We start from the raw sequence: 57,671 nt of genomic DNA on the forward strand, positions 1-57,671 counted from the left end.
AGGAATTGACCTTGATGACTGTACTAAAATGAGTCACAATATAGAGAAAAATTTGGATAATTTAGAAATATTAACAAGACCTTATTACCTTGAAATTTCTTCGCCTGGGCTTGATAGACCAATTAAAACTAAAGATGATTATAGAAGAAATTTAGAAAATGAGGTTGAGGTAAAGCTTTACGGACCTTACAATGGCAAAAAAGAGTACGTTGGAATTTTAAAAGATTATAATGAGCATAATGTTATTATTTGTGTTGAAAATGACAATATTGAAATTCCTATAAAAAATATTTCGTCAATGAAACAAGTTATAAAGTTTTAACGGAGGAGAAGATGAATCAAGAGTTTATAGAAGCATTAAATGAAATAGAAAAAGAAAAAGGAATATCCAAAGACATAATTTTTGATGCCTTAGAACAAGCTTTGGTTTCTTCCTATAAAAAAAATTACGGAACTTCACAAAATGTAATTGTAAAAATGGATAGAGAAACTGGGGAAATAAAACTTTTTGCCTACAAAAATATAGTGGAAGAAGTAGAAAACCCAGAAATTGAAATCAGCCTTGAAGATGCAAAAAAAATTGATATTAATTTTAAGCTTGGAGATAATTACACTAAGGAAATTCACCCAAAAAATTTTGGAAGAATCGCTGCACAAACAGCAAAACAAGTTGTTATTCAAAGAATTAAAGATGCAGAACGTGATGTGATATTTGAAGATTTTACAAAAAAGGAAAGAGAATTATTAACCGGTCTTGTTCAAAGGTCAAATCATGGTAATGTATATGTAGATTTAGACAAAACAGAAGGAATTTTACTTCCTAATGAACAAATTAAAGGTGAAAGTTATAAGCATGGTGATAGGTATAAGATGCTTCTTTTGGAAGTGAAAAAGTCTTCAAAGGGGCCTCAGGTTATCTTATCTAGATCCCATCCTGATTTAATCAAAAGATTGTTTGAACTTGAAGTTCCTGAAATAAATGAGGGTATTGTTGAAATTTATTCAATTTCTCGTGAAGCTGGTTCTAGAACTAAAATAGCTGTTTTTTCTCTAGATCCAGAAGTTGATCCATTAGGAGCCTGCGTTGGTTATAAGGGACAAAGAGTAAATGCAATAGTAGATGAATTAAGTAACGAAAAAATTGATATTGTTATTTATCAAAAAGATCCACAAGAATTCATCGCAAATTCTTTAAGTCCATCAAAAGTTGAAAAAGTTTTTATTAATGAAGATGACAAATCTGCTTTAGCGATTGTCCCAGATTATCAACTTTCTCTAGCAATAGGTAAAGAGGGACAAAATGTAAGACTTGCTGCTAAGCTAACAGGATGGAAAATAGATATTAAATCTATGAGTCAATATGAAGAGTATTTAGAAGAAGAAAACATAACCGAAGAAGAATTGGAAAAGAGATTTTCTGAAAAAAAAGAAAGTGACCTATCTGAATCAGATTCACTTGATTCTTATGATAACTCAAATGAAGAAAACAGTGAAGATTTAGAGGTTGAAAAAAATGAAGATACTTTAAAGTCTAATGAAAATATTGAAGAAGTTTCTGATAATAATATAAATAATGAAATAACTGAAGATTTTGAAAATGATATTGAATCAAATGATATAGACTAAGAAAGGAAAATAAATTATTAATTAATTTTTAAATGGAGAATTATGGTAAAAACAAGAAAAATACCTATGCGTACTTGTATAGGTTGTAGAGAACAAAAACCAAAAAAAGAATTAATTAGAGTTGTAAGAAATAAAGAAAACCAAATCTTTATAGATTTGACGGGAAAGGCAAATGGTAGAGGTGCATATTTATGTAGAAGCAAAGACTGTCTGGATAAAGCTATTAAATCTAAAGCTTTAAACAGAGCATTTTCTACAGAGATTGACAAAGAAACTTATGAAAAGCTAAAAGAGTCAATATAATAAATATCATCTTTTAAGGAGGTGTTCTATTTGTCAAATATAAGAGTACACGCGCTGGCAAAAGAAATTGGGATTACAAGTAAAGAACTTTTAATAAAATTAAAAGAACTTAATATCGAAGCAAAAAATCACATGTCTACTATTGACGAAAAAGATGAAGAAAAAGTTAGAAAACTCTATTCAAAGGGCACTAAAAAAGACGATAGCAAGGTAAAGGAAAGTAAAAATATAGACAAGAAATCTCACAAGAATCAAAATATGAAAAAGGATTCTCATAAAGAAAAAATTGATCACACATCAAAAAGTAATAATTTTAATAAAAAACATAAGATAAGTAACGACACTACTGATGATGAAGATATTTTAAAACACAAAAGAAATATAAATCAAAAAAATCTTCATAAAAATAAAAAAAATAATGCCAACGAGCAAGAAGAAAAAAAAGAATACAAACCTAAAGACTTAAGCAAAAAAAAGCCAAAGAAGAAGCAAAAAAATAAAGATAAATCTCATGATCATAGTGAAGAAGGACCTATTAAAATCAAAGTTCCTTTAACTGTAAAAGATTTTGCAGAAAAAACTAATCAAGGAATAAGTGCAGTAATGACAAAATTAATTGGCTTAGGGGTAATGGCTAATCAAAATCAATCAATAGATGAGGATACCTGTATTCTTCTTGCTGATGAATTAAATGTTCAAATAGAAATTGATAAAGACGATGAATCTGAAATCACGATAGAAGAAAAATTTGGTCTGTTAAAAGAAGATAAAGAAAGAGACTTAAAACTTAGAGCTCCGGTTGTTACTGTAATGGGTCACGTTGACCATGGTAAGACATCCTTACTTGATGTAATTAGAAAATCACATGTTACTGCTCAAGAAGCAGGCGGAATAACCCAACATATAGGTGCTTATACAGTAAATTTGAAAGGTAAAAAAATCACCTTCCTTGATACTCCAGGTCACGAAGCTTTCACTTCCATGAGACTAAGAGGAGCTCAAACTACTGATATTGCAGTTCTTGTTGTTGCTGCAGATGATGGTGTAATGCCTCAAACTGTAGAGGCTATATCTCACGCAAAGTCAGCAGATGTTCCTATAATTGTAGCCATCACAAAAGTGGATAAACCTGATGCAAATCCAGAAAGGGTAAAGCAAGAGCTCATGAACTATAACTTAGTTTCTGAAGAATGGGGCGGCTCAACAATTATGGTTGCTGTTTCATCAAAAACCAAAGAGGGAATTGATGAGCTTTTGGAAATGATTTTACTTGTTGCAGAAATGCAAGAATTAAAGGCTAATCCTAATAGGCTTGCAGTGGGTAATATCATTGAAGCTAATCTTGATAAATCAAAAGGTCCAATGGCAACTGTTTTAGTAAAAAATGGAACTTTAAGATCTGGCGATTATGTTGTTTCAGGTGTGTGCTATGGTAGAGTTAGAGCAATGGTTGATGACAAACATAGAAAAATAAAAAAAGCTGGTCCTTCTATGCCTGCTGTTATTTTAGGACTCAGTGATGTTCCAAACGCTGGCGATTTAATTTATGCAGTAAAGGATGATAAGACAGCAAAAACTATATCAGAAAAAAATGCTGAGCTTGCGAGAGACGAAAGATTAAGTAATACAAATAAAATCAGTCTTGAAAATTTATTTGCAAAAATAAAAGAAGATGAAATGAAAGAACTTAACCTTGTTGTAAAAGCAGATGTAAAAGGTTCTGTAGAAGCGTTGATACAATCTTTACTTAAGCTTTCAAATGATGAAGTTAAGATTTCAATAGTTCACTCAGGTGTTGGCGGAATAAATGAATCTGATGTTACTTTGGCATCTGCTTCTAATGCTATTGTGTTAGGATTTAATGTAAGACCTAATATAAATGCAATAGATTTAGCAAAGAATGAAGAAGTCGAAATCAGGACATATAGGGTAATATATGATATTCTTAACGATATCGAAAAAGCAGTTAAAGGTATGCTTGAACCAACTATTGTAGAAGAAATAATGGGTAGGTGTGAAATTAGACAAATATTCAAACTTCCAACAAATAATATTGTAGCTGGTGTTTATGTATTGAGTGGAAAAATACTAAGAAATTCAAAAGTTAAGGTTTTAAGAGATGATGTTGTAATTCACGAAGGAGATATTTCATCACTTAAGAGATTCAAGGATGATGTTAAGGAATTACCAACAAGCTATGAAGGTGGCTTAATGATTGATGGATTTAATGATGTTAAAGAAGGAGATTTATTAGAATCTTTCATTCTTAAAGAAGTTAAAAAGGATTAACATGGATAATAAAAGAATAAATAAAATATCCGAAGAAGTAAAAAGATGCCTTATGGATATTGTACAAAATAAAATAAAAGACCCAAGAATACCTACTTTAACAAGCATATCTCATGTAGAAGTTACAAGAGATTTATCTTTTGCAAAAGTATATGTTTCAATATTTGCTGATGATATTAAAAAGCAAAAGGCTTTACAAGGTTTAGAAAGTGCCAAAGGTTTTATAAAAAAAGAATTAGCCAGAGAAGTTAAATTGAGAGTCATGCCTGAACTAATTTTTATTAATGATGATTCCATTGAAAAAGGATTAAAAATGGATAAACTTATCAATGAGGTTAATCATGGTAAAAAATTTTAATGAATATATTAAAATTCTAGAAGAAAAGATAAATAAGGCTAATACAATTGCCATAGCTAGTCATATGAACCCAGATGGAGATAATTTGGGTTCAAAGCTATGCCTGTATAAACTTTTTAAAAACTTAAATAAGGAAGTTTACGTAATTGAAAATGACCAAGTACCAACCGCAGAAAAATTTTTACCTGGTGTTGAACATCTTGTTGATTCAGATACTTTAGAAGATAAAAAAATTGATTTAATGATAGTTACTGATTGTGGTGATATAGAAAGAATAGGTCGTGCTGAATCAATTTTTAAAAAAGCTGATTTTACTGTAAATATTGACCATCATGAAACTAATGTTGAATTCGCTGATCTAAATTTAGTTGATATGAAGGCTCCTGCTGTTTGTGAATTTTTATATTTAATTTTAAAACAAATGAATTTTAGTATTGATAAGGATATGGCAACTTGTTTATATACTGGGATTTCAACAGATACAGGTTCTTTTAAGTATGATTCTATAAGACCATTAACCTTTGAAGTAGCAATAGAACTTTTAAAAATTGGTATAGATATAAACAAAATTACTGTAAATTTATACCAACGTCGCTCAAAAGAAAAAACGGAACTTCTTATTAGAGCATTGAATAATATAAGATATTATGAGAATAACAAAATTGGACTTGTAAGTATTAATGAAAAAGATATTTTTGAAACTGGGGCAAGAAAGTCAGATTCTGATGGTATAGTAGAATTTGTAAGGGATATAGATGGTATTGAGCTTTCTATTTTTATAAACGAAAAAAAAGACTACTACAAATTATCTACAAGGTCAAAAACCTATGTAGATTGCACAAAAATAGCTAAAGTTTTTGGTGGTGGCGGTCATATTCGTGCAGCAGGAGCAACTTTATATAAAAAAGATTATCCAAATCTTTGTGATGCTATAAATAGAATAATTGATTTAAGCTCTAATGAAATTTGATATGGATGGAATTTTATTAATTAATAAAAAAAAGGGTATAACTTCCCATGATGTTATATCTATTGTTAGAAAAAAATTAAATATTAAAAAAGTTGGTCATTGTGGTACACTTGACCCTATGGCAACAGGCTTACTTATTATTTTAATAGGTAAGGCTACTAAACTTTCAGATTATATAATGAAAAATAGAAAAACTTATTTAGCCAAAGTAAAACTTGGTCTTCTAACCGATTCCTATGATATAACTGGAAATATATTAGAAAATCAAGGTTTTACAGTAGATAAAGATAAATTGATTGAAGTTTTGAAATCATTTGTTGGCGAAGTAAAACAGATACCACCTATGTATAGTGCAATAAAAGTAAATGGTAAAAAACTATATGAATATGCTAGAAAAGGCATTGAAGTTAAAAGGAAAGAAAGACTTGTGAAAATTTACTCAATGGAGCTTCTAGATTTTAATGGCAAGGACGAATTTGTTATTAATTGTGATGTTTCAAGCGGAACATATATTAGAACCTTGGCTTTTGATATAGGTAGAAAGTTAAATACCTACGGAACTTTACTAGAACTACAAAGAAATAGCATTTCTAATTTTAATTTAAATGAGTGTTTAAATATAGATGATATTGAATCAATAGACCTAGAAGAACTCCATAGTAGGATAATTCCAATGGAAAAAGCCCTTTTAAATTTTGAAAAATTTTCATATCCAAGTGATTTTTATGATAAACTATTAAATGGTATAAAATTTCAGACAGAAAAGGATTTTGAAGACAAAATTTTCAGACTTTATTGTAGAGATGAATTTATAGGATTAGGTAGGATGGAAGTTGATAATGGAAGAAATTATATGGCTTTATTTAAAAAGCTTATCAGGTGAGAAATGATAGTTATTGATATTGATTTAAATTATGTAGCTGAAAAAAATTCTATAATTGCATTGGGAAACTTTGATGGGGTGCACAAAGGTCATAGAAAATTATTGGAAAGCACTGTCAAAATAGCTAAAGAAAAGAAATTGAAATCTGCTGTGTTAGGTTTTAAATCACATAGTTCCAATATGTATTCTGAAAATAAAAAAAAGATCCTAACAACAAACACAAGTAAGTTTAAGATTTTTTCGGACTTAGGAATAGATATAGTCTATCTTATTGATTTTAGCAAAGAATTTATGTCTATGTCACCTATGGAATTTCTGAAAGACTTCTTACAGGAAAAATTAAAAGTTAAGGGTCTTGTCGTTGGGTATGACTACACATTTGCATATAAAAAAGCAGGTGATGTTAATTATTTAAAAGAACACTCATATCTTTTCAATTGGTTAGATATAATAGAAGAACAAACTTGGCAAGGACAAGCCATATCATCATCACTGATAAGAAAATTAATTTCTGAGGGAAAAATAAAAGAAGCAAACTTCCTATTAGATAGTAATTTTACTGTTATGGGAAAAGTTATCCATAATAAAGGTTTGGGTCAAAAAATGGGTTATCCAACAGCTAATTTAGAACTCTGCGACAATTATATAATTCCTAGATATGGAGTATATGATACAGATATTATTGTTGATGGTAAAAAGTATAAAGCTGCTACAAGTGTTGGAACTAATCCAACTGTTGAGGATGATGGAATAAAGATAGAAGCTCATATTTTAAATTTTAATGATAATATCTATGGAAAAACTGTTGAATTAATTTTTCTTGATTTCATCAGACCTGAATTAGTATTTAAAAATATTGATGAGTTATTTAAGCAAATTAACTTAGATGTTAAGAAAGTTCAAGAAAGATAAATCTTTACATTTACTAACACTTTTGATATTATATATAAATAAGTTATTTACCTTTTCGTGGTTAATCGTTCCTCGGCGATTTACTAGGCTAAGGTTAATTAATTATAGGAGGAAATATGTTAAACAAAGAAGAAAAAATCGAAATTATTAATGAGTACAAAGCTCATGAAGGAGATACTGGTTCTCCAGAAGTACAAATTGCTATTCTTACAAAAAGAATAAACGACCTTAATGAACATTTAAGATATCATAAGAAAGACCACCATTCAAGAAGAGGACTTTTGAAAATGGTTGGTAAAAGAAGAAATCTTTTAAGATATCTTAAAGAAAAAGATATTGAAAGATATCGTAAGTTAATAGAAAGACTAAATATTAGAGGATAAAAAGAGCGGGGTATCCGCTCTTTATTTTTAGAGGAGGAGTTATGGAGAAAATATATACCATGGAGCTGGCTGGCACTGAATTAAAAGTTACTGTTGGTAAAGTAGCTGAACAAGCTAACGGCGAATGTCTAGTACAATATGGTGATACTGTTGTCCTCGTTACTGCTACTTCTTCGAAAGAACCTAGAGAAGGGATAGATTTCTTTCCTCTAAGTGTTGATTATGAAGAAAAAATGTATGCAGTTGGTAAAATTCCAGGAGGATTTATTAAAAGAGAAGGAAGACCGAGTGAAAAAGCAACTTTAACAGCCAGACTTATTGATCGTCCATTAAGACCTCTTTTTCCAGAAGGATATAGAAATGATGTTCAAATTGTAGCCACTGTATTAAGTGTTGACCAAGACCATATACCGGATATTCCTGCAATGATTGGTTCATCAATAGCATTATGTTTATCTGATATTCCTTTTGACGGTCCTACAGGTTCAGTTCAAGTAGGACTTGTTGATGGAGAATATGTAATAAACCCCAATCAAGAACAAAGAGAAAAAACTGATATAAATCTGATGCTTTCTGGAACAAGTTCTGCAATAATGATGGTTGAAGCAGGAGCAAATATTGTTTCAGAAGAACAAATGCTAAATGCAATTTTAACTGGCCACGAAGCAATCAAAGAAATATGTCATTTTATCGACAGTATAGTAAGTGAAATAGGAAAAGAAAAATCCAAGTATATCCTATTTAAACCTGACCAAGAAATTGTTGATAAGGTAAAAGATTTTGGTACTGATATACTTGTAAATGCAATTCGTCAAAAAGACAAAGTTTTAAGAGAAAAATTGACTGACCAAGCAAAAAATGAAATCAGACAACATTTTGAAGATTTAATGGAAGAAAATTCCAAAGATGTGGAAGCAGCCATTGAAGAAATTGAAGTAACAGAAGTTAGAAGGGGAATAATAGAAGAAGATAGAAGACCTGATGGAAGAAAATTAGAAGAAATTAGACATTTATCTTCAGAAGTAGGATTACTTCCAAGAGCACATGGAAGCGGATTATTTACTAGAGGACAAACTCAAGTTTTATCAGTAACAGCTTTAGGTGCATTATCTGAAGAGCAAACTATAGATGGTCTAGGTGATGATAAACCAAAACATTATATTCACCATTACAATTTCCCAGGTTTTTCTGTAGGAGATACTAAGCCTTCAAGAAGCCCAGGAAGACGTGAAATTGGTCACGGAGCCTTAGCTGAAAGAGCTCTTATACCAGTTATTCCATCAATAGAAGAATTTCCCTATACAATAAGAGTTGTATCTGAAGTTTTATCTTCAAATGGTTCATCTTCACAAGCTTCAGTTTGTGGGTCAACATTATCACTCATGGATGCAGGCGTGCCTATTAAAGCTCCTGTTGCTGGTATTGCAATGGGTCTTATAGAAGAACATGGAGTAACAAAAATTTTAACAGATATTCAAGGACTTGAAGATCACTTCGGTGATATGGACTTTAAAGTTGCTGGTACAAGAGAAGGTATAACAGCAATTCAAATGGATATCAAAGTTGAAGGTATAAAAAAAGAAATTTTGGAGGTTGCTCTTGAAAGAGCTAAAGTAGCAAGACTCGAAATTTTAGACCATTTAAAAACTACTATTGATAAACCAAGAGATCACTTATCAAAATACGCTCCAATTATTCATATTATATTGATTGACCCAAATAAAATTGGTGATGTCATAGGAGCAGGTGGAAAAACAATTAATAAAATTATTGAACAAACAGGCGTTAAAATTGATATAGATGATGATGGTAAAGTTTCAGTATTATCCGAAGATGCCGAAAAAGCCAAAGAAGCAATTTCTATAATAGAAAGTATTATAAAGGAAGTTGAAGTTGGTGATGAGTATCTAGGCAAAGTTAAAAAAATCATGAAATTTGGTGCTTTTGTTGAGCTTAAAAAAGGAACAGAAGGTCTGCTTCATATTTCAGAAATTGCTCATGAAAGAACTAGAGAAGTCGGAGATGTATTACATGTAGGTGATCAGGTAAAAGTAAAAGTCATTGAAATAAATGATGAGAACGGAAAAATTTCTCTTTCCAGAAAAGTTCTCTTACCTAAACCTAAAAGAACTGAAAAAAATAACGACCATTTCACTGAACATCAAAAAGAAAAATCTCAATATAGTGAAGATGAAACAAAAGAAATTTAAATATTAAAATATTAATCGCATTTTATGATGCGATTTTTTTACAGGAGGATTATGAAAATAAAAATTATAAATAAAAGTAAACATCCACTACCTCAGTACCAAACACAAGGTTCAAGTGGAATGGATTTAAGAGCAAATTTAGATAAAAAAATTATATTAAAATCTCTTGAAAGAACCCTTGTACCTACTGGTATTTATATAGAATTGCCACAAGGATACGAAGCTCAAATTAGAGCTAGAAGCGGTTTAGCATTAAAAAAAGGTCTATCATTACCTAATGGTATTGGAACAATTGACTCAGACTACAGGGGAGAATTAAAAATTATTTTTGTTAATCTAGGAAAAGAAGATATACAAATAAATGATGGAGATAGAATTGCCCAAATGGTAATTATGAAAATAGAAAGACCAGAAATTGAAGAAGTGGAAATATTAGGTGACACCGAAAGAAGCAAAGGTGGTTTTGGTCATACAGGTCTTTAATGTTCTTAAATTATTAAGCTTGTGATATAATATTAAAGAGGTGTAACAGTGGATAAAAAGAAGAAAATTCTTAAAAAAAATAAAGTAAAAGCACCAAATACTAAGACTGTCGGTGAGCCTAAGAGTGAAATATTCGGTCTATTTCTAATGGTTATAGGAATAATTTTTTTCATATCCATATTTTCAGACAAAATGGGAATTATTGGACGACTCGTATATAAATTTTTATCTGTACTTTTAGGCTCAGCAAATTATATTTTTCCCTTATTACTAATATTTTGGGGAATTCTCTATAATATTACTGCTACAAAACTATATACTAAAAGATATATTATTTGTAGTTTAATTATTTATTTCTCAATATTAATTTTATTAGATGCTTCAAAGGAATTAGATTTAACACTTGTTGATAGAATAAATAGATCTATTGAGTATATGTCTATTGCAAGAAGTGGAGGAATTATAGGGGCTATATTAGGATTTTTTTCATACAAATTATTGGGTTCATTAGGAACTTATATTTTTGTTGGTATTATAATTTTGGTTAACTTATATATTATGCTTAGGACAAATATTGACCAAATAATAATGGCTTATGAGGATTTATCAGATTATTTGGAAGATAGGAAAAAAATTCTAGCAGAAAAGAAAATAAAAAGAGAGAATGATAAATCAAATAAGGTTGAAGAAAAAGAACTCAAAAAAAGTCAGAAAGAAGATAAAAAACTAAAAATCTTAGATAATTTTAAAATCAAAAAAGACAATCTTTTAGAAGATAATAAAACAAAAGAAAATAAAGATTTTATTATTAAAGAATATAAAACTACAAATATTAATAATACTCAAGAAAACAATTCAAATATACAAGAATCAAGTTCTGAAGAATTAACTGAAAAAGATAAAGAAGAATTTAAGAATATTGACCAAGAACTTCCTGATGAAACTTATATTTATCCGGATATTTCTCTACTTAATATAAATGAATCAAACAATACAATGTCTAATCAGGAGATTATAAAAAATGGTAAAATTATCGAAAAAACTCTTGATAACTTTAATATGGATTGTCAAATTACTTCTATTAATAAAGGACCTGTAATTACTTGTTATGAACTAAAACCAGCTCCTGGAATAAAATTATCTAGAATTGTAAGTTTATCAGATAATATCTCTATGGCATTGGGCTCTTCTGATATAAGAATTGAAGCTCCTATTCCTGGCAAGACAGTTGTAGGTATTGAAGTTGCAAATAAATTTAAAGATTCTGTTGGATTGAGAGAAATTTTGGAATCTTCTGAATTTGTTAATTCAAAATCTGATGTCCCGCTAACCTTAGGTAAGGACGTTGAAGGCAATATTATCGTTGAATCAATTTCTGATATGCCTCATTTATTAATTGCTGGGGCAACAGGTTCAGGAAAATCAGTTTGCATAAATACAATTATAAGTAATATTTTATACAAATCTTCACCGAATGATGTTAGGCTTATGCTTATTGACCCTAAAGTTGTAGAACTCAGTGTTTACAATGGTATCCCTCATCTACTTATACCTGTTGTTACAAATCCAAAAAAAGCTGGATATGCTTTAAATTGGGCGGTAGATGAAATGGAAAGAAGATATAAACTTTTTGCTGAGGCTCAAGTTAGAGATATAAAGGGATATAATAAGAAAAAAATCAAGGAAGGTAAAATTTCTGAGAAAATTCCAAAGATAGTTATTATTGTTGATGAATTAGCTGATTTAATGATGGTTTCTTCTAATGAAATTGAAGACTATATAGCTAGACTTGCACAAATGGCTAGAGCTTGTGGTATGCATTTAATACTAGCGACTCAAAGACCAAGTGTTGATGTTATAACTGGTACTATAAAGGCTAATATCCCTTCTAGAATTGCTTTTGCTGTTTCTTCTGCAGTTGATTCTAGAACCATACTTGATATGAGCGGAGCTGAAAAACTATTAGGTAGGGGAGATATGCTATTTTACCCATCATCATACTCTAAACCAAAAAGAATTCAAGGCGCATTTATTAGTGATGAAGAAGTAGAAAGATTAGTAGATTTTGTTAAATTAAATAATGAGAATTCTGAAATCAATAAACAAAGCCTAATAGCAAGTCAAATAAATAATAAAGAAAAAGATGACAATTTAGATTTAGATCCCTTGTTTGCTGATGCAATTAATTATGTTTTAGGAGATGAACAAGCATCAATTTCCTACTTACAAAGAAAATTAAAAGTTGGTTATTCAAGAGCGGCAAGAATAGTTGACCAAATGGAAGAACTTGGAATAATAGGACCTCATGAAGGCTCAAAACCAAGAAAACTTTTAAAAACCAAGGAAGAAATAGATGATCTATTAGGTGATGATAATGAATAGTGTTAAAATTGTAACTCTAGGTTGCTCAAAAAATGAAGTTGACTCTTCTTGTATGATGTCTATCCTTGACAAGAATAGATATTCAGTTGAAAATGACCCACAAAAAGCTGATATAATTATTGTAAACACTTGTGGATTTATTGATGCAGCTAAAGAGGAGTCCATTGATACAATTCTACAAATGGCAAAATATAAAGAAACTGGTTCTTGCAAAAAAATGATTTTATCAGGCTGTTTAGCTCAAAGATATCCTGAAGAGCTTTTAAAAGAAATACCTGAAGCTGATGGAATTATAGGAACAGGAAACATCAGTCAAATAAATGACATTTTAGATAGGTCTATAGATGGAGAAAGAGTTATAAAAGTTGATAATATAAATTCACCTTATCTAGAAGGAATAAAGAAAGAAAAGGTAAATATTACTGAATATGTCAAAATATCAGAAGGCTGTAATAATAATTGCTCTTATTGTATTATTCCAAAACTACGTGGTAAAAATAGGTCAAGGAGAATAGAAGATATTTATGAAGAAGTATCTTATCTAGCCAAAAATGGTGCTAGAGAAATTATACTTATAGCTCAGAACACGACTGATTATGGTATTGACTTGTATGGAAGATATTCTCTTTCAAAACTTATTAAAGAAATATCTAAGATAAATGATATAAAATGGATTCGAGTTTTATACCTTTATCCCGACCATTTTACTGATGAACTTATTAGTGAATTCATTAATAATGATAAATTAGTAAAATATGTAGACATTCCATTGCAACATTATAGCGACCATGTCTTAAAACTCATGGATAGGCACACAGATAAAGAACACATTAAAAATCTCATTGAAAAATTAAGGAAAATAAAAGGGCTTGTAATCAGAACAACATTTATAGTGGGTTTTCCTGGTGAAAGTGAAGAGGATTTCAATATATTAAGAGAGTTTATAAATACCTATAAATTTGATAAGTTAGGTGTTTTCACTTATTCTAGAGAAGAATCAACAAAAGCAAATAATCTTAATGAACAAATAGATGAAGATGTTAAAGAATATAGACGAGATATAATAATGGAAGACCAATTAAAGATATCAGAAAGACTCTTAGAAGATAAAATTGGTCAAGTTTTACAAGTTTTAATTGAGGAAAAAATTGAAGATAATTTATATGCTGGAAGGTCTTATCTTGATAGTCCAGACATTGATGGAGTTATTTATGTTAATTCAAATAAAAACTTATCAATAAATAGTTTTATTAATGTAAAAGTTACATCTTCAATAGAATATGATTTAATAGGAGATGCTGTATGAATTTGCCAAATAAATTAACTTTTATAAGAATATTAATGGTACCAATTTTTATTGTATTTATGTATTTAAATTTTAAAAGTTCTAGATTGGTAGCTACTTTTATTTTCTGTCTTGCTTCTTTTACTGATTATTTAGATGGGCACATAGCTAGAAAAAATAATTTGGTTACAAATTTCGGTAAATTTGCGGACCCACTTGCTGATAAAATTTTAGTTTGTGCTGCACTTATTGTATTAACATCTATAGGAACAATTCCTGCTATAGGAGTAATTATCATAGAAGCAAGAGAGTTTGCCGTTTCTGGGCTTAGAATAATAGCAGCATCAGAAAATATAACAATAGCTGCTAGTAAATTAGGAAAATTCAAAACCGTTTCACAACTTATTTCTATAATTTTACTTTTATCTAATATTGAATCATTATATAAATTCGGAATTATTTTGTTTTATTTCGCAGTGCTTATGACAATAGTTTCTGGTATTGATTACTTTATTAAAAATAAAAAAGTTTTAGATTTGAATAATATTTAGAGGTGTGTATGAAAGCTGAAATAATTACTGTAGGAACTGAACTACTTATAGGCTCAATTTTAAATACTAATGCAAAATTTTTATCTGAAAGATTAATTGATTTAGGAGTGGATGTTGTAAGACAAGTGTCTGTTGCTGATGATATGAATTCAATAATTAAAGAACTTAATATTTCTATGAATGAGGCAGATTTGATATTTCTCTGCGGTGGTCTTGGACCTACTAATGATGACTTAACAAGGGAAGCCTTGGCTAAATTTTTAAATAAAAAAATTTATATTGATAAAGATGCTAAAGAAAAATTAGTGTTAAGATTTGAAAAAATTAGTAAAAAAATGACAGATAATAACATTAAACAGGTAAGTCTTATAGAAGGTTCTAAAAAACTTGATAATAATTGGGGTCTTGCTCTAGGAGAGGTTAATGATTATAATGGCAAAAAAATATTTTTATTTCCCGGACCTCCAAAAGAATTTGAACCCATGGTTGATGCTTATCTAGCACAAAATATTCATGAAAATCAAAAAATTATTGTTAGGTCTTTAAATGTTATTGGACTAGGAGAGTCTTTAACTGAAGATAGAATAAGGAAATTGAATTTAGAAAATAAATATATTTCAATCAACACTTTTGCTCATTTTACTCAGACTGAAATTAAACTTATAGCTAAGGGTGAGGATTATGAATATATTTCAAATATAATGTCTAATAGTATAGAAAAATTATATGATGAATTTAAAGACCATATTTATTCTGATAATAACCAAAGCGTTGAAGAAGTCTTGGTAAAAAGATTGATGGACAAAAATTTAACTATATCCTTTGCTGAATCTATTACTGGAGGTCTTTTAGCTGCATCTATTACTGATGTAGCTGGTTCATCAAAGATTTTATCTTCATCTTATGTAACCTACTCTAATGATTCTAAAATTAAGAACTTAGGAGTAAGAAAAGAAACTTTAGATAAATATGGTGCCATAAGTGAACAAACAGCTCTTGAGATGGCTTGTGGATTAAAAAATAAGACTAATTCAAGCGTGTGTGTTTCTACTACAGGCGAAGCTGGACCAGAGCCTTCTGAAACAGATATAGGAAATGTTTTTATATGTATTTATTTCTCTGAAGATAATTATCAGCTAAAACATTTTTATTTCCCAGGAAATAGAGAGAGAGTAAGAAATAGAACAGTAAGTCAAGTTTTATCAAATTTGTTGTACTTAATTAATAAAGAATAGGAGTTATTATGAACGATAATTTAGAAAAGAAAGAAGCCCTAGATAAGGTATTAGCGACCATAGAAAAACAATATGGTGAAGGTTCAATAATGAAGCTTGGTCAAGATGCTAAACTCAATATAGACTCAATTCCAACTGGAGCCTTAGCTTTAGATATAGCTTTAGGTATTGGCGGAATACCAAAGGGAAGAATAATTGAAATTTACGGACCTGAATCATCAGGTAAAACTACTATTGCTCTGCATATTGTAGCTGAATCTCAAAAATTAGGCGGTAATGCAGCTTTTATAGATGCAGAACATGCTCTTGATCCGGGTTATGCTAAAAAATTAGGTGTAGACGTTGAAAATCTTATTATTTCTCAACCTGACACAGGAGAACAAGCCCTTGAAATAACTGAAGCTTTAGTACGTTCTAATGCAGTTGATATTGTTGTAATTGACTCTGTTGCAGCCCTAGTTCCTAAAACAGAGATTGATGGAGAAATGGGTCAAGCAACTATAGGTCTACAAGCAAGACTTATGTCTCAAGCTTTGAGAAAATTAACTGGTGCTATAAATAAATCAAAAGCAGCCGTAATATTTATCAATCAATTAAGGGAAAAAGTTGGGGTTATATATGGAAATCCTGAAACAACAACAGGAGGTAGAGCTCTTAAATTTTATTCTACAATAAGACTTGATGTCAGAAGAATTGAAATTATTAAAAAGGGAGATTCTCCTATTGGTAGCCGTGTTCGTGTAAAAGTTGTTAAAAATAAAGTTGCACCTCCATTTAAAGAAGCTGAAGTTGATATCATGTATGGGACTGGAATATCAAAAACAGGAAATATTTTGGATGTAGCTGCAGATATGGGAATCGTGAAAAAAGCAGGTTCATGGTATTCCTACAATGATGAAAAACTTGGGCAAGGTAGAGAAAAATCAAAAGATTTCCTTGATTCTAATCCCAATTTACTAAAAGAAATTGAAAATAAAGTTAGAGATACTTTAAAAGATGATTCAGATGATATTTCAGTTAAAGAAAATGGAGATAATTAGACTAATAATAATTAAGTGAGAAGTGATTAATTGAAGCTTTTATATTTTACGGATACCCATATAAGAGGAACAAATCCCAAAAATAGACTTGACAATTTTTACCAAACCTTAAAAAATAAATTTCATGAAGTCATAGAAATAGCAAAATATGAAAATGTTGATTATATTCTCCATGGAGGAGATTTATTCGATAGACCAGATCCTTCAGTATCCATAGTAAGTGATTTTGCTAAAATATTTAATGAATTTAGGGTTCCAATATATATAGTAAGTGGTAACCATGATATTTTTGGACATAATCCATCTACATTGGATAGAACTATGCTGGGACTTTTATGTAATTTAGGTATTCTAAATTTAGTAAATGATAGGAAAATAATTTTAGAAAAAGACATAAAGGTACAGTTAACTGCAGCTCCTTATGTTTATTCCATGGATTCTAAAGAAAACATTAAAAACTATATTGTTAAGGAAAAGGATAAAACTTGTAAATATGCCATTCATTTAACCCATGGTTTTTTAATTGATAAACCTTTCTTAAAAGAAGTATCTCATACCCTAATATCAGATATTAAGGATACTTGTGCTGATATTACATTTGGTGCTCATTATCATTATGGATTTCCTACACAAGTAATTGATGGTAAATATTTTATAAATCCTGGTGCTTTAGTAAGAATATCCAATTCTATGGCAGAAATGAATAGAAAACCTAAAGTTAACATTATTGAATTATCAGATGAAATTAAGGTTAAAGATGTATATTTGAAAACTGCTAAACCTGGAAATGAAGTCTTAGATAGAAGTGAAATGGAAAGGCATAAGTTCAAGGGGATGAAAATTAATGAATTTAAAGAAATAATAGATTCATCCGTAAGTTTAAACAATACTGATATTTTTTCTCTGCTAAACTCTATTGCTAAGATGGATTCAATTGGTGCAGATGTAATTAATGAAGCTTTTAAAAGGGTTGAAAAAGCACAAATGTCAGGAGCTAAATATACATGATTTATATTACAAAAGTTCATTTGGAAAATTTCCAATCACATAAAAACACCTCTTTGGAATTTGATAGGGGACTTAATGTTATACTGGGGAATTCTGATTCTGGTAAAACTGCTATTTTGAGGGCAATAAAATGGGCTTTGTATAATGAACCTCAAGGGGATTATTTCATTATGCAAGGGCAAAATCAAGTTCTAGTAGAAATAGAATTTTCTAATGGAGCAATAATAAAAAGATTAAAGTCATCATCTAAAAATGACTATTATTTGAAACTTCCAAACCAAGAAGAACAAAAATTTGAAGCTTTTGGTCGTTCTGTTCCACAAGAAATTATTAATATTACTGGTATGTATAAAATGTCGTTAAATGATGATAAAACTAGCATTTTAAATATAGCTGAGCAATTGGAGGGACCATTTTTACTTAATCAAGTTCCTTCAGTAAGAGCAAGTGCAATTGGACGACTTATATCTGTAAACTATATTGATGACGCTTTAAGAGATACAGTAAGAGAAAATAAAACAGTTAATACTAATATAAGAAATTTAGAAAAATCAAAAACTGAGCTTGAAGAAGAAATTAGTAAATTTGATTATTTAAAGGATTTAGAAAAGAAATACGAAGAACTTAAATCTATACGTGATGAAATTTCCATTAAAGAAGATAAATTAAAGTTATATAAGAAGCTAAGTTATTCTTTTAAAGAAATCGACAATGAAATTAATTCAATAAATATTGATATATCTAAATTACCAGATTTAGAATTGCTAAGTAGTATAGTTACAGAATTAGTAACATTAAATTTCAAAAATAATTATTATATAAACTTCAATGACAAGCTTAATAAGTTAGATATGAGCATAAAAAATGCCAATGTATACTTAAATAATTTTAAAGATTTTTCAAGTTTAGAAGATATTAAAGATAAACTTAATGAATGCGTAACAGATTTTAATAGGTTAAATACTATAAATTTGGAATATATGAATTTATCCAATGAAATAACTGAAAAAAGTAATTTTGTTAACTCATTAGTAAGCTTTTTAAGGGTTGACTACACATATAATGAATTAAACGAAAAACTTGAATTACTCAATAATTTGAAAAATTTATTAGTATCAAATAATAATATTGACAGTGCTATTTCTAAGGGGGAAATATATCTAAATAAATTTAACAATTTAGATGTATTACAATCTGTAGTTAATAAATTGCTTACTAAGAAAGAATTATTAAGTAAATTAGATGATGCTTGTAAAAGATATCAATTACTTGAAAATGCTTTACACAAAGAGGAAGATTTTATTAAAGAATCAGAAAAAAACATAAAAATAATATCTAAAGATTATTCAGATATTATTTATAAAGCCGGAATATGCCCATTTTGTTTTAATACAATAACTGACGATTCTATGAAACATATAAATAGACACCTTTTGGAGGATTAAATGAATTACGAAGACCAATTAAATAATTTAAAAAAACAGTTAGATAGAGCAAAAGATTTGAAATACAAAGCTGATGCTAGACTAGAAAGTTTAAAAAGTCAAAGAGCAGAATTATTAAAGGAAATAGAAAAAGAGGGCATAAAGCCTGAAGACTTATCTATGGAAATAGAAAAACTTGAAAAAGAAATTGTAGATCTGTTCCAAAAAGCAGACTCTATGATGCCAAAGGTATAAAATGAATTTAGAAGAATTAAATAAAAAATTGGAGCAAATAAATTCAAAATTAAATATAGAAAAGGGAAAGCTGCAAGTTATTAGTCAAAACTTTGAAAATACAAAAAAAGAATTGGATAAAGAAATAAAATATGAAGATCTTTTAACTAAAGTAATTTTATTATTTCAAAAAACAGCAACTTACGCTAGAGAACAATCAAAAAGACAAGTAGAAGACTTAGTGACTAGATGCTTACAATTTATTTTTGAAACTGATATTGAATTTTTAATTGAACTTTCTGAAAAACGCTCAGTTCCAAATGCAGAATTTTATGTGAGAAGTAATTATGATGAAGGATATAGTATTATAACAAAGCCAGAACTTGAAAGGGGAGGTGGAGTTGTAGATATAATTTCCATAGCTCTAAGAATAGCTTTTATTCAACTACATAAACCTGTTTTGCAGGGACCAATAATTTTAGATGAACCAGGAAAACATGTAAGCGAGGACTATATTTTTAACTTAGGAGATTTTCTAAGTAAATCTAGCTCATTATTTAAAAGACAAATAATTATGGTTACACATAATGCTCATCTTGCACAAATATGCGATAAATCCTATTCAGTTGACATCAAAAATGGTGTGAGCTGTGTAGAGGAGATTAATGAAAATATTTAAAAACAAATTATTCAAATAAAGTTTTAAAAGATTAATTAGTGCTTGACTTTAATACAAGAAATTGTTAGTATGATATTGATAGTTGTTATACGTACAATAAAACTTTATTATTTGATAAAATATTTACATTTGATTAGGAGGATATCATGAAATATAATTCAAAAATTAAAAGTAAACAAACTGATGGTTTATTTGAAGCTATTCTTGAATTAGATAATATGGAAGAATGCTACAGATTTTTTGAAGATATTTGTACCGTTAAAGAAATTAAAGCTATATCTCAAAGATTAGAAGTAGTTAAATTATTAATTAAAGAAAAAACATATCATGAAATTGAAAGCGAAACTGGAGCATCTACAGCAACAATATCTAGAATAAACAGATCTTTAAATTATGGTGCTGATGGTTATAAAATAGTTTTAGAAAAACTTGGCTTACTAAATGATAAGGACAAAGAATAATCTTTATTTTTAATTAAACCATAAAAGGGCTTATTATCTTATAAGCCCTTTTATAATATATTGAATTTTTTAACCCTTTTTTACAAGTTTCTGTAAAAATTCATTAGTACTTTTGATATTTATTGTCGAAAAATCTTGATATATGACCAATCCTAATTTATTACTGGGATGTCTTTTTATATTAATCCTTTTCGTATAATCAACAAGTACATTATTAGAATCTCCGAAAGAAGAATACTTTGCTGCTAATGCAGCACAGGCATTGAGAACATCAATTGGTGGATTATCACCTTTATTTTTTAAGATTACATGAGAACCTGGTCCTTCTTTAACGTGAAACCAGTAATCATCCTTATTAGCAAATTTTAATGTCAAATAATCATTTTGCTTGTTATTTTTACCAAGGAATATATTGTAACCATCCATCTCAAACTCTAAAAAGTTTTTTGTATTTGATTTAGACTTGTTTTTTAAATTTCTTTTATTATTTTTAATTAAGCCTTGGTTTTGCATCTCTTCTTTTAAGTCTTCTATATCATCTAAACTTTCCATCAGGCTTATATTTAATAATAATGATTCTAAATAGGATATTAAAGCCTTATCATCTTCAATTTGTTTGTATAAAATCCCTGCAGCTTTTTTTAATTTTGAATATTTTTTATAATATCTATTGGCATTTTGTTGAGCATTTAATTTTATATCTAGAGGTATTTCAATTTCATTCATATTATCATAATAATTTGAACATTTAAGAGTTTTGTCTCCGGGTTTTATATTATGAAAGTTTGAAGAAATTAAATCAGCATAAACTTTATATTTATCCCTATCTAAGGCTTCATTTAATTCTTGTGCCTGAAATTCTAATTTTCTTTTGGTTCTTTTTATACTCAGCCTTATAATCTTTTGATAATTCGATGTTAAAGAATTAATCCTATTATCCACTTGCTTATGAGCATAAAACTCATCTAAAAGCTCATTAATTGAAGAAACTTTGATTTTTTCATTATCGTTATAAAACTTCAAATCTATGGAGTAGAAATCTGAAAATTTTTCACTTTTTAAAATTTTAATCGGTTTAAATTTACATTTTTTTATAGATTCAAAAATTTCATAAAAACTTTTTTCTATCATATTAATATCATTTTCGCTATATGACAAGAAAGCTCTATCCATATCAATACCACTTCTATAGCTTAATTCCATTACCATTTGTGGGCTAATACCGGCATAAGTATTCATCAAAAATCTTTTTAGATTTAAATTTTTATCAGCATTTAATATTCTTGATTTTAAATCATATTCATCCCTAGGGTCTAATCCTTTAGATATATCTATTGGATTATAAATAGCTCCTGGAACAATTTCTCTTACTCTTGACTTATTAAAATTAATCCTTTTTAAACTATCTAGTATTTTAGAGTTGTTATTCACTAAAATTATGTTAGAATATTTACCCATAATCTCAAGTATCAAAGATTTATCTTCAAGTAATCCTAATTCATCTTTTGAAGAAAAATCAAATTTTATAATCCTATCCATTTTATATTGAGTGATTTGATTTAATATACTTCCTTCTAAATGTTTTCTAAGCAACATACAAAATGCTGGAGGATTGCTTGGATTATCAATAATATTTTCTGTTAAATGAACTCTAGGATAATTTCCCGATGCCGATAACAACAATTTATACTTTATTCTTGAAGCTCTTATATTTATAAGAATCTCATCTTTTGAAGGTTGGTAAATTTTATCTATTTTACCATTTACTAATTTATTATTTAATTCATACACTAGGCATGCACAAACGCTACCGTCTAAAGACATATAATCACCACAGTTAATTATAACATAAATATTTCATTGTTTTATAGTGTTAAAAATAGTATAATTAACTAAAACTAATAAAGAAGGGAAAAGGTGGTATAATTTGGAAATTAAGGAAAATTTAAAAAAAGTCGACTTTGAAATTTTTTCCGCTATAGAAAAAGAAACTAAGAGGCAAAGAGAACATGTTGAATTAATAGCATCAGAAAACTTTGTTTCAGAAGCTGTTTTAGAGGCTATAGGCTCTACACCAACAAATAAATATTCTGAAGGATATCCAGATAAGCGCTATTATGCTGGTTGTGAACATATAGATACTATTGAAACTTTGGCAATAGAAAGACTAAAAAAACTATTTAATGCCGAACATGCAAATGTACAACCACACTCTGGCTCAAATGCAAATTTAATTGTTTATTCAGCTCTTCTAAAACCAGGCGATAAAGTTATGGGAATGAATCTTGACGAAGGAGGTCACTTAAGCCATGGAAGTCCAGTAAACTTTTCTGGAAAATTTTATAATTTCACTTCCTATGGTTTAAATCCTGAAACTGAAAGAATTGACTATGATGCTTGCTATAAATTAGCAAAAGAGGTAAAACCAAAACTAATTGTAGCTGGAGCTTCAGCTTATCCAAGAAAAATAGATTTTTCTAAATTTAGAGAAATAGCTGATGCGGTGGGTGCTTATCTGATGGTAGATATGGCTCATATTGCTGGACTCGTTGCTGCAGGTTTTCATATGAATCCTTGTCCATATGCTGATTTTGTAACCTCCACCACTCATAAGACACTTAGAGGACCTAGAGGTGGAATTATCTTAACTAATAACGAGAATAAAAAACTGTTAGATAAATCTGTTTTTCCAGGCTTCCAAGGTGGACCACTTGAAAATATAATAGCTGCCAAAGCGGTATGCTTTAAAGAAGCATTAGAACCCTCCTTTAAAGTTTACATTGAACAAATTATTAAAAATGCACAAAAAATGGGAGATGTATTACAAGAAGGTGGCATAAGACTTGTATCAGGAGGAACTGACAACCATTTACTACTTTTAGACGTTAGAAACTTAAATTTAACAGGCAAAGAAGCAGAAAAGTTATTGTCAGAAGTAAATATTACTACAAATAAAAATGCTATTCCAAACGACCCTCAAAAACCAATGGTAACCAGCGGTGTTAGAATTGGTACATCTGCCATTACTACAAGAGGAATGAAAGAAAATGATGTTGAAAAAATTGCATTATTAATGATAGATGCCCTAAAACAAGAGCGAGATGCACAAACAATTAAAGCTGAAGTTTTAGAAATTTTAAAATCTTTTCCTTTATATGAAAATTAAATCTATAGAGATAAGGCATAAGTCTTATCTCTATTTTAATAGATATATATAAATATATGTTCGAACATATATTTGTACATACGTTTTAATGTTCTTATATGAAAATTTTCCTAATTTTTCCTAATAATGAAACAAATATATAAATTAAGTTATTTTATTAAAAAATGGTTAATTTATGAATTTAAGATGATTTGTGTAATTGGTCATTAAAATTAATAAATTCAACAAATAATATTTATTTAATCTATAAATAATTTCAGAACATAAGTATAGAATATATTTTTTCGTATTTAAACAAATTTATATAATATAAAGAATAAAAAGGTTTGAATTAATTATAGTTATATATTAGATCTAAGAAAAAATCTCAAATTTAATTTAACTGTGTATGATTATAAAATTAAAATTTTCCTTAAAAAGATTTACTAGCATAGAATTACTGCATAAACAATAAATATGATTAATATTTATAATATATCTTTCTATAAGGTATAATCAAAGGCTTTAAGATATTAATAAATTATAAAATAATACAAAAATAGTCACAAAATTATTATTTTGTGACTATTTTTTACTCTCGCCTTTATTCAATATAAAGGATAATTTTCTTTGCTTTTAATATCTTATACTTTTACCATAAATAATATTGATAGACTTTGTTCTTATATATTAATAAATTTGATTTATAATATACAAAATATATTCCTATAGATAAGAAATAATGGTTTATCAAACAATAGACAATGACATTCTTTGAATTAATTAAAATATAATTAATATAATTTAGATTATAACCTATTGTTAACTGTTCTCACCGTTTTATATAATTAAAACGTCTATTTTTTAAATATATCTTAAGTCTATAAAATAGCAAAATATTTTTTTATAAATAAGAATTTTTATTACATATAAAGATTTGACTTTTCACCGACTAAAGATTTATCTTCCCTATCATTTTTATCAGTGTTTTTAAATAATTCATCAAGAGAATTTATACTAGCATTTGAACTTTTATTTTCATCTGTATTTTTTTCAATATTTTTGTCTGCATCTTTTGGCTTATTTTTAAAAGATCCTTCAATATATACATTATTGTCTTTCCAGTTAACTTTTAGTCCCATAGCTTCAGAAATAAATCTAATAGGAACATATGTCCTTCCATCATATAATATTGGTGCAGCATCTGTTTCTATAACTTCTTTACCGCTATTTTCATGAAAAGTAGCTTGCTTTTCACCAATATTTATTTTTATTAATTTTGTTCCGACACCGCCTATAAGTATTCCTTGCTTATTGGTTTGCGCTTCAGTATAAAATTGAATATAGGCTCCTAACTCCTCTGTTATATATCTGATAGGTACCATTACCCTATTATTAGTTTTATCTAAATAAGCTTTGCCATAAGTATCAGGAATAGCTTTTATTTGATTATTAATATAAATATCTATTTTTGTATTGCTAGCTTCCTTAGGAAGTTTACCAGCCGCAAAAACACTTGAACTTGTAATAGTTACAATTGATAGCGTAAATACAAGTAATTTCTTTTTTAAATTCATTATATTTCTCCTTTATTTTCGTCTTCAATTATATTAGACAGAGGATTTTGTTCCACTGTATTTTTTAACATAGCATCATTAACGTGAGTGTAAATCTGTGTAGTTGTTATAGATTCATGACCTAAAATTTCTTGTAAGGACTTTATATCAGCATTTCCGTACTGATACATTAAAGTGGCTGCAGTATGTCTTAATTTATGAACAGTATATTTGTTTGGATCTAGCCCTGAATTTCTTATATGTTTTTCAATCATATGTTGGATAGACCTGTTAGACATTCTTTTTTTTCTCATACTTATAAAAAGTGCATCTGTTGAAACCTTTGGCCTATGCTTTAAATAATTTTTTATAGAATAGATACAAGCATTATTTAAATAAATTTGTCTCTCTTTATTTCCCTTACCTAATACTCTTATCATCTCATCCTTTATAGATGAAATATTAATTTGACTAAGTTCAGAAAGTCTCATACCACAATTTAAAAATAAAGTGCAAATACAGTAATCTCTAGTCCTATAAAAATCATTTTCTTTAGAATTTTCAATGGTCTTTAATAAATTAATGGCTTGGTCTAAATTCAAATATATAGGTAAAGATTTTTCAATTTTAGGGAGATCCACACTCTCACTAGGATTAATCTTTAATAGGTCTATTTTATTTGTTAAATAATCAAAAAAAGCCCTTACTGCAGAAATTTTTCTATACTTTGACTTATTTGAAAGTTTTCTTTCTTTATCAAGGTATGAAATATAAGCATAAATATCTTGTTTATTTATAGCTTTTAATAAATCCTCATCAACCTTATCAATTTCAACTTCATCTAAAGATTTGACATTATCATAAAAATTAGTTTTTCTTAATATCATATATCTAAGAAAAATTCTTAAATCATAATAATATTCTTTAATAGTATTTTCAGAATGTCCCTTAGAAGAAGATAGATAATCTAAAAAATCATCTAAAATATTTGATTTAATCATAATTCTCCTAAAAAAACCTGACTTTTATAGTCAGGTTTATATTATTTTGCATATTCAACTGCTCTTGTTTCTCTAATGACATTAACCTTAATTTGTCCCGGAAAATCAAGTTCTGCCTCAATTTTCTTAACAATATTTCTAGCAGTTATTGTTATTTCAGCCTCAGAAATTTCTTGAGGTTTTACGATAATTCTAATTTCTCTACCAGCTTGAACTGCATAAGATTTTTCTATTCCTTGGAATGAATTAGCAATTTCTTCAAGCTTTTCAAGTCTTTGAATATAAGCTTCAACAGTTTCACGTCTTGCTCCGGGTCTTGCAGCTGAAATAGCATCAGCTGACTGAACAAGAATAGATTCAACGCATATAGGTTCAACATCTCCATGATGAGATTCTATAGCATTAATAACTTTTTCAGGCTCATTATATTTACGAGCAATTTCGACACCAAGTTCAACGTGAGTTGCGTTAATATTATGGTCAATACTCTTACCTATATCATGCAACAATCCGCCTCTTCTAGCTAGCTTAACATCTGCACCTATTTCTGCTGCTAAAATTCCAGCAATTTGTGAAACTTCCACAGAATGCTTAAGGTTATTTTGTCCATAGCTTGTTCTATATTTTAGTCTGCCAAGGTACTTAATAATTTCAGGATGCAATCCATGAACACCAGCATCATAAGCTGCTTGTTCTCCAGATTCTTTAATTATTGTTTCTACTTCTTCTTGAGCTTTATTTACAGCTTCCTCAATACGTGACGGATGAATTCTACCATCATTAACAAGTTTTTCCAAGGCAACTCTAGCAACCTCACGTCTAACTGGATCGAAGCAAGATAAAACTACTGCTTCCGGTGTATCATCAATTATTAAGTCAACACCTGTTAAAGATTCAATTGCTCTGATATTTCTACCTTCCCTACCAATTATTCTACCTTTCATTTCATCATTAGGTAGATTAACAACGGAAACTGTTGTTTCAGTAACCTGGTCTGCAGCTACTCTTTGAATAGCTGTTGCAATTACATCTCTTGCATACTTATTTGATTCATCCTTAATTCTTTGTTCATTTTCTTTAATAATTAAAGCTGATTCCTGAGTTATTTGGCTTTCTAATTGGCTAAGAAGAATTTTTTTACCTTCTTCAGCAGTTAAGCCTGCAACTTTTTGAAGTTCTTCTTCTCTCTGAGCGATAAGTTTTTCAGCAGTTTCTTCCTTTTCCTTAAGACTTTCAAGTTTTTGTGACAATTTCTCATCTTTTTTATCAACTTGATTAGATTTTCTTTCAATCTGTTCTTCTCTATTAAGCACTCTAGATTCTAATTGCTTAAGTTCAGCCTTCTGACTATTTATTTTCTTTTCTTCAGAAGCTCTAATTTTTTGGATTTCATCTTTAGCTTCAACTAAAAGTTCTTTTTTCTTAGTTTGTGCTTCATGTTCTGCTTCAAAAATTATCTTTTTAGAAAGTTCCTCAGCATTATTTATTTTACCTTCTGAAATATATTTTCTAATAGCATAGCCAACGCCTATGCCAATTATAGCAAAAATTATCATTAATAAAATATATAATAGCAATTTTAACACCTCCTATATTTAGTTTTCATGTTTCAATTTAAAAAAATCAAATTAATTATCAGTAAAATTTATTTACTGCTTATATTTTATAACTTTTAACGCTATAAGTCAATTTAATAAAATTTATCATGATAAAATATAAAAGAAGATACTAATAAATAGTACCTTCTAAAATCATTCATATAGTGGTATTGCTAATTTATAACCAGGATAAATTTTCGAATTATCCAGCTTATTTATTCTTTTTATCTCTTTAATAAAACTCGATTTATTATCGTAATCATAATTATTTGCTATAGTCCATAGAGTTTCGCCTGACACTACTGTATGAATAGCAAAAGTTATATTATCATCTTTATTATCAATATTCTCAACCTTTTTTAACATAACCCCTGAAAAAAAAGTACATATAAAGATTAATAAAAGAAAAATTCTTCTTAAATTTAATTTAAATCTTTTTTTATTTCTCTTATAAACATAATTTCTTTGCATATTCCCACCTCTTATATTATAATAGAATTAACGTTTTAAACTTTAGTTTCAAACATTCTGTACAAACATATTGCATAAACATTTAGTCAAAATATATGTTCTAAACATATGTTACAATAAACTTTATCTAATGTCAATAGTTTTTATTTAAATAAACTATTGTTTGAAATAAACATATAAGTATGATATTATCATAATAATGAATTATAGGGGGTTACCATGTACGAAGATTTAAACCAAAGAGAACTTGCAATCTTATTTTTTATAAAAAAAGAAATTGAAAGAAAGGGATATCCACCGACTGTAAGAGAAATATGTCAAGGAGTTGGAATCAAAAGTACTTCCACAGTATACTATGCCCTTGAAAAATTAGAAAATAAAAGTTATATAAGAAAAGATCCTTCAAAGACAAGGGCTATTGAAATTATTGACCAAAATGATGGAATTTTAACTAGTAAAAAAAAGACTATAGATGTTCCTATTTTAGGTAAAGTTACAGCAGGTATTCCAATCTTAGCTGTTGAAAATTTAGAAGATACTATGCCTTTATCTTCTGATTTTGTAAGAGATAGAGATTTATTTATATTAAAAGTTAGCGGAGAAAGTATGATTAATGTTGGAATACTTGATGGTGATTATGTAATAATACAAAGAACCAATTACGCTGAAAGTGGCGACAAAGTTCTAGCTCTTATTAATGATGAAGCAACTATAAAAACATTTTATAAAGAAAAAGATGGGTTTAGGCTACAACCAGAAAATGATTTTATGAAGCCAATATATGTCAAAGACCTTAAAATTTTAGGAACTATAGTTGGACTTTACAGAAAATATTAATAATTATTTTAAGAATCCCCACCTAATGATAAAATTTCATCAGATGGGGGTTTATATTCATATGCAATAAATTTTTTTAAAAATTAATTTTATACTTTTATTTATTTAATTTTTACTAGCCCTTCCCTACTTAAATTATTTAATACATTTATCAGGGCTATTTTTCCATGATAATATGTGAGTCCTCCTTGAAAATATACATAATATGGTGGACGCATAGGTCCATCAGCTGATAGTTCTATTGAAGACCCTTCAATAAAGCCTCCTGCTGCCATTATTACCTTATCATTATATCCTGGCATATCCCATGGTTTAGGTGTATATATACTATCAACAGGAGATGAAAATTGTATAAACTTACAAAATTCTTCTAATATTTTTGGATTATCTAATTTTATGGCACTTATTATGTCACTTCTCTTATCTTTTGTTGATGGTATTACATCAAATCCCAATTCTTCAAAACATTTCGAGAATAACAAAGCAATTTTTAGGGCATCCTCTACTATTTTTGGAGCAATAAATAGACCTTGTAGAATTTGCCTTGTCATTCCAAAAGTTAATCCACAATCTTTGCCAATTCCTGGTGCAGTTAATAAAGATGCTGCTGATTCAATTAATTCTTTTTTACCAACCACATATCCTCCTGAGTAAGCAAGTCCTCCTCCAGGATTTTTTATTAATGAGCCTGCCATTATATCTATATCTAAATATGAAGGCTCTTCTAAACATGTAAATTCTCCGTAACAATTATCTACAAATATATAAACATCTTTTTTTATTTGCCTAATTTTTTTTACTGCTTGTTCAATTTCTTCTATAGTGAAGGCTCTTCTATCACTGTAACCTGTGGAACGTTGAATCATAACAAGTTTAGTATTATCTTTAACATAATCTTTAAACGAATCTAAATCAATTTTTCCATCAATCAAAGGAACATGAGAATATTCAACACCCATATTTATTAAAGACCTTTTATTATTTCCATTAATTCCTATTACTTTAAGCAAGGTATCATATGGCTTTCCAGTTAATGATAGCAAGTGATCACCCTTTGAAACAATTGATGAAATTGCTAATGTTATGGCATGAGTACCATTTACAATATTTGGTCTTACAAGTGCATCTTGACATTTGAAAATTTTGTTATAAATTTCTTCTACCTTATCTCTACCTATATCTCCATAACCATAACCAGTAGTCCAGTTAAAATCAGTAGCTTGAAGTTTGGCTTCCTGCATTGATTTTAAAATTTTAACTTGATTATACATGGCTATATCAGAAAATTCACTAAAATTATCTTTCAACTGGTCTTGACATGAATTTACAAAATCAATAACCATTTTATCTATATCATATTCTTTTTTTAAAATATCATAATAATTATTCAATTCTATCTCCTACAAATTTAAAAATTTGATTCAAAATATCTTCATTTTCCCTATTAAACCATCTTATTCTCTTATCTCTTCTAAACCATGTTAGCTGCCTTTTAGCATAGTGGCGAGAGTTCTTTTTAATATCCTCTGCCATCTGATTGTAAGAAATTTCTCCTTTTAGATAAGAAATAACTTCCTTATAACCAATTGCTTTTAGAGATTGACTTTCTTCACTTAATCCACTATCAAGTAATTTTTCAACTTCATTTACTAGGCCTTTTTCTAACATTACATCTACCCTATTGTCTATTTTCTTATATAGTTTTTGCCTATCCATGTTAAGACCTAAGAAAATCAAATCATATTCATTGTTTTCACTTCTGAAATTATTGTCTTTTTTCCCACCATTAAAAATAATTTCAATAGCTCTAATTATTCTATTTCTATTATTGGAATCAATAAGTAGTGCTGTTTCTTTATCAAGTTTCAATAACTTATCATATAAATATTGTGTTCCATGAATTTCAGCTTCTTTATTTAATTTTTCTCTAAGCTTGGGGTCATTAGAAGTAGTTGAAAAATCCAAATTATAAACAAGAGAATTAATATAAAGCCCTGTTCCCCCAACTACAAGAGGGATAATATTTTTTTTATTTAATTGACTAATAATTTTTTTTGCTCTTAGCTGAAAATCTGCAACTGAAAAATTCTCATCTGCCTCAATGATATCAATCATATAATGTTTAATATTATTATCTTCTGATACAATTTTGTCAGTACCAATATCAAGCCCCTTGTAAATTTGCATAGAGTCAGCCGATATAATCTGGCAATTGAATTTACGAGCGATTTCCAAAGAAATTTTAGTTTTGCCAACTCCTGTGGGACCAGTTAAAATAATTAATTTTTCCATTTCATTCCCTTAAAAATAATTTTGCAATAGTAGTTTTCTTTATATCTATAATTGTTGGTCTGCCATGAGGACAGGTATATGGATTTTCACAATGAATTAAAGAATTTATAAGCTCTTTAACTTCCATATTTGATAGTGTATCTCCTGCTTTTACTGCCTTTAGACAAGCTCTTTTCATAACCTTCCACATATCAGCCTGATAATTGGAATATATTTTATCATCTAATGAATCTATTATATCTCTTATGAAACTAACATATGTTGGAAATCCAAAAATCATTGGAACTTCCCTTAAGATTATAGAATTCTCACCAAAAGAGTCAATAGAAAAGCCTAAGTCTTTGAAAAGATGAAAATTTTTTTCAATTTTCATATACTCGCTTGCGTTTAATTCAATAATTTCTGGTTTTAACAAAACTTGCGAATTAATATTACTATTCAAATACTGTTTCTTATATTTTTCATACATTACTCTTTCATGTGCAGCATGCTGATCAACTAGATAAATGAGATCCTTATTTTTGTTTTCTAAAATAATAAAAGTATCAAACAAAATACCAACAATTCTCGTATTAATTAAATTACTATCTATGACTTCTTTGTCGTTTAGAAAAGAATCCTCTTGAAACTGTTCTAAGCTAGGAATATTATCATAATTAGAATCTTCCGTTTTATCCTCGATATTATCTATATCGTTGTTATTATCTAAATTTTCTTCATACACATCAAAAGGTTGATAATTTTCATGAAAACTTTGACTATCTATATCAAATTCTTTTATATAATTATCACTTGGTTCATAAGTAGGCTCTTTAAAATTTATTAAATTATCATTTGATTTATCGTCAAATATATCGAAAACATTCAAATTTACTTTTGGTTCGTCTTCTATTTCTCTTATAGACCTGTTAGGATATAAAACTTCCTCAACCATTTCACATAAAATTGCTATCAAATTATTTTCATTAGATAGTTTAACTTCATGTTTTTTAGGATGGATATTAACATCAATTAAGCTTGAATTAATATCAATAAACAAAATAAAAACAGGAAATCTGTTCAAAGGAATTAAAGATTTATATACTTTTTCTATTTCTCTTGATATTTCTCTATTAGTCACATACCTACCATTAATATAAATATATTGGTGATTTCTAGAAGACCTAAATAATTTATTATTAGAAAAATATGCTCTTATTTTATAATTTTCACTAGAGAAACTATTTTCTATTAAATTAGTTGCTATTTCTCTGCCTAAAACATTGAGTATATGATTTTTATAATTTGAATTTTTATATGAATTTAATAAAGTCTTTCCATCTCTTATATAAGATATTGATACTTGAGGGTTTCCTAAAGCAATCTTTTGTATAACATCAAAAATTAAGTTGAATTCAACATTGTCAGCCCTTAAAAATTTTTTCCTAACAGGAGTATTATAAAAAATATCTTCAACGTAAAATGTTGAACCATGCGGCATACCAACATTACTCTGTTCAATAATTTTACCATTTTCAATTTTTGTTGAAGTTCCCGCCAAATCTTCGGAATTTTTTGTTAACAACCTAATTTTTGCAATACTTGATATACTTGCTAAAGCTTCCCCTCTAAAGCCTAAAGTAGTTAATTCTTCAAGGTCTTCAATTTTTGAAAGTTTTGAAGTTGAATGTCTCATAAATGCAAGTTCAATTTCATCAGCTTTAAATCCACAACCATCATCAGTAATTCTAATAAAATCAGTTGGTGAATTTTTTACTTCAACTGTGATATTTTTTGCTCCAGCATCAATAGAGTTTTCTAAGAGTTCTTTAACAACAGATGCAGGATTTTCTATTATTTCTCCAGCAGAAATTTTAGAAATAGTATTATCGTCTAACAAAACAATTGACATTTAAATCTCCTTTGATTTTTCTATTATTTCATTTAATATTTTAAAAGCATCCATGGGCGAAAGATTATTTATATCAATATTTTTAACTTTTTCGATAAATTTGTCTTTTTTTATATCAAAAATAGACTTTTGTTCAAAGTTATCAATTTTGAAATTTTTATTTAATTTATTTTTGCTCTTATTATTTTCTAAAGAATTAAGTATGTCCCAGGCTCTTTTTATAATAAAATCATCAATTCCTGCAAGTTTTGCAACATCAATCCCATAAGAATGATTTGAAGGTCCATTAATAATCTTTCTTAAAAAAATGATATCTTCCTCTTCCTTTTTTACTGCTATAGATAAGTTTGAAATAGATGGGTACTTTTCTTCTAGAGAGCAGAGTTCATGGTAATGTGTGGCGAATAAAGTTTTTGCTTTTAGGTTAGTTGCTATATATTCAAGAATAGAATAGGCTATTGAAAGTCCATCGTATGTTGATGTTCCTCTGCCAACTTCGTCTAATATTAATAAAGAGTTTTTACTTGCGTTATCAATAATATTAGCTACTTCTTTCATCTCAACCATAAAAGTAGACTGACCCATAGCAAGGTTATCAGAGGCGCCTATCCTTGTAAAAATTTTATCTAAAACACTAATATTTGCATATTCACATGGTACAAATGAACCAATATGAGCCATTATTGTAATAAGAGCAACCTGACGCATATAAGTAGATTTACCCGCCATATTAGGACCTGTGATTATATGAATTAAATTTTTATCGAGGTCTAAATACGTATCATTTGGCACAAAAAGCTCATCCTTATAATTTTCTTCAACTATTGGATGTCTACCTTTTTTAATATCAATTAGTCCTTCTTTATTTAATAGAGGTCTTTTGTAGTTATTTCTTCTTGAAACTTCTGATAATGAAACCAAAACATCAATAGCAGATATAATTTTTGATAAATTTTGAAATTTTATAATATTTTCCAGCAAAAAGTTTTTTAATTCACTTAAAATCTTACTTTGCAATCTCAAAGCCTCTTCTTTAGAAACTAGGAGTTTTGATTCCATTTCTTTTAGTTCTACTGAAAAATATCTTTCACTTCCTACTAAAGTTTGCTTTCTAATATAATCACTAGGAATTTGACTTATATTAGACTTAGTAACCTCAATAAAATATCCTAATATTTTATTATATTTAATTCTAAGATTTTTAATTCCAGTCTTCTCTTTTTCTTTCTTTTCAAAATTTAATATCCAATCTCTTCCTTCTTCTTTAGCTGAAAAAAGTTCATCTAGTTCCAAAGAATATCCTTTTTTTATTACCCTTTCATCTTCAATTATTGATGGAGGATCATCAATAATTATCTGGTCAATTTTTTCAGAGATAAAATCTAAATTCTCGATTTTAACAGATAGATTTTTTAAGTTATTATTATTTTTACCTAAAAGTTTCTTTATTTCAAAGGATAGATTAATAGTTTCCTTTATGGAATTAATTTCCTTAGGATTTAATGTCTTGTTAGAAATTTTAAGGCTTAATCTTTCAATGTCATATATATTTTTAAGTCTGTCTTTTATATCTTCAGTAACTAATAAATCACTATTGAAATCTTCTATATGATTTAACCTATCTTCTATTCTGTCAATATTTGTCAATGGACTAGAAAGCCATTTCTTGAGAAGTCTTGAGCCCATTGACGTTTTACACTTATCTAAAATTTCAAGAAGTGAACCTTTTTTGTTATTAGTATTAAGACCCCTTAATAATTCTAAGGTTCTTTTTGAATTTTCATCTAAAACTAAATTTTTATAATAATCATAATAGTTAAAATTATTTATGTGGTTAAGATGAATTTTTTGAGTTTTGAATAGGTAATCCAAAAGTATTTTAATAGCAGTATTGTCTGATAATTTTTTTTCATTAAAATTTTTTTGACCAAGATCAGTTAGGTTTTCACATACCAGTTTCCCAATATCAATATTAACAATATCATAATTTTTATAATTAGTTATAAAAAAATTATTAGCTAAAAATTTATTTAATGTTTTAGTTATATCTTCATTAACAAGTATTTCAGAAGGCATTATCCTATAAATTTCATCACGAACGCTACTAAATAATGATTCTTCATCAAGAAAAGTTCTATAAGTATAATAAAGTTCACCCGTGGAAAAATCTGTATAGGCTATATACATATCATATTTTTTTAGATATACTGCCATCAAATAATTATTTTCGTCACTTTTTAAAAAGTCACTATCAGTAAAAGTCCCTGGAGTAATAATTTTTGTAACTTGCCTTTTAACTAAACCTTTTGCAAGTTTAGGATCTTCTACTTGGTCGCATATTGTAACCTTATATCCCTTATTTATCAGTTTAGAAATATAAGTATGAGCAACATGATAAGGAATACCACACATTGGTGCTTTTTGAGCAAAACCAGCATCTCTTTTTGTCAGAGCAATTTCTAGCTCTTTAGAAGCCAATATTGCATCATCAAAAAACATTTCAAAAAAATCTCCTAACCTAAAAAATAATATAGAATCAGGATGTTTTTTCTTAGTTTCTAAATACTGTAGCATCATTGGCGTAGATTTATTGTTATTCAACTTTCACACCTTCCATAGCAAAAGAATTAACAGAAGTGATTTTTACATTCACAATCTTACCAATATCTTCAGCAGACCCATTAAAATTAACTAATTTAAACTCATCATTTCTTCCTGAAATTTTTCTTGAATCTTTTTTAGAAATATCTTCTCCCAAAACTTTAACAGTTTTATTAATAAATTTCTTATTTTTTTCGTATTGAATGGGATATAAAATATCAAGAAGTTTTTGAAATCTTTCGTGTTTTATTTTGTCAGGAACTTGATTTAGACTTTTAGCTGCTGGGGTACCACTTCTCATTGAATAAAGAAAAGTAAAGGAAGTATCATATTCCACCCTTTTTACAAGATCAAGAGTTTCCTCAAAATCTTCTTCAGTTTCTCCTGGAAAACCCACCATAATATCAGTAGAAAGTGCAATATCAGGATTTACTTGTCTAATTTTATCTATTTTTCTTAAATAATCCTCTTTAGTATACTTTCTGTTCATTAGCTTTAATATTCTTGAAGAACCAGCTTGCACAGGAAGATGCAAAAAATTACACAAGTGGTCTAAATCCCTAAACGCATATATCAATTCATCAGAAATATCTTTTGGATGAGAGGTCATAAATCTTATTCTTTCGACACCCTTAATATCATTAATTCTATATAATAATTGTGCAAAAGTAGTCTTATTCTCCAATCCCCTACCATAAGAATTTACATTTTGCCCTAAAAGAGTAATTTCTTTTGAACCTTTATCTATTAGTGATTTAATTTCATCAACAATTTCATCAGCTTCCCTGCTCTTTTCTCTTCCCCTTGTATAAGGAACTATACAAAAAGTACAGAAATTATTGCATCCATACATTATATTTACATAGGATTTGTAAGAATATAATCTATTTGCACCCAAATTATTATCTAAGTCTAAATACTTATTTTGTATATCCATTGAAAGTTTTTGACCATTATAAGACTTATACAGAAGTTCAGGTAACTTCCAGATGTTATTTGTTCCAAAAATTATATCGACATTTTCAAACTTTTCTATAACATAATCTCTTGAAGCTTGTCTTTGCATCATACATCCACAAACTGCAACTTTTAAATTTTTATTAGTTGTCTTTAAATGCTTAAGGCTTCCTAACTGACCATAAACTTTATCTTCAGCACTATGTCTAACTGAGCAGGTATTTAAAATAACTAGATCGGCTTCATTCTCGTCTTCTATTAGTTTGTATCCCATTTTTTCAAGGAGCCATTTTATTTTTTCTGAATCATGTTCGTTCATTTGACATCCATGAGTAATTACTTTAGCCTTTAGAGAATTTTCACTAATTTCCTCCATTTTCCTTATATATTCATTTACACTATCTTGTGAAGTCTTTATTAAATCTATATTTGAATTCAAAATATCCCTCATTTCATAATATTTAATTATACCATAAAGGCTTAAAAAAAGAGAGAACTTTAAGTTCTCTGCCTACAATTTTAAAAATTTTCATTTAAATATCTTGCAACATATACACCACAAGCTGAAGCCTGAGATAATGAATGAGTGGCTCCTCCACCATCTCCCACAACAAATAGACCTTTTTGTGCTGTTTCAAAATTATTATCAGTTTGTACTTTTGAGTTGTAAAATTTAACCTCTACTCCGTATAAAAGGGTGTCATCATTTGCCGTACCAGGAGCAATTTTATCTAAAGCATAAATCATTTCAATTATTGAATCAAGCTGCCTTTTTGGAATAACAAGAGATAAATCACCGGCTGTTGCCTGTAAGGTTGGGACTGTAAAACACTTATCCATTCTTCTTTTGTCACTGCGACGTCCTTTTACCAGATCGCCAAATCTCTGTAACAAAACTCCTCCACCAAGCATATTAGATAGTCTAGCTATAGACTCACCATAACCATTAGAATCTTTAAAAGGTTCCGTAAACTTATTGGAAACTAGTAATGCAAAATTCGTGTTTTCAGATTGCAATTTTTTATCAGCATAAGCGTGACCATTTACGGTAATAATTCCATTTGTATTTTCTGCAACAACTTGTCCATAAGGATTCATACAAAAAGTTCTAACTAAATCATTGTAACCCTTAGTTTGATAGACTATTTTAGATTCATACACTGCATCAGTAATATGTTTAAAAACTTCAGCAGGTAGTTCTACTCTAACTCCAATATCCACTTGATTAGAAAACAAACCAATATTGAAATTCTTACAAATTTTAGAAATCCATTTAGAACCAGACCTACCTGAAGCTAAAATTAGCTTTTTAGATGAATAAACCTGACCCTTATCAGTTGATACAAAATATTTACCATCTTTATAAGATATATCTGTTGCCAATGTCTTAAATGGCATGGTAACATTATTTTTGGTATAAGAAAATATTTTTTCTAATATTTTTACATTTCTATCTGTACCAAAGTGACGAACTTTTGCATCCAATAAATGTAGGTCATTTTTTAAAGCAAGAGTTTTTAAATTAGAATTAGATGTTGAATACAATTTTGATTCTCCTTCATCGAAAGAACACAAGACACTATCAACATATTCCATTAATTCAATAGATTTTTCTCTGCCTAAATATTTATGCATTTCACCGCCAAAATTTGTAGTTATATTATACTTACCATCGGATAATGTACCTGCACCCCCGTAACCATTCATAATGTTACAGGGTACACAACCTATACAAGTTTTAACCCTTCCAGTCTTAATAGGACAAACTCTATTGAAAATATCATTTCCCTTATCTATAACTAAAATCTTTAACTTACTTTTCAATTTTGTAAATTCATAAGATGCAAAGACACCACTTGCACCATTACCAATTATAATAATATCAAAATCATTCATACTACATCCTCTTAACCAAAATATTCATCTAATAAATTTAAAACATAATCATATAAGGCTTTAGATGAGTTTCTAAAAGGTTTTATCCTATTTATAACCATATCTTTACTAATACCAGCCTCTTTCCATGTTCCACCATTATTGTAATAATTTAAAAAAATAGGTAAAATTCTATCAATAAGATTAGCAAATTTACTTTCTTCAGTTTTTGCTTCTTCAAACTCATCGTAGAGATTTCTATAGAAAACAGCCTTTTTTCCACTTAATATAGAAAATATTCTATCAGCAGCCTTCTGTTCTCTTTCGTATTTTGTTTTATAGCCTAAAGTATCATAAGCAAAAGTATCATCTGCATCAATTTCTACTAAATCATGTACCAAAAGCATTCTTATCACTTTATTCTTATCAATATCATTATCTGCATAATCTTCTAAAATCATGGAAGAAATTGCGACATAAAAACTATGCTCAGCATCATTTTCTCTTCTGTCATTCGATAGGTTTATGCTTCTCCTAAAAATAGATTTCATTTTGTCCACTTCCAAAATAAAATCTAAATCTTTTCCTAAATCTTTCATATTCTACCCCTACCTCAAGCTATATTTTAACATAGATTACAATTTATTATAAATATTTTATAAAAAAAAATCTGCCGCTAATAGCGACAGATTTAATAAATAAAAATTATTTCCAAAAATCTAATTCTTCTGTAATTCCAATATCTTTATAGTGGAATACGGGATTTTTGCCAGAATTTTTTTGTTTTTCGTAGTCTTTTAAACAATCAATAGCCTTCTTACCTAATATTAATATTGTTGGTAAGTTTATTATAGCCATAATACCCATTAATAAATCAGAAATATTCCATGCAAGATCAGCTTCTTGAACTGTTCCGAATAAAATAATTACCGCAGCTAATATTCTGTAACAAACCATGAATTTTTTACTTGGCACTTTTCCATTAATGTATGCAAGATTTGTATCTACATAGAATAGATTTCCGATAAGAGTTGTAAATGCAAATAACACTAAAGAAAATACAATAAAGTGATATCCGTATCTACCTAAGAAAGTTGACAATGCTTCTTGAACATATGGTGCACCACTTAATTCTTCTGTAGGTGCTACTCCTGAAGATAGACACATAAAAGCTGTGGCTGTACATATTAATAATGTATCTATGAATACAGATAACATTTGTACCAAACCTTGTTTTACAGGGTGGGATACATCTGCTGAAGCTGCAGCATTAGGTGCAGAACCAATACCTGCTTCGTTAGAATACAAACCTCTCTTAATACCATACATCATAGAAGAACCTGCAATGGAACCAAAAATTGCCTTAAAGTTGAAAGCGTCAGAGAAAATTTTTGAAAATACTGTTGGTATATAAGTGATATTAAGTATAATCATGACTATGGCAACTAATATATATATAACTCCCATAATTGGTACCAAAGTTGAAGCAAATTGAATAATTCTTTTTCCTCCCCCTAAGATACAATATGCTGTTACAAGAGCTAATACAATACCAATAATCCAAGGTGTAACATTTGGCTTATAGAAATCATAAGCTTTAAATGCAGTTTGTAAATTAAAAGCTGCAAGCATGTTAAATCCAACAGCATAAGTTAATATTAAAGATATAGAGAAAATAATACCTAAAGTTCTATTTTTTAAAGCTGTTTCAATATAATAGAATGGTCCACCGTAGCTATTGCCATCTTTATCACGTCTTTTATAAATTTGTGCTAGTGTAGATTCAATAAATGCTGATGCTCCACCAATTATAGCAACGATCCACATCCAAAATACTGCTCCGTATCCTCCCAGACAGATAGCTGTGGATACACCAACAATATTTCCTGTACCAACTCTTGAAGCAGTAGAAACCATTAAAGCTTGAAAAGATGAAACTGAACCTTCCTTATCTGGTTTTTCTAAAACAACACGTATTGATTCTTTAAAAAGTCTTCCTTGTAAAAATCCTGTTCTAATTGTAAAATATAGACCAATCGCTAATAATAAAATAATTAAAATTGGATAATATATCCATCCGTTAATTGGTTCAATTATAGAATTTAATAAATTTACCATATATAACCTCCTTTGATTTTAATAAATATTTAAATTTAAATCCTTTGAAATAGATTCCAGCATCCTTGTGCCCACATAAGAATTTCCGTGGGAATCAAGTCCTGGACAATAAACTCCTATTCCATATCCAGCTTTTGAGGCGGTAACAATTCCACCACCAACCCCACTTTTAGCAGGTAAACCTATTCTAATAGCAAAGTCTCCGGAATAATCATAAGTTCCACAAGTAGCCATGAGTGTCCTTATAATTAAGGCATGTTCTTTTTTTAAAATTTGATTACCTGACATGTCCTTACCATCTCTTGATAATATAAAAGATAAATTAGATAAATCATGAGCATCTACTAAAATGGAACATGATTTGAAATATGTGTTTAGTAAATCATCGACATTGATATTCTTATCTATTATGTCTGAATTTAATAACATATAAGTTAAAGCTCTATTTGCGAAAGCACTAGAATTTTCGGAATTATATATACTTCTGCTATAATCAAGCTTATCATTTCCAATAATATCTCTTGTGCGGTTTAAAATTAAATCAAATGTATTATTGCCATATTTTTTTTGCAATAGTGAACAAGCAACTATAGCACCCGCATTAATAAAAGGGTTTACTGGTATATTTTTATTAGATAATTCCAATTCTATAATACTATTGAAAGGCTTTGAAGATGGTTTTACACCTATATATTGTTTGATGTAATCAAACTCATGGTTTTCCAAAACACATAGGTAGATAATAATTTTTATTATACTTTGTATAGAAAATTTATATCTACTAGAGCCTATTTCATATAACTTGCCATCAGGAGAAATTAGAGAGCAACCTGCCTTCGTTATATCTTCTTTTGCAAGCTCTGGTATATAATTTGCTGGAAGACCTGCGTCAGTATATGTAATAGCGTAATCATATGCTTTGGTTAAAACTTTATTTAAATCCAATTATTTCACCTCCTTAAAGATAATTACAAGCTAATTGTACTCTATAAGCTTTAATATAACAAGATATTTTTTTATTTACAAATATTATCTATTAATATTTATAAATAAAAAAATCCATAAACCCCAAAAGAGTTTATGGATATATATAACTTATTAATTTTTACTATCTTTTTCGAAAACTCCAAAAACTTTAGGATTTCCATCTTTAACCATAATTTTACCCTTGGCAATAACCATATCAATATCCAAAGTTTTCTCATCTAACAAACATAAATCAGCATCATAATTTTTTTCAATCTTGCCTTTATTTTTTAATTTTAAAATATTTGCAGGATTTACAGTTATAGCTCTAATAGCTTTTTCTAAAGGAATATTTTCTTCAAAAACGCACGCTTTTATTGATTCAAGTAAGCATGAAGATGTTCCAATTCCAATTCCCTTATAATTACCCTTATCATCAAACATAGGAAAAGAACCTTGCCCATCTGAAGTTAAGGTGAAATTATCTTCACTTATTCCTTCTTCAAGAACTCTTTTTATTGCTTTTGAAACTTTCACTTCACCATATAACTTTTCCCATAAATCAGGGTCTGAATTACCTGTAAAATCAATTATTCCACCTTTTTTTGCAAATTTAATACCTTCCTCAAATAAATATGCATTTCTATTTATATGAGTTGGCCAAAATTGACTTATTGGTATTTCAGTCTTTTCCACAACTTCATTTATTAGATCCAAGCATCTTTTACCATCACCTAAATGAGCATTAATTATGCCTGCTTTACCAGAAAGAATGCCTCCGACTCTTGTGTCTGCAACAGTCTTTACAAACTCATCAAAACTTGGTTGAGATGACCTATGGTCTGATAAAGCAATTTCACCTATCCCAATTATTTTATCAATAGCCATAATGTCATTAATTAAATTTTCAGTTAAAGTTTTTATGGGAAGTCTATAGTTACCATCAAAAACAAATGTAGTTATTCCTTCCTCTTCTAATGCTCTTGCTTTGGATAAAAGAGCATTCATATCTCTTCCAACACCATCTGTTCCTAATACGCCAACTACTGTTGTAACCCCAGCTTTTGTTAATATACTTAGTGTAGCTTCAGGAGTTCTGTTAGAAAAACCTCCCTCTCCTCCTCCGCCAAGTATATGAACGTGACCATCAATAAATCCTGGAACAAGAATTTTACCTTTACAATTAATTTCTTCAACATCAAATATACCATTAGAAGAAATTTCAATTTTATCATCAATGGCTATTATCTTATCATTAACAATTAAAACATCTTTTTTTCCCAATTTATCAGGATTATATACGGTAGCATTTCTTATTATTTTAAACATTTTATCACCTTATTGAAATCCTATAGCCATTGCTATACATATGAACGTGATTCCTATAATCATGAAAAATCCTTGCATCTTAACTTGAAACTTAAACCATTTACCCCAATCAATGCCAGCAACTCCTAAAACTCCTATTAAACTTGCGCTTACTGGTGTAAATGCATCAACAAATCCTGCTCCCAATTGATAGCATAATACTGCAACTTGTCTAGAAATACCGACTATATCAGCTAAAGGTGCCATGATTGGCATTGTCAAAGCTGCTTGTCCTGAATTAGATGTAACAACAAGGTTAAATAGACTTTGGAAAATATACATTCCAATAGCTGCTATAGTTTTTGGAACTCCATTTAATAGATTTCCGACATTATATAATATAGTATTCAAAGTTGAAGGAATATTTGCATCAGAACCACCCAAAATTAATAAGATTCCCTTAGCCATACCTACAACCATAGCAGTTCCTGCTAAATCAGCTACTCCATTTTGAAAAGCCTGAGCCATTGAATTTATAGTCATATCATTTAACTTAAAAATAATAGCAATAAATCCAGCTACAAGTCCCATAACAAAAAACTGTGAAGCTATTTCAGGTATATAATAGCCTTTTGAAGTAACACCCCAAATTATCCATATAAGCCCTAACAGAAGTTCTAATAATATTAACTTATGTCCTAATTTAAATTCCTTTTCTTCTTCACTCAAATTTTCATTGGAAATTCTAAAATGTGCATCTTTTTCATGCATAGGAGAAAGACTAGGATTTTTTCTAATCTTCTCTGCATATCTCATTGTATAAGCAGCCGCTAATATTGTTGTTACAAACCACATAACCAAACGAAATCTCGCCCCAGATAATACAGGAACTCCAGCTATACCTTGGGCTATGGCAACAGAAAAGGGACTCATCCATGAAACAGCATTACCTACTTGACTAGCTACATAAGTAACAGTTACAGCAACTATTGAGTCATAACCTAAAGCTATAACGAAAGGAACCATAATCATAGAAAATGGTATAACTTCTTCTGCCATACCAAAAGTTGCTCCACCTAATGAAAAAAGTATAAAAAACATTGGTATAGCCATTCTTTCAAAGCCTTTAGCCTTAGATATAAAAGCATAGATTCCCGCATCTACTGCACCAGTTTTCATTATAATACCGAATGCTCCACCCACAACAAGTATAAGTGCAGCAACACCAACTGCGGTACCATATTTATCTCCTGAAACTAAACCTTCAAACACATAATTTAAAACACCAAAACCGCCAAAATCTTCAGTTCCCCATAATTTTGCAGTTTTATGAAGCTTAGAACTTGTATCGTATATTTTATCTCCATAAATAGAATATAAAACATCATCAGTTATACCTGCTTCAGAAAGTGCATCAATATCAATTTCATCTTTGCCAATAAGTTCGCCAGCTTTTTGGGAATCAATTCCCAACTCTTGTACTTTTACATTATCATTTAAAAGTTCTGGCAATTTACTCTTTATAAATTCATCATTTAAGGGATATGAATATCTAAAAGTACCTTCAATTAATACAGTTTTGGTTTTTGTATCACCATTTGCATCTGTGTACTCAATATCGTGAGTAGAAAACTTTCCTGCTGGAACTAAAAAAGTCAGAATCCATGAAAAAATAACTACACAAAAGATAATTGCATATGTATGCGGAGTTCTAAACTTTGTCAAATCTCTATTCTTTTTCATTAAATCACTCCTTTACAATAAAACGAATAGGATAACATTTTTATTAAATTATAGCAAATTTTTCCTAAAATTACTAAATATATATTTAATTGAATAATTCTTTATAATCATCATTTCTAGTAAATAAAAAAATTAAGATGTAAATTTAAAAGATAAATACTTATTTAAAGAAATTAACATTATAAAATATGTTTAAATAGAATTTTAAAAGATTATCTATAAATAGGTACTATTTAAAGCTTTAAAATTACTTTGATAATATCATAATTTCAAAAAAATAATATTATCTTGAGAAAAAATTCAATTATAGATATAATTAATCGTTAGGAGGTATTATGGAAATATTATTACAAGGTATAATTAATTTACAAGTAAATCAGATAATTATGTTTATTATTGGAGGGTTATTAATTTATTTAGCTATAGGTAAAGAATATGAGCCTTCCTTATTATTACCCATCGGTTTTGGTGCAATAATTTGCAATATACCCTTTTCATCAGCAATTGGTGATGAAGGTTTTTTGACAATATTATATAATATGGGAATTGCAACTGAACTTTTTCCTGTCTTAATTTTTATCGCCGTTGGAGCTATGATAGATTTTAAACCTTTAATCTCAAGTCCATTTATGTTATTTTTTGGAGCTGCCGCTCAATTTGGTATTTTTGCAACTATGCTTTTTGCCTTATCTACAGGTAGATTCACTTTACCAGAAGCAGCATCAATTGGTATTATTGGAGCCGCAGATGGACCTACTTCAATTTATGTAGCAAAAACTTTTGCTCAAAATTATTTAGCTCCCATTTCTGTTGCTGCATATTCTTATATGTCTTTGGTACCAATTATTCAACCACCTGTTATCAAACTATTGACTACAAAAAATGAAAGAAAAATTAGAATGAAGTACACAAGTGTTGAAGTTCCAAAAATTGTAGAAATTTTATTTCCAATTTTTATAACGATAATTGCAGGAGTTTTAGCTCCAATGTCTGTAGCTTTGATAGGTGCTTTAATGTTTGGTAATTTAATTAGAGTCTGTGGTGTTTTAGAAAGACTTTCACTTTTTGCCCAAGATGGACTAGCAAATTTAGTAACTATTTTATTAGGCATAACTATTGGTGGAACTATGAAAGCTGAAGCCTTTTTAAATATAAACACTTTAATGATAATGGCAATGGGTCTTGTTGCATTTATATTCGATACTGCAGGAGGAGTTATTTTTGCAAAAATTCTTAATTTATTTTTAAAACATAAGATTAATCCTATGATAGGTGCAGCTGGTATTTCTGCTTTTCCAATGTCTGGTAGAGTTGTTCAACAACTCGCTACAAAAGAAGATCCCACAAACTTTATTCTTATGCAAGCAATGAGTGCAAATGTTGCTGGTCAATTAGGATCTGTCGTTGCTGGTTCCATGATTTTAGCACTTGTTCCAATGATAATGAGGTGATTAAATGTATATGGATTTAATGAAACAAGGTTTCGAAGTTGCCTTTCTGGGTTTAGGTGGAGTTTTTCTTGTATTAATATTATTTTATCTTTGCACAAAGCTCATGCTTAAAATTTTCACAAAAAAGGATAGTTAAATGAAAATAGGAGTTTTATCAGACACACACGGATCCTTGGTACAAACTAAAAAAGCTTTGGATGCTTTAGGAAAATGTGATTTGTATATTCATTTAGGTGATGTACTTTATCATGGTCCAAGAAATCCTTTGTTTAAATCATACAATCCACAAGAATTAGGAATTTTTTTAAGGGATAAAGAAATTACTTATATTAAGGGTAACTGTGATAGCGATGTTGATTGCATGTATACTGGTAAAGATATAAGCAAAAAAGAAAGATTTTTTAATTTGGGAAAATTAAAAATTTATGCCGTTCACGGCTATGAAGAATCTTTAGAAGAAAGAATAGAAAGAGCAAGAAAATTAGGGGCGAATGTGCTTTTATTCGGTCATAGTCATATTAAAATGCTAAAAGAGGATAAGGGACTAGTAATAGTAAATCCTGGTTCAACTTCTTTACCGAAAGATGGAAGTCCGTCCTGTGCTTTATATGAAAATGGAAAATGGAAATTAATACAATTAACTGAAGATTATAAATAGTAATAAAGCTTTTAATTAAAAGTTAAGGTCTTAATATGTTGAAACATTAAGACCTTTTTATTATTAAATAAAACTTATTAAGCCATGGTATCTTTATTATAAAATGAAATTTTTTCTTAACCAAAGAGCTTAAATATATAAAATAAATAGTTTATTTGATTTTATCAATAAATTTTTTAAATCTGATAGGAAATTCGTCTGTAAATTCCATTTTTTGATTTGTAATAGGATGATTAAAAATTAGCTTATATGAATGTAACATCTGTTTATCAATCTTAAAGCTATTTTTTCTCCCATAAATAATATCACCAAGAACAGGATAACCAATATATGCCATATGAACTCTTATTTGATGGGTTCTTCCTGTTAAAAGATTTATATTTAAAAGGGAATACTCTTGAAATTCCTTAAGTTTTTTATATTTGGTTATGGCTTGTTTTGAATTTTTATAAACTACTGCCATCTTCTTTCTATCATTTGGGTTTCTACCTATCGGCTCTGCTATAATTCCACTTTCTGGGGTTTTACCATGAACAATAGCTAAATAATATTTTTTAATTTGTGAATTTTTAAATTGGTCTACTAAATTTATATGAGCCTGATTGTTTTTTGCTATTATCATTAACCCTGAGGTGTTTTTATCAAGTCTGTGTACAATTCCAGGCCTTAAAGGGTCCAAATTTGAAAGTTGGTTTTTAAATTTATATAAAAGCCCATTAACAAGCGTGCCACTACTATTTCCTGCCCCTATATGAACTACTAAATCCTGAGGCTTAGAAATTACAGCAATATCCTCATCTTCATAAATAACATTAAAATCAATTTTTTCGGCAAAAGGTTTACTATCTTTTGGATACTCAAGGCTTATTACATCATCCTCAGAAAGTTTATAACCCGCCTTAACATTTTTATTATTTACAAGGACTTTTTCATTATCAATCAAATTTTTAATTTGTGAACGTGAAAGGTCAACAAGTTTTGCTAAATATACGTCAAGTCTTTGCCCAAAATTTTCCTTGTCAACTTTAAACGTGTCCATTAATTACCCTTTCTTTCGTAATAAATACTATATAGAAAAGCCAAAATACATCCACAAACAATAAAAGCATCAGCAAAATTGAAAACTGCAAAGGAATATCCAAAAATATTAGTGCTTATAAAATCAACTACATACCCTAATCTGATTCTATCAATAAAGTTTCCGATAATTCCACCTATTACCAAAGCACTAGCTAACTTAGCAAGTGTTGACATTATATCGTAGTATTTTATTAAAAAAATAAAAATTAAAAGTAAACTTACTATAGTAATTATTGTGAAAAAAACTCTGGCATCTTTTAATATGCCAAAGGCAGCCCCAGTATTTTCTGTATAAATAAACCACATAAAATTATCTATAACAGTTAAATTCAAACCATCATATAGATATTTAACTACTAAAAATTTTGAAAATTGGTCAATCATTATAAAAATAATTGATAGTAACGCTACAAACATCCTTCCCCCGCTATTTTGGTATTTTTATCTGACAAAGATACTTATCTTTTTTTGTTGTTTTAAGAATTTTATGAAAAATAATTCTACCATATTTTTTAACTGATATTACATCTGATTCTTTTAATTTGTATGATACTTTATTTTCAGGTGTAAAATTTACTTTCACTAAGTCTTTAGAAATAATATCATAAATTTTTGATCTAGAAAGATTTAGTGCTTGTGATAAAAATGTATCAAGCCTCAAAGACGATGTAACAATATCCTTATAAAAATATTCTATTATTGGTAAAACATCTGTTGATTCTTTCAAACATACCTTAACATTATAATTAGAAATTTTTTCCAAATTATAAAGAATAAAATCCTTAATTTCAATTTTAACAAAAAAATAAGTGAATTCTTTCCCAATTAAAATATCACCTATTTTTCTTCTATCTATTCCCAAACCTATGAGTGAACCTAAAACATCTTTGTGCTTGATTCCAATAATAGTGGGAAACTTCATCGCACAAATAGATTCACTTTTTGGTCCATGCAAAAATGAGGGATACATATTAACTACTCCATATTCATAATCATCATATCCCCCATCAAAAGAATAACCTATATCAAGTGAGTTTAAAATACTTTTTACTAAACCCAATTCATGTGGATTTAAAAAATCGCTTGAGTTATCAACATACGATTTAAGTACAACAAAAGCTTTATCTAAAACTTTTTTCAATTGATATAAATCATCTGAATTATTAATGTTATTTAAAAGATTTTCCTTATTTAATTTTACCAAGGAAACATACCATTGTTTTTTAAAGTTTCCTTTAACCCATCAATTTCAACATTACTTGGTGCTAAAATAAAGATGTCTTTATTTACTTTTTGAATACTTCCATCTAAAGCATAGATAGCTCCATTAACAAAGTCAAATATTTGTCTTTTTACATCGGTATCTAATTGTTCAAAATTTAAAACAATAGCTTTTCTTTGTCTTAAATCATCAACAATTAAAGGAGATTCATCATAAGATAAAGGTTCTTGAACTGTAATTACAAGCCCTAGTGTAGAAGATGTCTTTGTTTTAGTAGAGCGTTTATAATTTGTACTTTCAATAGGTGCTCTATCTTCATGTGTTTCTGGTTCTTCTTGATAATCATCTTGATAATCATCATAATAAGCTTCGTCATCTGCGAACCCAAATATTCTCTTTAGCTTATCAACTGTTTTTTCTGCCATAAATATCCTCCTAATTAATAGATTCTTTTCCCAAAGATTTTTGTGCCAATTCTTACCATATTTGAGCCCTCTTCTATGGCTATTTGATAATCTGAACTCATACCCATTGATAAGTAATCCATTCTGACACTAGATATATTTTCTTTAATGATTTTTTCTTTCATTTCAAACATTTTTCTGAAGAGTCTTCTCAAATATTGTTTATCATCAGTATTTGGAGCTATTGCCATAAGTCCTCTTATGGATATATGCTTGAAATCCATTAAATTATAAATAAATTTAAGAGTATCTTCATATGCTATTCCGCTTTTTTGTTCCTCATTGCCTATATTAATCTGTATAAGGCAATTAACTTCAATACCATCTGAGCCTGCTCTTTTATCAATTTCCTTAGCCAACTTCAATGTATCTAAGGATTGAATCATATTTACTCTATTATATATATATTTTACTTTATTTGTTTGTAAATTGCCAATCATATGATAATTTACAATTGGACCGAGTTCATCAATCTTTGATTTTAATTCTTGTACTCTATTTTCACCAATATCTGTTATCCCCAAATCAATGGCTTCTTTTATAACATCAGTTTCATGATTTTTAGTTACAGCTATTAAATTCACATCTTCATTTGTCAAAGAATGTCGTTTGGCCTTCTCTATTTCTTCCATAACAAATTTCAGATTATCTTTAACTGACATAAGCCCTCCTGACTCAATTTAAAATACGAGATTCATCAACTGTTCTTGGACTTAAAACAACAGCATCATTAATAGTCAATGTTTTATAAGTCTTATCTGCGACTTCTATTAATGATTGCTTGTTTCCTCTGTTAATAAAAACTTTATCAGCCTCTTCTCTTATTATATCAACTGGAACAAATTTAACAAGTCCCTTTATTTCTTGTACATATATACCCATTAAATTATTTCTCTGTATAAGACAAGACTTTGGTATAATATAGCCCCTTGTTTTATCAACAATGATTTTACCTTCATGAATTCTCTTATTATAAATATTATCTATGGAGTCATCTAATGATATTAAGATTGTTGCATTCTTTTGACTTCTGATAATATTTAATACCTTCCCATTAAGTATATCTAAATTATTAATTTTTATCTTAATATTATCTCCTTTTTTATAATTATTTATAAGAGATGCCTTTTGAATTTTAGCTACCACTTCATAAGTAAAATTATCTATTAGTTTAAACATAGGATAGTCTTTTTTTACTTTCAATTTTAAATTATTTTTCTCTACTTTAAAATTTTTATCCAAGTAATCATATGTGAATTTTGAAAACTTATCTGGAGAAAAATAATCTTCAAGTCCATCTATTTCATAAGACACTATCCCAGTAAATTCAGCCCTATAAGAGATATTATATTTTGAAATCTCTTTCTCTAAAGAATCCCTTTTACTTAATAGTTTTTCCTTAGACATACCTAAATATTCTTTTAAATCAGAAATACTAAATGTATTAGTAGCATCCATATCTAGGGCATTAATTTTTTCTGTAGCCCCCTGGAAGTTTTTATTTAAAATATCTTTTTGTATATCTCTATCAAAATTGACTTTTTCACTAACTTCTTCATTTGAATCTTTATTTTTTAAAGCAGCTTTAACTTTTTGCAACTCATCTCTTAAATTTGAAACATCCTCCATAAGATTAATGCTTGCTATTTCATAGCCAACAGCTACCTTTTGACCTTCGCTGGCATTAAAAATTGCAATTCCATCTCCGCCTGCTTTATAAACTTTTTCATTTAAAACATTATAAAAAGTCGTATCTATGTCATTTTCATAAGTGGTTAAAGTTGGAAATACAGTATTGTATGACTTGTAGGTTTTACCTTTAATAATTTTTATAAAAAAACCAAGTATTAATACAAGTACAATAAAAATTAGTATCCTTTTACCAACCTTTTTTTTATTTTTCACTTTTTTTTTATTCAAAACTACCACCTAAAGTATTACTAATAATAGATAATTATAACATAAATGAGTATTTTTTAACATTATTCAAAAAAAATTTGCTCAATTTCTTCTTTTTTCTTTCTTGTCATTAAAATATTTACCGCTTCTTTTGGGTCTTTATTATTATATAGGACTTGATACAAGCTTTGACTTATCGGCATTTCTATTTGATACTTTTTTGCAAGTTCATAACAAGATTTTGTGGTTTTTATACCTTCCACTACTTGACCAACTTCTTTTATAGCCTGGTCTATAGATTTACCTTGACCAATTAAAATTCCAGCTCTTCTATTTCTTGAGTGCATAGAAGTACAAGTTACAATCAAATCTCCCATACCAGTAAGACCATTAAAAGTATGTGGATTTGCCCCTAAGGCTAATCCCATTTTACTCATTTCATACATTCCTCTAGTCATTAAAGCTGCTTTTGTATTATCACCAAATCCCAAACCATCGCTAATTCCAGCAGCCAATGCAATAATATTTTTTAAAGCTCCACCAATTTCAACTCCAATTAAATCGGTATTTGTATAAATCCTAAAGGTATCAGTGGAAAATTCCTCTTGAATAATATTTGCATAATGAGAATCTAGTGAAGCTGCTACAACAGTTGTAGGAATATCAAAGCCAACTTCTTCTGCATGAGACGGACCCGACAAGGCAACAAAAGGATTTTCAGGTAAAATTTCCTTACAAACTTGCGAAATTCTATCTAAAGTATCAACTTCTATACCTTTTGATAAATTAACAATTATTACATCTTTATCAATAAAATTTTTCAATGAACTTAAGAGGCTTCTAATTGCAGAAGTCGGTACTGCTAAGACTATAATTTCAGCATCTTTTACGGAATCTTTAAAATTATTATAAATAGAGATAGTTTTTTCAAACTTTGCTCCAGGTAAATATTTTGAATTTTCTTTATTTTGTTCTATGTCTTTGCATACTTCTATATTTCTTATATAAAAACTTACTTTATGTCCCTTGTTGGAAATAAGCCTTGCCATAGCCGTCCCCCAAGAGCCACCACCAGCAACTGTAATATTCATTTCTTACCTCCAATTTTATTTTCATTCCCATTGATCAATCGAACAATGTTCGACTTATGCCTAAAAATACCCATAAGACAAATTAAAATAACAAAAATATTTGATAAGTTAGAAAATTTTCCAAAAACAATATAGAAAATAACAGAACTTATAAAAAATAATATTGATCCTAAAGAAACATATTTAGTAATTAATACTGTAGATAGCCAAATTAGGTATGGAATGATTGTTAGTTTGACAGAAATGGCGGCAAAAGCCCCTAAAGTCATTGCCATTCCCTTTCCACCTTTAAAATTCATGTATATGGGAAAATCATGACCAAGTATGCCGCAAAATACCGCATAAAATATTAATTCTTGACCAAAAAATTTTTTGATAATAAGAACTAAAATTATACCTTTTAAAAAATCTATAAAAAAAGTTCCTAATCCTCCACCTACACCTAAAACTCTAAAAGCATTAGTAGTACCTGCATTACCAGAACCTGCATTTCTAACATCTTTTCCTAGAAATAACTTCCCAATAATAAAGCTTCCAGATATACTACCTATCAGATAAGATATAAGAAAAATCAATCCATATTTCATGCTTTTTCGCCACGATTTTTTAAATCTAAGATTATTGGTGTTCCTGTGAAAGAGAATGCTTCTCTTATTTGATTTTCCAAATATCTCATATAAGAAAAATGAAATAATTTTGAATCATTTACAGACAATAAAAATCTTGGTGGCCTTACAGAAACTTGTGAGCCATAATATAGCTTTCCACGTCTTCCCTTGTCAGAAGGAGGTTGATTGTTTAATACAGACCTATTTAATATATCATTTAATACACCTGTTTGAATTCTATGATTATAATTATTATCAACAAGTTCAATTAAGCCTAACAATTCTTCAACTCTTGTACCTTTCATAGCAGAAATAAAAATAATTGGTGCGTAGGATAAAAATGGAAGCTCTCTTCTCACATCTGCTTCAAAATTTTTCATTGTGTAAGTATCTTTTTCTATAGCATCCCATTTATTGACACAAATAATCATTGCCTTATTGTTATCATGAGCAAAGCCAGCAATTTTTGAATCTTGTTCAGATATTCCTTCAGTAGCATCGACTAAAAGAAGGCAAACAGATGACCTTTCAATAGCTGTTAATGTCCTTATAACAGAATATCTTTCAATACTTTCCTTAATCTTTTTTCTTTTTCTTAATCCTGCAGTGTCAACAAAAATATATTCGTTGTCTTTATAAATTATTTTAGTATCTATAGCATCTCTTGTTGTACCGGCTATATTTGTTACAATTGATCTTTCTTCCTTGGATAAATAATTAAAAAGTGATGATTTACCAACATTTGGTTTTCCTATTATTGAAACCCTTATAAGATCATCCTCTTTATCTGCAACATATTTATCAATAGATTTTGTTACCTCGTCTAATAGATCTCCTAGACCAGTACCTTGTTCAGAACTTACTAAATATGGTTCCCCAAGACCTAACTCAAAAAAATCATATATATTTTCTTTAGTTTTTTTTGCATCACATTTATTAACCGCAAGTAATACTTTCTTCTTTGATTTTCTTAAATAATTTGCAATTTCTCTATCTGTTGGACTTACACCCTCAATTCCATCAGTTAAAAAAATAATTACTTGACTTGTTTCAACAGCAATATCGACTTGTGCTTTTATACTTGACATAAAAATATCTTCATCTTTAAGATCCAATCCGCCTGTATCCACAAGTAAAAAAGAGTAATCAAGCCAAGAAGCTGTTTGATAAATCCTATCTCTTGTTACTCCAGGAGTATCTTCTGTGATGGAGATTTTCTTTCCCAATATTTTATTAAATAATGTTGACTTGCCAACATTTGGCTTTCCTATAATTGAAACTACGGGTATTTCCATGTAATCACCCCTTTAAATTTATTATAACAAAGAGATTAATTAGATTCAATTTACTTTTTAAAAGTCAATAAAATTATGTTAAAATAATGTCAATTGTGATTGTGAATGTTATAATAGCAAAGGAGGTTAAAATATGACAAATGAAATTAATGACAAACAGAGCGTAAAAAACTTAATGAATTTAGCTATTTACGCAGGAAGTTTACTAATTTCTAATGGAGCAGAATCATATAGAGCTGAAGATACTGTTGAAAGAATGGTTTCAAGCACACATGCACCTGATAATGTAGATTGTTATGCCCTACCAACCGCTATATTCTTATCTGTTATTTATAAGGGTGAGAATATTTCAATATTCAAGAAAATTAAAGTATCTGATACAAATATGAAAAAAATTGATATGATAAATGCTTTTTCTAGAAGCTTTGTCAAAAACAATTATAATTTAGATGAGGCATATGAATATCTGAAAAAAATCGAAAACTATAAAGAAAATAAAGGAAAAGAAGTTTTGGCAGGTGCTATAGCAACTTCTTTCTTCACTGCTCTTTTCGGTGGAAAAAGTAGTGAATTTATATCTTCATTTTTTATAGGGGCAATTATATCTTACTTCATTATGAATTTCTCAAAATTTAAGCTTTCATTTTTTATAAATAATGTTGTTTCGGCTGCACTTACGTCTATTTTAGCTATAATATCAGTTTATTTAGGCCTAGGTAAAGATTTCGACAAAATAATAATAGGAGTAATTATGTTAATTGTCCCTGGTCTTGCTATTACAAATGCCTTAAGAGATATAATGAGTGGTGAATTTATAACGGGAGCAATAACCCTAGTTAAGGCTGTTTTTATCGCATTAGCCATAGCGATAGGCGTTGGTATTGGTCTTAAGCTTATGAGAGGTATAGTATGAAATATTATATAATACAGTTCTTTTTAGCAACTTTTGCCACCTTGGGCTTTACAATGTACTATAAAGTACCTAAAAAAACTATAGTAACAACTTGTATTGTCAGTGGTTTGATGTGGGTCCTTTACGAATATAATCTTAAAACTACACACTCATATTTAAGAAGCGGTTTTATCGCCTCTTTTGCCATAGGAATTGCAGCTGAAATATGCGCATATTTTTATAAAAAACCTGCTACTTTATTTTCACTACCTTGTTTGATACCAATCGTTCCTGGTGCTGGTATGTACTATATTATGTATTATTTTATCGAAAATGATTATGAACAAATGAACACAAATTTAATTCAGACACTCTTGGTTGCGGCTGCATTATCAATGGGCATTGTTTTTTCACAGGCAGCAGCAAAGTTTATAAAAAAGATTTATAGAAGATATAAAGAGTTAAAAAATAAGGGAGCTTTATAAAGCTCCCAATATATTTTTTATTATGCTTGTACCAGCAACAATGGTCCCTATAGATGATCCTAAATTCGCTGCTATAACAATTAATAGTGCTTTTAAAAATTTATTAGATAAAATTCCCTTAAGTGAAAAGATATCTTTTGGCACATTGTTTACATCTTCAACAGTTGGTTTTCTAATTGAAGCTTCAACTAAGCCTGCAAACCACCCACAAGCTAAAAATGGGTTTAATGAAGTAAATGGTGCAGCGATAAAAGCTGTCAATATACTCAAAGGATGCCCCAATGAAATAGCTGTAAATAAGGCTGCTAAAACAGAATTATAAATAAACCAGGATTTAATCTGATCAATTCCAGTATTAACATTTTTTGTAAAACCATAAATTATAAGTAATGTAATAGCAATAGGAATTATCCAAGGAATAATTTTTGAAGAAGTCGTCTTTGGTGGAACTTCATCTAATTCTTTAATATCATATTCGTTGAAAATTTCTTTCTCTACTCCAAGACTGTGAGCAGCCCCTAATATTGCAAGAATCTTTTTGCCCTTAGCATTTTTTATTTTATATGCTAGATACTTATCCCTTTCATGAAGTAGGACTTGAGCAATTTGTGGATATTCCTTACCCATATCAATTACAACATTTTCTAAATTTTCCCTTTTTATCAATTCTTCCAAATCCTCTTCAGAAATATCTTCGCTTTCATCTTTTGCAAAAATCATAGAAAAAATGAATCTACACTTTTCTTTAAATTTCATTTTTCTCCATATTCTAATAAAAGTAGTTTTAATATTTCTATCTGCAAGAACTAAATTTTTGTTCAATTCATTAGCCGATTTTATACCTTGCATCATTTCTGCACCTGGTCTTGTCTTTAATTTTTTAGCAATATTTGCCTGATATGCACTTAAAACTAAATTGACAATAAGCAAAGTAACTTTTTTATCTTTAATTACATCAATTATATTGGTATTTTTCCAAGCTTTTGGATTTGTAATATTCTTATATCTATCCTTATCAAGTTCTACACAAATAGAATCCGGATTAAATTCTTCAATAGTTTCTTTAACTAGCTTTACACTTTCTGTTGAAACATGTGCAGTTGGTATTAAGACAATTTCTTTGTCTTTATATTTTAGATTAATTAAATTTTCTTTCATTTTCGCCTCACTTTAGATATTTTAGCATATTTTTATCTAAACAGTTAATAAAATTAAATAATAAACCCACCTTTAATTAATAATTTACAAGGTAGGTTAAAAATAAGTCACTTGCTAATAAAAAGACCATATCTTTAACAAAGAATTGATAAAGATATAGTCAAAAATAATTATCGGCTTACTTGATTATCAATATAAAAGCTATTCCCCTTTGAATCGTAATAATTTACTTTATATTCTTTATTTTCTTTTACATTAGACATTAGTTTTATGCCATTATCATCTTCTAAAAT

The 57,671-nt window shown here is 28.6% G+C and carries 55 protein-coding genes (2 of these 55 running past the window's edge); 28 read left to right on the top strand and 27 right to left on the bottom strand.

The window, feature by feature from the left end:
- From F594_RS0103435 to F594_RS0103535, 21 genes are all read left to right on the top strand, one after another.
- Nucleotides 1-322 carry the 3' portion of a ribosome maturation factor RimP gene (locus F594_RS0103435; RefSeq protein WP_009345150.1) on the top strand. It extends 140 nt beyond the left edge of the window, so only the last 322 of its 462 coding nucleotides appear in the window; its start codon lies off the left edge, out of view; it ends in the stop codon at nucleotides 320-322.
- A gap of 11 nt (nucleotides 323-333) precedes the next feature.
- Nucleotides 334-1,626: a transcription termination factor NusA gene (gene nusA / locus F594_RS0103440; RefSeq protein ID WP_019034563.1), complete on the top strand. Its 1,293-nt coding sequence runs from the start codon at nucleotides 334-336 to the stop codon at nucleotides 1,624-1,626.
- Between the two features lie 42 nt (nucleotides 1,627-1,668).
- On the top strand, nucleotides 1,669-1,929 hold the full coding sequence (gene rnpM, locus F594_RS0103445) for an RNase P modulator RnpM (RefSeq protein WP_004824158.1): 261 nt from the start codon (nucleotides 1,669-1,671) through the stop codon (nucleotides 1,927-1,929).
- Between the two features lie 30 nt (nucleotides 1,930-1,959).
- On the top strand, nucleotides 1,960-4,218 hold the full coding sequence (infB, locus tag F594_RS0103450) for a translation initiation factor IF-2 (protein ID WP_019034564.1): 2,259 nt from the start codon (nucleotides 1,960-1,962) through the stop codon (nucleotides 4,216-4,218).
- 1 nt (nucleotide 4,219) lies between these two features.
- Entirely contained in the window at nucleotides 4,220-4,576 is a 357-nt protein-coding gene (gene rbfA / locus F594_RS0103455; RefSeq protein WP_004823940.1) for a 30S ribosome-binding factor RbfA, read from the top strand.
- On the top strand, nucleotides 4,560-5,546 hold the full coding sequence (locus F594_RS0103460) for a DHH family phosphoesterase (RefSeq protein ID WP_019034565.1): 987 nt from the start codon (nucleotides 4,560-4,562) through the stop codon (nucleotides 5,544-5,546). The genes rbfA and F594_RS0103460 overlap by 17 nt, the downstream gene beginning before the upstream one ends.
- Entirely contained in the window at nucleotides 5,536-6,429 is an 894-nt protein-coding gene (gene truB, locus F594_RS0103465) for a tRNA pseudouridine(55) synthase TruB (protein ID WP_019034566.1), read from the top strand. The genes F594_RS0103460 and truB overlap by 11 nt, the downstream gene beginning before the upstream one ends.
- 3 nt (nucleotides 6,430-6,432) lie before the next feature.
- Nucleotides 6,433-7,341 (top strand): bifunctional riboflavin kinase/FAD synthetase, encoded by a 909-nt coding sequence (locus tag F594_RS0103470; protein WP_019034567.1) that lies wholly within the window; start codon nucleotides 6,433-6,435, stop codon nucleotides 7,339-7,341.
- A gap of 116 nt (nucleotides 7,342-7,457) precedes the next feature.
- Complete coding sequence (rpsO, locus tag F594_RS0103475; protein ID WP_009345146.1) at nucleotides 7,458-7,724, top strand: 30S ribosomal protein S15; 267 nt, start codon at nucleotides 7,458-7,460, stop codon at nucleotides 7,722-7,724.
- A 41-nt stretch (nucleotides 7,725-7,765) separates the two neighbouring features.
- Complete coding sequence (locus F594_RS0103480; protein ID WP_019034568.1) at nucleotides 7,766-9,934, top strand: polyribonucleotide nucleotidyltransferase; 2,169 nt, start codon at nucleotides 7,766-7,768, stop codon at nucleotides 9,932-9,934.
- Between the two features lie 51 nt (nucleotides 9,935-9,985).
- Nucleotides 9,986-10,417 (top strand): dUTP diphosphatase, encoded by a 432-nt coding sequence (gene dut / locus F594_RS0103485; protein WP_019034569.1) that lies wholly within the window; start codon nucleotides 9,986-9,988, stop codon nucleotides 10,415-10,417.
- A gap of 48 nt (nucleotides 10,418-10,465) precedes the next feature.
- Nucleotides 10,466-12,799, top strand: a complete 2,334-nt coding sequence (locus tag F594_RS0103490; protein ID WP_019034570.1) for a DNA translocase FtsK — start codon at nucleotides 10,466-10,468, stop codon at nucleotides 12,797-12,799.
- A complete protein-coding gene (rimO, locus tag F594_RS0103495; RefSeq protein ID WP_019034571.1) occupies nucleotides 12,792-14,105 on the top strand; it encodes a 30S ribosomal protein S12 methylthiotransferase RimO in 1,314 nt (437 codons plus the stop codon). The genes F594_RS0103490 and rimO overlap by 8 nt, the downstream gene beginning before the upstream one ends.
- Nucleotides 14,102-14,635, top strand: a complete 534-nt coding sequence (gene pgsA / locus F594_RS0103500; RefSeq protein WP_019034572.1) for a CDP-diacylglycerol--glycerol-3-phosphate 3-phosphatidyltransferase — start codon at nucleotides 14,102-14,104, stop codon at nucleotides 14,633-14,635. Before rimO ends, pgsA begins: the two co-directional genes overlap by 4 nt.
- 8 nt (nucleotides 14,636-14,643) lie before the next feature.
- The gene (locus F594_RS0103505; protein WP_019034573.1) at nucleotides 14,644-15,870 is read left to right on the top strand and encodes a competence/damage-inducible protein A; all 1,227 of its coding nucleotides are present in this window, start codon (nucleotides 14,644-14,646) and stop codon (nucleotides 15,868-15,870) included.
- 8 nt (nucleotides 15,871-15,878) lie between these two features.
- Entirely contained in the window at nucleotides 15,879-16,910 is a 1,032-nt protein-coding gene (gene recA, locus F594_RS0103510; RefSeq protein WP_019034574.1) for a recombinase RecA, read from the top strand.
- Between the two features lie 30 nt (nucleotides 16,911-16,940).
- Nucleotides 16,941-17,918, top strand: a complete 978-nt coding sequence (locus tag F594_RS0103515; protein ID WP_004823972.1) for a metallophosphoesterase family protein — start codon at nucleotides 16,941-16,943, stop codon at nucleotides 17,916-17,918.
- A complete protein-coding gene (locus F594_RS0103520) occupies nucleotides 17,915-19,363 on the top strand; it encodes an AAA family ATPase (RefSeq protein ID WP_019034575.1) in 1,449 nt (482 codons plus the stop codon). Before F594_RS0103515 ends, F594_RS0103520 begins: the two co-directional genes overlap by 4 nt.
- Nucleotides 19,364-19,597 (top strand): hypothetical protein, encoded by a 234-nt coding sequence (locus F594_RS0103525; RefSeq protein ID WP_004823981.1) that lies wholly within the window; start codon nucleotides 19,364-19,366, stop codon nucleotides 19,595-19,597. It abuts the gene before it with no gap.
- Between the two features lies 1 nt (nucleotide 19,598).
- Complete coding sequence (locus F594_RS0103530) at nucleotides 19,599-20,255, top strand: AAA family ATPase (RefSeq protein WP_009344707.1); 657 nt, start codon at nucleotides 19,599-19,601, stop codon at nucleotides 20,253-20,255.
- A 146-nt stretch (nucleotides 20,256-20,401) separates the two neighbouring features.
- The gene (locus tag F594_RS0103535; RefSeq protein ID WP_019034576.1) at nucleotides 20,402-20,716 is read left to right on the top strand and encodes a YerC/YecD family TrpR-related protein; all 315 of its coding nucleotides are present in this window, start codon (nucleotides 20,402-20,404) and stop codon (nucleotides 20,714-20,716) included.
- A gap of 69 nt (nucleotides 20,717-20,785) precedes the next feature.
- Here F594_RS0103535 and F594_RS0103540 read toward each other — a convergent pair whose 3' ends face one another.
- A complete protein-coding gene (locus tag F594_RS0103540) occupies nucleotides 20,786-22,540 on the bottom strand; it encodes an Rqc2 family fibronectin-binding protein (protein ID WP_019034577.1) in 1,755 nt (584 codons plus the stop codon).
- Nucleotides 22,541-22,643: 103 nt separating this feature from the next.
- On the opposite strand from F594_RS0103540, the gene F594_RS0103545 reads away from it, so the two are divergent.
- Nucleotides 22,644-23,882 (top strand): serine hydroxymethyltransferase, encoded by a 1,239-nt coding sequence (locus F594_RS0103545; RefSeq protein WP_019034578.1) that lies wholly within the window; start codon nucleotides 22,644-22,646, stop codon nucleotides 23,880-23,882.
- A 902-nt stretch (nucleotides 23,883-24,784) separates the two neighbouring features.
- Here F594_RS0103545 and F594_RS0103550 read toward each other — a convergent pair.
- The 4 genes from F594_RS0103550 to F594_RS0103565 all read right to left on the bottom strand — a co-directional run bounded on the left by F594_RS0103550 (nucleotide 24,785) and on the right by F594_RS0103565 (nucleotide 28,487).
- Complete coding sequence (locus tag F594_RS0103550) at nucleotides 24,785-25,438, bottom strand: copper amine oxidase N-terminal domain-containing protein (protein ID WP_019034579.1); 654 nt, start codon at nucleotides 25,436-25,438, stop codon at nucleotides 24,785-24,787.
- On the bottom strand, nucleotides 25,438-26,418 hold the full coding sequence (locus F594_RS0103555) for a tyrosine recombinase XerC (RefSeq protein ID WP_019034580.1): 981 nt from the start codon (nucleotides 26,416-26,418) through the stop codon (nucleotides 25,438-25,440). The genes F594_RS0103550 and F594_RS0103555 overlap by 1 nt, the downstream gene beginning before the upstream one ends.
- Nucleotides 26,419-26,459: 41 nt before the next feature.
- Nucleotides 26,460-27,974 (bottom strand): ribonuclease Y, encoded by a 1,515-nt coding sequence (gene rny / locus F594_RS0103560; protein WP_172461461.1) that lies wholly within the window; start codon nucleotides 27,972-27,974, stop codon nucleotides 26,460-26,462.
- Between the two features lie 195 nt (nucleotides 27,975-28,169).
- Entirely contained in the window at nucleotides 28,170-28,487 is a 318-nt protein-coding gene (locus F594_RS0103565; protein WP_004824149.1) for a LysM peptidoglycan-binding domain-containing protein, read from the bottom strand.
- A gap of 219 nt (nucleotides 28,488-28,706) precedes the next feature.
- On the opposite strand from F594_RS0103565, the gene lexA reads away from it, so the two are divergent.
- Nucleotides 28,707-29,324 (top strand): transcriptional repressor LexA, encoded by a 618-nt coding sequence (lexA, locus tag F594_RS0103570; RefSeq protein ID WP_004824001.1) that lies wholly within the window; start codon nucleotides 28,707-28,709, stop codon nucleotides 29,322-29,324.
- Between the two features lie 101 nt (nucleotides 29,325-29,425).
- On the opposite strand, the gene F594_RS0103575 is transcribed toward lexA, so the two are convergent.
- The 11 genes from F594_RS0103575 to yfcC form a co-directional block, all read right to left on the bottom strand.
- Nucleotides 29,426-30,715 (bottom strand): methionine gamma-lyase family protein, encoded by a 1,290-nt coding sequence (locus F594_RS0103575; RefSeq protein ID WP_019034581.1) that lies wholly within the window; start codon nucleotides 30,713-30,715, stop codon nucleotides 29,426-29,428.
- Nucleotides 30,708-31,616: a tRNA (adenosine(37)-N6)-dimethylallyltransferase MiaA gene (gene miaA / locus F594_RS0103580; protein WP_019034582.1), complete on the bottom strand. Its 909-nt coding sequence runs from the start codon at nucleotides 31,614-31,616 to the stop codon at nucleotides 30,708-30,710. The genes F594_RS0103575 and miaA overlap by 8 nt, the downstream gene beginning before the upstream one ends.
- Before the next feature lies 1 nt (nucleotide 31,617).
- Nucleotides 31,618-33,507: a DNA mismatch repair endonuclease MutL gene (gene mutL, locus F594_RS0103585; protein WP_019034583.1), complete on the bottom strand. Its 1,890-nt coding sequence runs from the start codon at nucleotides 33,505-33,507 to the stop codon at nucleotides 31,618-31,620.
- On the bottom strand, nucleotides 33,508-36,108 hold the full coding sequence (mutS, locus tag F594_RS0103590) for a DNA mismatch repair protein MutS (protein WP_019034584.1): 2,601 nt from the start codon (nucleotides 36,106-36,108) through the stop codon (nucleotides 33,508-33,510).
- Nucleotides 36,101-37,504, bottom strand: a complete 1,404-nt coding sequence (gene miaB / locus F594_RS0103595; protein WP_019034585.1) for a tRNA (N6-isopentenyl adenosine(37)-C2)-methylthiotransferase MiaB — start codon at nucleotides 37,502-37,504, stop codon at nucleotides 36,101-36,103. The genes mutS and miaB overlap by 8 nt, the downstream gene beginning before the upstream one ends.
- 80 nt (nucleotides 37,505-37,584) lie before the next feature.
- Nucleotides 37,585-38,961: an NAD(P)/FAD-dependent oxidoreductase gene (locus F594_RS0103600; protein ID WP_019034586.1), complete on the bottom strand. Its 1,377-nt coding sequence runs from the start codon at nucleotides 38,959-38,961 to the stop codon at nucleotides 37,585-37,587.
- An 11-nt stretch (nucleotides 38,962-38,972) separates the two neighbouring features.
- Entirely contained in the window at nucleotides 38,973-39,539 is a 567-nt protein-coding gene (locus tag F594_RS0103605) for an HD domain-containing protein (protein WP_019034587.1), read from the bottom strand.
- A gap of 106 nt (nucleotides 39,540-39,645) precedes the next feature.
- Entirely contained in the window at nucleotides 39,646-41,058 is a 1,413-nt protein-coding gene (locus F594_RS0103610) for an alanine/glycine:cation symporter family protein (RefSeq protein WP_019034588.1), read from the bottom strand.
- Nucleotides 41,059-41,076: 18 nt separating this feature from the next.
- Nucleotides 41,077-42,003: a glutaminase A gene (glsA, locus tag F594_RS0103615; RefSeq protein ID WP_019034589.1), complete on the bottom strand. Its 927-nt coding sequence runs from the start codon at nucleotides 42,001-42,003 to the stop codon at nucleotides 41,077-41,079.
- A gap of 153 nt (nucleotides 42,004-42,156) precedes the next feature.
- Complete coding sequence (gene iadA, locus F594_RS0103620) at nucleotides 42,157-43,353, bottom strand: beta-aspartyl-peptidase (RefSeq protein WP_019034590.1); 1,197 nt, start codon at nucleotides 43,351-43,353, stop codon at nucleotides 42,157-42,159.
- A gap of 9 nt (nucleotides 43,354-43,362) precedes the next feature.
- Nucleotides 43,363-45,075, bottom strand: a complete 1,713-nt coding sequence (gene yfcC, locus F594_RS0103625; RefSeq protein WP_019034591.1) for a putative basic amino acid antiporter YfcC — start codon at nucleotides 45,073-45,075, stop codon at nucleotides 43,363-43,365.
- A gap of 335 nt (nucleotides 45,076-45,410) precedes the next feature.
- Between yfcC and F594_RS0103630 the strand changes: the two genes are divergently transcribed.
- From F594_RS0103630 to yfcE, 3 genes are read left to right on the top strand one after another with little or no spacing between them, the layout of a single operon-like run.
- Nucleotides 45,411-46,526 carry a sodium ion-translocating decarboxylase subunit beta gene (locus F594_RS0103630; protein WP_009346111.1) on the top strand — a complete coding sequence of 372 codons (1,116 nt, stop codon included), beginning with the start codon at nucleotides 45,411-45,413 and terminating at the stop codon, nucleotides 46,524-46,526.
- A 19-nt stretch (nucleotides 46,527-46,545) separates the two neighbouring features.
- Nucleotides 46,546-46,662, top strand: coding sequence for an OadG family protein (locus F594_RS10040; RefSeq protein ID WP_407675531.1), 117 nt, complete (start codon nucleotides 46,546-46,548; stop codon nucleotides 46,660-46,662).
- On the top strand, nucleotides 46,663-47,184 hold the full coding sequence (gene yfcE, locus F594_RS0103640; RefSeq protein WP_004824094.1) for a phosphodiesterase: 522 nt from the start codon (nucleotides 46,663-46,665) through the stop codon (nucleotides 47,182-47,184).
- Between the two features lie 151 nt (nucleotides 47,185-47,335).
- Here the strand turns inward: yfcE and F594_RS0103645 are convergent, their stop codons facing one another.
- From F594_RS0103645 to der, 9 genes are all read right to left on the bottom strand, one after another.
- Nucleotides 47,336-48,223 (bottom strand): RluA family pseudouridine synthase, encoded by an 888-nt coding sequence (locus F594_RS0103645; RefSeq protein ID WP_019034592.1) that lies wholly within the window; start codon nucleotides 48,221-48,223, stop codon nucleotides 47,336-47,338.
- A complete protein-coding gene (lspA, locus tag F594_RS0103650; protein ID WP_019034593.1) occupies nucleotides 48,223-48,681 on the bottom strand; it encodes a signal peptidase II in 459 nt (152 codons plus the stop codon). The genes F594_RS0103645 and lspA overlap by 1 nt, the downstream gene beginning before the upstream one ends.
- A gap of 10 nt (nucleotides 48,682-48,691) precedes the next feature.
- Nucleotides 48,692-49,468: a YlmH/Sll1252 family protein gene (locus F594_RS0103655; RefSeq protein WP_019034594.1), complete on the bottom strand. Its 777-nt coding sequence runs from the start codon at nucleotides 49,466-49,468 to the stop codon at nucleotides 48,692-48,694.
- A complete protein-coding gene (locus F594_RS0103660; RefSeq protein ID WP_004824125.1) occupies nucleotides 49,462-49,911 on the bottom strand; it encodes a cell division protein SepF in 450 nt (149 codons plus the stop codon). The genes F594_RS0103655 and F594_RS0103660 overlap by 7 nt, the downstream gene beginning before the upstream one ends.
- Nucleotides 49,912-49,925: 14 nt before the next feature.
- A complete protein-coding gene (locus F594_RS0103665) occupies nucleotides 49,926-50,612 on the bottom strand; it encodes a YggS family pyridoxal phosphate-dependent enzyme (RefSeq protein WP_004824148.1) in 687 nt (228 codons plus the stop codon).
- Nucleotides 50,613-50,625: 13 nt separating this feature from the next.
- The gene (locus F594_RS0103670) at nucleotides 50,626-51,870 is read right to left on the bottom strand and encodes an HlyD family efflux transporter periplasmic adaptor subunit (protein WP_004823960.1); all 1,245 of its coding nucleotides are present in this window, start codon (nucleotides 51,868-51,870) and stop codon (nucleotides 50,626-50,628) included.
- Between the two features lie 62 nt (nucleotides 51,871-51,932).
- On the bottom strand, nucleotides 51,933-52,940 hold the full coding sequence (locus F594_RS0103675) for an NAD(P)H-dependent glycerol-3-phosphate dehydrogenase (RefSeq protein ID WP_019034595.1): 1,008 nt from the start codon (nucleotides 52,938-52,940) through the stop codon (nucleotides 51,933-51,935).
- Complete coding sequence (gene plsY / locus F594_RS0103680; RefSeq protein ID WP_004823946.1) at nucleotides 52,937-53,527, bottom strand: glycerol-3-phosphate 1-O-acyltransferase PlsY; 591 nt, start codon at nucleotides 53,525-53,527, stop codon at nucleotides 52,937-52,939. The genes F594_RS0103675 and plsY overlap by 4 nt, the downstream gene beginning before the upstream one ends.
- Nucleotides 53,524-54,843: a ribosome biogenesis GTPase Der gene (der, locus tag F594_RS0103685; RefSeq protein WP_019034596.1), complete on the bottom strand. Its 1,320-nt coding sequence runs from the start codon at nucleotides 54,841-54,843 to the stop codon at nucleotides 53,524-53,526. The genes plsY and der overlap by 4 nt, the downstream gene beginning before the upstream one ends.
- Before the next feature lie 133 nt (nucleotides 54,844-54,976).
- Here der and F594_RS0103690 point away from each other — a divergent pair, with 133 nt between their 5' ends.
- Entirely contained in the window at nucleotides 54,977-55,756 is a 780-nt protein-coding gene (locus tag F594_RS0103690; RefSeq protein ID WP_004823997.1) for a threonine/serine exporter family protein, read from the top strand.
- Nucleotides 55,753-56,220, top strand: coding sequence for a threonine/serine exporter family protein (locus F594_RS0103695; RefSeq protein ID WP_019034597.1), 468 nt, complete (start codon nucleotides 55,753-55,755; stop codon nucleotides 56,218-56,220). The genes F594_RS0103690 and F594_RS0103695 overlap by 4 nt, the downstream gene beginning before the upstream one ends.
- Here the strand turns inward: F594_RS0103695 and F594_RS0103700 are convergent.
- Nucleotides 56,215-57,378, bottom strand: a complete 1,164-nt coding sequence (locus tag F594_RS0103700; protein WP_019034598.1) for a TraB/GumN family protein — start codon at nucleotides 57,376-57,378, stop codon at nucleotides 56,215-56,217. The genes F594_RS0103695 and F594_RS0103700 overlap by 6 nt on opposite strands.
- A 170-nt stretch (nucleotides 57,379-57,548) precedes the next feature.
- Nucleotides 57,549-57,671 carry the end of a coiled-coil domain-containing protein gene (locus tag F594_RS0103705; protein WP_019034599.1) on the bottom strand. It continues 861 nt past the right edge of the window, so the window shows 123 of its 984 coding nt (coding positions 862-984); its start codon lies beyond the right edge, outside the window; its stop codon occupies nucleotides 57,549-57,551.

The organism is Peptoniphilus lacrimalis DSM 7455 (assembly GCF_000378725.1).
Taxonomy (GTDB): domain Bacteria; phylum Bacillota; class Clostridia; order Tissierellales; family Peptoniphilaceae; genus Peptoniphilus_A; species Peptoniphilus_A lacrimalis.

Coding starts and splice junctions, on each gene's coding strand:
- nusA (WP_019034563.1), top strand. CDS start 334: ATGAATCAAGAGTTTATAGAAGCATTAAATGAAATAGAAAAAGAAAAA.
- rnpM (WP_004824158.1), top strand. CDS start 1,669: ATGGTAAAAACAAGAAAAATACCTATGCGTACTTGTATAGGTTGTAGA.
- rbfA (WP_004823940.1), top strand. CDS start 4,220: ATGGATAATAAAAGAATAAATAAAATATCCGAAGAAGTAAAAAGATGC.
- F594_RS0103460 (WP_019034565.1), top strand. CDS start 4,560: ATGGTAAAAAATTTTAATGAATATATTAAAATTCTAGAAGAAAAGATA.
- truB (WP_019034566.1), top strand. CDS start 5,536: ATGAAATTTGATATGGATGGAATTTTATTAATTAATAAAAAAAAGGGT.
- F594_RS0103470 (WP_019034567.1), top strand. CDS start 6,433: ATGATAGTTATTGATATTGATTTAAATTATGTAGCTGAAAAAAATTCT.
- rpsO (WP_009345146.1), top strand. CDS start 7,458: ATGTTAAACAAAGAAGAAAAAATCGAAATTATTAATGAGTACAAAGCT.
- F594_RS0103480 (WP_019034568.1), top strand. CDS start 7,766: ATGGAGAAAATATATACCATGGAGCTGGCTGGCACTGAATTAAAAGTT.
- dut (WP_019034569.1), top strand. CDS start 9,986: ATGAAAATAAAAATTATAAATAAAAGTAAACATCCACTACCTCAGTAC.
- rimO (WP_019034571.1), top strand. CDS start 12,792: ATGAATAGTGTTAAAATTGTAACTCTAGGTTGCTCAAAAAATGAAGTT.
- pgsA (WP_019034572.1), top strand. CDS start 14,102: ATGAATTTGCCAAATAAATTAACTTTTATAAGAATATTAATGGTACCA.
- F594_RS0103505 (WP_019034573.1), top strand. CDS start 14,644: ATGAAAGCTGAAATAATTACTGTAGGAACTGAACTACTTATAGGCTCA.
- recA (WP_019034574.1), top strand. CDS start 15,879: ATGAACGATAATTTAGAAAAGAAAGAAGCCCTAGATAAGGTATTAGCG.
- F594_RS0103520 (WP_019034575.1), top strand. CDS start 17,915: ATGATTTATATTACAAAAGTTCATTTGGAAAATTTCCAATCACATAAA.
- F594_RS0103525 (WP_004823981.1), top strand. CDS start 19,364: ATGAATTACGAAGACCAATTAAATAATTTAAAAAAACAGTTAGATAGA.
- F594_RS0103530 (WP_009344707.1), top strand. CDS start 19,599: ATGAATTTAGAAGAATTAAATAAAAAATTGGAGCAAATAAATTCAAAA.
- F594_RS0103535 (WP_019034576.1), top strand. CDS start 20,402: ATGAAATATAATTCAAAAATTAAAAGTAAACAAACTGATGGTTTATTT.
- F594_RS0103540 (WP_019034577.1), bottom strand. CDS start 22,540: ATGTCTTTAGACGGTAGCGTTTGTGCATGCCTAGTGTATGAATTAAAT.
- F594_RS0103550 (WP_019034579.1), bottom strand. CDS start 25,438: ATGAATTTAAAAAAGAAATTACTTGTATTTACGCTATCAATTGTAACT.
- F594_RS0103555 (WP_019034580.1), bottom strand. CDS start 26,418: ATGATTAAATCAAATATTTTAGATGATTTTTTAGATTATCTATCTTCT.
- rny (WP_172461461.1), bottom strand. CDS start 27,974: ATGATAATTTTTGCTATAATTGGCATAGGCGTTGGCTATGCTATTAGA.
- F594_RS0103565 (WP_004824149.1), bottom strand. CDS start 28,487: ATGCAAAGAAATTATGTTTATAAGAGAAATAAAAAAAGATTTAAATTA.
- lexA (WP_004824001.1), top strand. CDS start 28,707: ATGTACGAAGATTTAAACCAAAGAGAACTTGCAATCTTATTTTTTATA.
- miaA (WP_019034582.1), bottom strand. CDS start 31,616: ATGGAAAAATTAATTATTTTAACTGGTCCCACAGGAGTTGGCAAAACT.
- mutL (WP_019034583.1), bottom strand. CDS start 33,507: ATGTCAATTGTTTTGTTAGACGATAATACTATTTCTAAAATTTCTGCT.
- F594_RS0103600 (WP_019034586.1), bottom strand. CDS start 38,961: ATGAATGATTTTGATATTATTATAATTGGTAATGGTGCAAGTGGTGTC.
- F594_RS0103605 (WP_019034587.1), bottom strand. CDS start 39,539: ATGAAAGATTTAGGAAAAGATTTAGATTTTATTTTGGAAGTGGACAAA.
- F594_RS0103610 (WP_019034588.1), bottom strand. CDS start 41,058: ATGGTAAATTTATTAAATTCTATAATTGAACCAATTAACGGATGGATA.
- iadA (WP_019034590.1), bottom strand. CDS start 43,353: ATGTTTAAAATAATAAGAAATGCTACCGTATATAATCCTGATAAATTG.
- yfcC (WP_019034591.1), bottom strand. CDS start 45,075: ATGAAAAAGAATAGAGATTTGACAAAGTTTAGAACTCCGCATACATAT.
- F594_RS0103630 (WP_009346111.1), top strand. CDS start 45,411: ATGGAAATATTATTACAAGGTATAATTAATTTACAAGTAAATCAGATA.
- F594_RS10040 (WP_407675531.1), top strand. CDS start 46,546: ATGAAACAAGGTTTCGAAGTTGCCTTTCTGGGTTTAGGTGGAGTTTTT.
- yfcE (WP_004824094.1), top strand. CDS start 46,663: ATGAAAATAGGAGTTTTATCAGACACACACGGATCCTTGGTACAAACT.
- F594_RS0103645 (WP_019034592.1), bottom strand. CDS start 48,223: ATGGACACGTTTAAAGTTGACAAGGAAAATTTTGGGCAAAGACTTGAC.
- lspA (WP_019034593.1), bottom strand. CDS start 48,681: ATGTTTGTAGCGTTACTATCAATTATTTTTATAATGATTGACCAATTT.
- F594_RS0103660 (WP_004824125.1), bottom strand. CDS start 49,911: ATGGCAGAAAAAACAGTTGATAAGCTAAAGAGAATATTTGGGTTCGCA.
- F594_RS0103665 (WP_004824148.1), bottom strand. CDS start 50,612: ATGTCAGTTAAAGATAATCTGAAATTTGTTATGGAAGAAATAGAGAAG.
- F594_RS0103675 (WP_019034595.1), bottom strand. CDS start 52,940: ATGAATATTACAGTTGCTGGTGGTGGCTCTTGGGGGACGGCTATGGCA.
- plsY (WP_004823946.1), bottom strand. CDS start 53,527: ATGAAATATGGATTGATTTTTCTTATATCTTATCTGATAGGTAGTATA.
- der (WP_019034596.1), bottom strand. CDS start 54,843: ATGGAAATACCCGTAGTTTCAATTATAGGAAAGCCAAATGTTGGCAAG.
- F594_RS0103690 (WP_004823997.1), top strand. CDS start 54,977: ATGACAAATGAAATTAATGACAAACAGAGCGTAAAAAACTTAATGAAT.
- F594_RS0103695 (WP_019034597.1), top strand. CDS start 55,753: ATGAAATATTATATAATACAGTTCTTTTTAGCAACTTTTGCCACCTTG.
- F594_RS0103700 (WP_019034598.1), bottom strand. CDS start 57,378: ATGAAAGAAAATTTAATTAATCTAAAATATAAAGACAAAGAAATTGTC.